At 64.8% G+C, this 57,671-nt stretch carries 50 protein-coding genes (1 of these 50 running past the window's edge); 34 read left to right on the forward strand and 16 right to left on the reverse strand.

Annotated features, from left to right (window positions below; all coding sequences use genetic code 11):
* Positions 1–106: 106 nt before the first annotated feature.
* The 5 genes from QY049_RS29935 to ugpB form a co-directional block, all read right to left on the reverse strand.
* A complete protein-coding gene (locus tag QY049_RS29935; RefSeq protein WP_258764242.1) occupies positions 107–1,729 on the reverse strand; it encodes an ABC transporter substrate-binding protein in 1,623 nt (540 codons plus the stop codon).
* Between the two features lie 225 nt (positions 1,730–1,954).
* The gene (locus tag QY049_RS29940) at positions 1,955–2,932 is read right to left on the reverse strand and encodes a phosphotransferase (RefSeq protein ID WP_258764243.1); all 978 of its coding nucleotides are present in this window, start codon (positions 2,930–2,932) and stop codon (positions 1,955–1,957) included.
* An 18-nt stretch (positions 2,933–2,950) separates the two neighbouring features.
* On the reverse strand, positions 2,951–3,226 hold the full coding sequence (locus tag QY049_RS29945; RefSeq protein WP_194478457.1) for a protealysin inhibitor emfourin: 276 nt from the start codon (positions 3,224–3,226) through the stop codon (positions 2,951–2,953).
* A gap of 31 nt (positions 3,227–3,257) precedes the next feature.
* Positions 3,258–4,289, reverse strand: a complete 1,032-nt coding sequence (locus tag QY049_RS29950; protein ID WP_258764244.1) for a M4 family metallopeptidase — start codon at positions 4,287–4,289, stop codon at positions 3,258–3,260.
* A gap of 237 nt (positions 4,290–4,526) precedes the next feature.
* Positions 4,527–5,831 carry a sn-glycerol-3-phosphate ABC transporter substrate-binding protein UgpB gene (gene ugpB, locus QY049_RS29955; protein ID WP_258767086.1) on the reverse strand — a complete coding sequence of 435 codons (1,305 nt, stop codon included), beginning with the start codon at positions 5,829–5,831 and terminating at the stop codon, positions 4,527–4,529.
* A 231-nt stretch (positions 5,832–6,062) separates the two neighbouring features.
* Between ugpB and QY049_RS29960 the strand changes: the two genes are divergently transcribed.
* From QY049_RS29960 to QY049_RS30005, 10 genes are all read left to right on the forward strand, one after another.
* Positions 6,063–7,058: a TRAP transporter substrate-binding protein gene (locus tag QY049_RS29960; protein ID WP_194478460.1), complete on the forward strand. Its 996-nt coding sequence runs from the start codon at positions 6,063–6,065 to the stop codon at positions 7,056–7,058.
* A gap of 63 nt (positions 7,059–7,121) precedes the next feature.
* Positions 7,122–9,143 carry an ATP-binding protein gene (locus tag QY049_RS29965; RefSeq protein ID WP_194482894.1) on the forward strand — a complete coding sequence of 674 codons (2,022 nt, stop codon included), beginning with the start codon at positions 7,122–7,124 and terminating at the stop codon, positions 9,141–9,143.
* Positions 9,113–10,858 (forward strand): DUF3369 domain-containing protein, encoded by a 1,746-nt coding sequence (locus QY049_RS29970; protein ID WP_194478461.1) that lies wholly within the window; start codon positions 9,113–9,115, stop codon positions 10,856–10,858. The genes QY049_RS29965 and QY049_RS29970 overlap by 31 nt, the downstream gene beginning before the upstream one ends.
* Positions 10,859–10,882: 24 nt before the next feature.
* Entirely contained in the window at positions 10,883–11,620 is a 738-nt protein-coding gene (locus tag QY049_RS29975) for a response regulator (protein ID WP_194478462.1), read from the forward strand.
* A 299-nt stretch (positions 11,621–11,919) separates the two neighbouring features.
* Positions 11,920–12,531, forward strand: a complete 612-nt coding sequence (locus QY049_RS29980; protein WP_194478463.1) for a sigma-70 family RNA polymerase sigma factor — start codon at positions 11,920–11,922, stop codon at positions 12,529–12,531.
* Between the two features lie 305 nt (positions 12,532–12,836).
* Positions 12,837–13,529, forward strand: a complete 693-nt coding sequence (locus QY049_RS29985) for a cytochrome c biogenesis CcdA family protein (RefSeq protein WP_301270373.1) — start codon at positions 12,837–12,839, stop codon at positions 13,527–13,529.
* Positions 13,530–13,559: 30 nt separating this feature from the next.
* Positions 13,560–14,126: a thioredoxin family protein gene (locus tag QY049_RS29990; RefSeq protein WP_258764245.1), complete on the forward strand. Its 567-nt coding sequence runs from the start codon at positions 13,560–13,562 to the stop codon at positions 14,124–14,126.
* A gap of 83 nt (positions 14,127–14,209) precedes the next feature.
* Entirely contained in the window at positions 14,210–15,184 is a 975-nt protein-coding gene (locus tag QY049_RS29995; protein ID WP_258764246.1) for a hypothetical protein, read from the forward strand.
* Positions 15,185–15,381: 197 nt separating this feature from the next.
* Positions 15,382–15,975 carry a L,D-transpeptidase gene (locus QY049_RS30000; protein WP_194478467.1) on the forward strand — a complete coding sequence of 198 codons (594 nt, stop codon included), beginning with the start codon at positions 15,382–15,384 and terminating at the stop codon, positions 15,973–15,975.
* Positions 15,976–16,073: 98 nt separating this feature from the next.
* Entirely contained in the window at positions 16,074–17,111 is a 1,038-nt protein-coding gene (locus tag QY049_RS30005) for an amino acid ABC transporter substrate-binding protein (protein ID WP_194482895.1), read from the forward strand.
* A gap of 168 nt (positions 17,112–17,279) precedes the next feature.
* Here QY049_RS30005 and QY049_RS30010 read toward each other — a convergent pair whose 3' ends face one another.
* Entirely contained in the window at positions 17,280–18,419 is a 1,140-nt protein-coding gene (locus tag QY049_RS30010; protein ID WP_258764247.1) for an acyl-CoA dehydrogenase family protein, read from the reverse strand.
* A gap of 150 nt (positions 18,420–18,569) precedes the next feature.
* Positions 18,570–19,769: an acyl-CoA dehydrogenase family protein gene (locus QY049_RS30015; RefSeq protein WP_194478469.1), complete on the reverse strand. Its 1,200-nt coding sequence runs from the start codon at positions 19,767–19,769 to the stop codon at positions 18,570–18,572.
* Between the two features lie 136 nt (positions 19,770–19,905).
* Between QY049_RS30015 and QY049_RS30020 the strand changes: the two genes are divergently transcribed.
* Complete coding sequence (locus tag QY049_RS30020; protein WP_194478470.1) at positions 19,906–20,451, forward strand: carboxymuconolactone decarboxylase family protein; 546 nt, start codon at positions 19,906–19,908, stop codon at positions 20,449–20,451.
* A gap of 90 nt (positions 20,452–20,541) precedes the next feature.
* Complete coding sequence (locus QY049_RS30025) at positions 20,542–21,036, forward strand: VOC family protein (protein ID WP_258764248.1); 495 nt, start codon at positions 20,542–20,544, stop codon at positions 21,034–21,036.
* 94 nt (positions 21,037–21,130) lie between these two features.
* Here QY049_RS30025 and QY049_RS30030 read toward each other — a convergent pair whose 3' ends face one another.
* Together QY049_RS30030 and QY049_RS30035 are read right to left on the reverse strand one after the other, a co-directional pair.
* Positions 21,131–22,369: an MFS transporter gene (locus QY049_RS30030; protein ID WP_258764249.1), complete on the reverse strand. Its 1,239-nt coding sequence runs from the start codon at positions 22,367–22,369 to the stop codon at positions 21,131–21,133.
* A gap of 188 nt (positions 22,370–22,557) precedes the next feature.
* Positions 22,558–23,805 carry an MFS transporter gene (locus tag QY049_RS30035; protein ID WP_194478473.1) on the reverse strand — a complete coding sequence of 416 codons (1,248 nt, stop codon included), beginning with the start codon at positions 23,803–23,805 and terminating at the stop codon, positions 22,558–22,560.
* A gap of 187 nt (positions 23,806–23,992) precedes the next feature.
* On the opposite strand from QY049_RS30035, the gene QY049_RS30040 reads away from it, so the two are divergent.
* On the forward strand, positions 23,993–26,062 hold the full coding sequence (locus QY049_RS30040; RefSeq protein WP_258764250.1) for a prolyl oligopeptidase family protein: 2,070 nt from the start codon (positions 23,993–23,995) through the stop codon (positions 26,060–26,062).
* Between the two features lie 11 nt (positions 26,063–26,073).
* Here QY049_RS30040 and QY049_RS30045 read toward each other — a convergent pair whose 3' ends face one another.
* Positions 26,074–26,748 (reverse strand): class I SAM-dependent methyltransferase, encoded by a 675-nt coding sequence (locus tag QY049_RS30045; protein WP_258764251.1) that lies wholly within the window; start codon positions 26,746–26,748, stop codon positions 26,074–26,076.
* Between the two features lie 221 nt (positions 26,749–26,969).
* Between QY049_RS30045 and soxX the strand changes: the two genes are divergently transcribed.
* From soxX to QY049_RS30095, 10 genes are all read left to right on the forward strand, one after another.
* A complete protein-coding gene (soxX, locus tag QY049_RS30050; protein WP_258764252.1) occupies positions 26,970–27,323 on the forward strand; it encodes a sulfur oxidation c-type cytochrome SoxX in 354 nt (117 codons plus the stop codon).
* 22 nt (positions 27,324–27,345) lie between these two features.
* Positions 27,346–27,831 carry a thiosulfate oxidation carrier protein SoxY gene (soxY, locus tag QY049_RS30055; protein ID WP_194478477.1) on the forward strand — a complete coding sequence of 162 codons (486 nt, stop codon included), beginning with the start codon at positions 27,346–27,348 and terminating at the stop codon, positions 27,829–27,831.
* A 19-nt stretch (positions 27,832–27,850) separates the two neighbouring features.
* Positions 27,851–28,162: a thiosulfate oxidation carrier complex protein SoxZ gene (soxZ, locus tag QY049_RS30060; RefSeq protein ID WP_194478478.1), complete on the forward strand. Its 312-nt coding sequence runs from the start codon at positions 27,851–27,853 to the stop codon at positions 28,160–28,162.
* On the forward strand, positions 28,162–29,025 hold the full coding sequence (soxA, locus tag QY049_RS30065; protein WP_258764253.1) for a sulfur oxidation c-type cytochrome SoxA: 864 nt from the start codon (positions 28,162–28,164) through the stop codon (positions 29,023–29,025). Before soxZ ends, soxA begins: the two co-directional genes overlap by 1 nt.
* Positions 29,022–29,327, forward strand: coding sequence for a hypothetical protein (locus tag QY049_RS30070; protein ID WP_258764254.1), 306 nt, complete (start codon positions 29,022–29,024; stop codon positions 29,325–29,327). Before soxA ends, QY049_RS30070 begins: the two co-directional genes overlap by 4 nt.
* A gap of 54 nt (positions 29,328–29,381) precedes the next feature.
* Complete coding sequence (soxB, locus tag QY049_RS30075) at positions 29,382–31,127, forward strand: thiosulfohydrolase SoxB (protein WP_258764255.1); 1,746 nt, start codon at positions 29,382–29,384, stop codon at positions 31,125–31,127.
* A gap of 5 nt (positions 31,128–31,132) precedes the next feature.
* Positions 31,133–31,588 carry a hypothetical protein gene (locus tag QY049_RS30080; protein WP_194478482.1) on the forward strand — a complete coding sequence of 152 codons (456 nt, stop codon included), beginning with the start codon at positions 31,133–31,135 and terminating at the stop codon, positions 31,586–31,588.
* A gap of 243 nt (positions 31,589–31,831) precedes the next feature.
* Positions 31,832–32,872 carry an MBL fold metallo-hydrolase gene (locus QY049_RS30085; RefSeq protein ID WP_258764256.1) on the forward strand — a complete coding sequence of 347 codons (1,041 nt, stop codon included), beginning with the start codon at positions 31,832–31,834 and terminating at the stop codon, positions 32,870–32,872.
* Positions 32,873–32,962: 90 nt separating this feature from the next.
* Positions 32,963–33,124: a hypothetical protein gene (locus QY049_RS30090; protein ID WP_258764257.1), complete on the forward strand. Its 162-nt coding sequence runs from the start codon at positions 32,963–32,965 to the stop codon at positions 33,122–33,124.
* 175 nt (positions 33,125–33,299) lie between these two features.
* Positions 33,300–34,508 carry an MFS transporter gene (locus QY049_RS30095; RefSeq protein ID WP_258764258.1) on the forward strand — a complete coding sequence of 403 codons (1,209 nt, stop codon included), beginning with the start codon at positions 33,300–33,302 and terminating at the stop codon, positions 34,506–34,508.
* Between the two features lie 99 nt (positions 34,509–34,607).
* Here the strand turns inward: QY049_RS30095 and QY049_RS30100 are convergent, their stop codons facing one another.
* Positions 34,608–35,954 carry an MFS transporter gene (locus QY049_RS30100; RefSeq protein ID WP_258764259.1) on the reverse strand — a complete coding sequence of 449 codons (1,347 nt, stop codon included), beginning with the start codon at positions 35,952–35,954 and terminating at the stop codon, positions 34,608–34,610.
* 145 nt (positions 35,955–36,099) lie between these two features.
* Between QY049_RS30100 and QY049_RS30105 the strand changes: the two genes are divergently transcribed.
* The 4 genes from QY049_RS30105 to QY049_RS30120 are packed head-to-tail and all read left to right on the forward strand — an operon-like array spanning position 36,100 to position 40,697.
* A complete protein-coding gene (locus QY049_RS30105) occupies positions 36,100–36,753 on the forward strand; it encodes an ABC transporter ATP-binding protein (protein ID WP_258767087.1) in 654 nt (217 codons plus the stop codon).
* Complete coding sequence (locus QY049_RS30110) at positions 36,750–39,212, forward strand: FtsX-like permease family protein (protein ID WP_258764260.1); 2,463 nt, start codon at positions 36,750–36,752, stop codon at positions 39,210–39,212. Before QY049_RS30105 ends, QY049_RS30110 begins: the two co-directional genes overlap by 4 nt.
* The gene (locus QY049_RS30115; RefSeq protein ID WP_258764261.1) at positions 39,202–40,284 is read left to right on the forward strand and encodes a lipocalin-like domain-containing protein; all 1,083 of its coding nucleotides are present in this window, start codon (positions 39,202–39,204) and stop codon (positions 40,282–40,284) included. Before QY049_RS30110 ends, QY049_RS30115 begins: the two co-directional genes overlap by 11 nt.
* Before the next feature lie 26 nt (positions 40,285–40,310).
* Positions 40,311–40,697 (forward strand): MAPEG family protein, encoded by a 387-nt coding sequence (locus tag QY049_RS30120; protein ID WP_258764262.1) that lies wholly within the window; start codon positions 40,311–40,313, stop codon positions 40,695–40,697.
* 59 nt (positions 40,698–40,756) lie between these two features.
* On the opposite strand, the gene QY049_RS30125 is transcribed toward QY049_RS30120, so the two are convergent.
* From QY049_RS30125 to QY049_RS30135, 3 genes are all read right to left on the reverse strand, one after another.
* A complete protein-coding gene (locus QY049_RS30125) occupies positions 40,757–41,947 on the reverse strand; it encodes an ABC transporter substrate-binding protein (protein WP_258764263.1) in 1,191 nt (396 codons plus the stop codon).
* 162 nt (positions 41,948–42,109) lie between these two features.
* Positions 42,110–45,268: an efflux RND transporter permease subunit gene (locus tag QY049_RS30130; protein ID WP_258764264.1), complete on the reverse strand. Its 3,159-nt coding sequence runs from the start codon at positions 45,266–45,268 to the stop codon at positions 42,110–42,112.
* Positions 45,265–46,482, reverse strand: a complete 1,218-nt coding sequence (locus QY049_RS30135) for an efflux RND transporter periplasmic adaptor subunit (RefSeq protein ID WP_194478493.1) — start codon at positions 46,480–46,482, stop codon at positions 45,265–45,267. Before QY049_RS30135 ends, QY049_RS30130 begins: the two co-directional genes overlap by 4 nt.
* Positions 46,483–46,767: 285 nt before the next feature.
* Here QY049_RS30135 and QY049_RS30140 point away from each other — a divergent pair, with 285 nt between their 5' ends.
* The 7 genes from QY049_RS30140 (at position 46,768) to QY049_RS30170 (ending at position 55,361) form a co-directional block, all read left to right on the forward strand.
* Complete coding sequence (locus tag QY049_RS30140) at positions 46,768–47,922, forward strand: iron-containing alcohol dehydrogenase (RefSeq protein ID WP_258764265.1); 1,155 nt, start codon at positions 46,768–46,770, stop codon at positions 47,920–47,922.
* A 19-nt stretch (positions 47,923–47,941) separates the two neighbouring features.
* On the forward strand, positions 47,942–49,492 hold the full coding sequence (locus tag QY049_RS30145; RefSeq protein ID WP_258764266.1) for an AMP-binding protein: 1,551 nt from the start codon (positions 47,942–47,944) through the stop codon (positions 49,490–49,492).
* A gap of 389 nt (positions 49,493–49,881) precedes the next feature.
* Positions 49,882–51,480 (forward strand): ABC transporter substrate-binding protein, encoded by a 1,599-nt coding sequence (locus QY049_RS30150; protein ID WP_194478496.1) that lies wholly within the window; start codon positions 49,882–49,884, stop codon positions 51,478–51,480.
* 40 nt (positions 51,481–51,520) lie between these two features.
* Entirely contained in the window at positions 51,521–52,468 is a 948-nt protein-coding gene (locus QY049_RS30155) for an ABC transporter permease (protein ID WP_194478497.1), read from the forward strand.
* 9 nt (positions 52,469–52,477) lie between these two features.
* The gene (locus QY049_RS30160; protein ID WP_194478498.1) at positions 52,478–53,371 is read left to right on the forward strand and encodes an ABC transporter permease; all 894 of its coding nucleotides are present in this window, start codon (positions 52,478–52,480) and stop codon (positions 53,369–53,371) included.
* Positions 53,371–54,378, forward strand: coding sequence for an ABC transporter ATP-binding protein (locus tag QY049_RS30165; protein WP_194478499.1), 1,008 nt, complete (start codon positions 53,371–53,373; stop codon positions 54,376–54,378). Before QY049_RS30160 ends, QY049_RS30165 begins: the two co-directional genes overlap by 1 nt.
* On the forward strand, positions 54,375–55,361 hold the full coding sequence (locus tag QY049_RS30170) for an ABC transporter ATP-binding protein (RefSeq protein ID WP_194478500.1): 987 nt from the start codon (positions 54,375–54,377) through the stop codon (positions 55,359–55,361). The genes QY049_RS30165 and QY049_RS30170 overlap by 4 nt, the downstream gene beginning before the upstream one ends.
* A gap of 106 nt (positions 55,362–55,467) precedes the next feature.
* Here QY049_RS30170 and QY049_RS30175 read toward each other — a convergent pair whose 3' ends face one another.
* Entirely contained in the window at positions 55,468–57,444 is a 1,977-nt protein-coding gene (locus QY049_RS30175) for an acetyl-CoA carboxylase biotin carboxylase subunit (protein WP_258764267.1), read from the reverse strand.
* Positions 57,441–57,671: the 3' end of an acyl-CoA carboxylase subunit beta gene (locus tag QY049_RS30180; protein ID WP_258764268.1), read on the reverse strand. 1,386 nt of this gene lie beyond the right edge of the window; 231 of the gene's 1,617 nt are visible here — the last part of the coding sequence; its start codon lies beyond the right edge, outside the window; its stop codon occupies positions 57,441–57,443. Before QY049_RS30180 ends, QY049_RS30175 begins: the two co-directional genes overlap by 4 nt.

The following is a 57,671-nucleotide window of genomic DNA, read 5'->3' on the forward strand; positions in this document are numbered from 1 at the left end:
TTCCCCCAAAAGGCTCAACCGCAGGGAATCACAACTGGCGAATTACGCAACAGGCCCACAAGGGGAGAGGGAATGAGAGAGCAGTGCTCACCTCACCCACGTCCTCTCACCCCTTCGCCATCGCGCGATAGTCGAGCCTCCGGTGGAACCAGTATTGATAGCCGCTGATGTTCTTCTGCATCGCGACGTTGACGAAGGGCTGGTACAGCGGGATGCGCGGGATGTCGGTGAAGGCGAGATCGACGAACCCCTTCACGTCGGCATCGTAGGCTGCCTTGTCGCCCGATGCGGCGGCGGTGCGCGCGCCGTCGATCAGCTTGTCCATCTCCGCCGACTTGTAGCTCATGGTGTTGAAGACGGAATTGTTGCCGTGATAGCACCAGTAGAAGAAGTACTCGGGGTAATCGAGCCAGCCCGAGAACACGTTGGTGAAGAGCGGCATCTCCTTCTTGTTCAACTCGGTGCGCCAGTTGGCGCCGGGCACCTTGTTGATGGTGGTCTTGATGCCGATCTGCGCCAGGCTCTCCTGCACCAGCACGCACAGAGGTTCGTTGACGCCGGCGAAATTCAGGTCGAACGAGATCGTAGTCTCGAAGCCGCCCGCAAGGCCCGCTTCCGCCATCAGCGCCTTCGCCTTGTCCATGTCGGTGTTGTATTTGTGCGGCTGCGGCCAGGCGACTTCGGTCGGCTTGTCCTTGGGCGCGCCGAACATCGGGTTCGCCAGCCCGAACATCACGGCGTCCATGATCTTCTGATAGGGCAGCGCGTAGGCGACGGCCTGACGGACCTTCGGATTGTCGAACGGCGGCCTGGTGACGTTCATGCCGATATACTGGATGCCGTTGGAGAACGGCAGCGACACGACGTTGAGCTTGCCGTTGGCCTTCATTTCCTGGAAGTCCTTGTTCGGCAGCTCGTAGGAAATGTCGGCGTCGCCGCGCTCCAGCAGCGCACGGCGGTTGCCGGCCTGCGGCACCATGCGCCAGATCACGCGCTTGATCTTCGGCATCGGACCGCAGACCCAATCGTCGTTGCGCTCCATGATCACTTCGGTGCCGGCGGTCCACTTCGTCACCTTGTAGGCGCCGGAGCCGGCGGTCTGCTGCTTGGTGAATTCGAGGCCCCAGGGGTCCTTCTCGCTGGAATTCTTCTTCACCAGCTCCGAGTTGACGATGCAGGGCACGATCACGGCGAGATCGGGAATCGTCAGCCTGTCCTTCTTCAGGAAGTCGATGCGCACGGTGTAGTCGTCGATCACGACGAACTGCTCGGGCTTCGTCAGCGAGCCCGCGCTCATCTGAAAGGTCGGGAAGCCGCCGACGCTGACTGCGCGGTCGAGCGACCACTTCACGTCCTTGGCGGTGACAGGCGCGCCGTCGTGGAATTTTGCGTTCTTGCGCAGCTTGAAGGTGACCGACATGTCGTCGATCTTGAACTCCTCGGCGAGCTCGCCCTTGAACTTGTCGCGGTCGTAATAGGGCACGCCGCCGGGGCCGCTCTTCATCTCGTGGCTGATCAGGCGGTCGTAGCAATTCCAGGACACCTCATAGCCGGGCACGTTGGTGCCGACGCCGTGGATGTCGAGATTGTTGGGACCGGCCTCCGAGACGATCAGCAGCGTCTCCGAGCGCGCGTCGGCATGGGCCGACGAGACGATTGGCGGCACTGCCGGGAGCGCCGCGCCGGCGGCCAATCCGGATACGGACTTGAGGAAATCGCGACGCTTCATGAGCCTGCTCCAACACGGAAGTTTCTGGTTGGAACCGGATTCGCAAGGTTCGTGCCAAGGCCGGATGAGATGCCAAGATTGAATTAGTACATTGATATTGCTTGATTAAAATCGATCTTGCAGGCGAAGCTGCAGCGTCCAGACTGTGAGCATTGCATACAAAGAGATGCATTTGCCTACTAATTAGACTGAAATTTGCACTAGCTTATTTGATGGGCGAAGCAATCACTCCGCCCAGATCAGCTCCTGCAATTCGAGCAAATCATTCGCCTGCTCCTGCCAGCCCTCGATACAGATGTGGCTGTTGAGGTCGCTGGCCCGGTGCAGGAGCATGAGCGCCATCAGGCGCCGCTTCAGCGCGAAATCCGGCTTCGCATAGCCGAAGCCTTCGAGCAGGCTGCGGACCCTTCCCGGCCGGCCCGCCGCCATGAAGGCGCTGGGCCCGAGCAGGTCGTAGTCGCGCCATCCCGCCAGCACGTCGCCGAAGTCGAACAGGCCGGCGAGCGACCATCGATCGCCGTCACAGGCGAGCAGGAAGTTTTCCGGAATGTACTCGCCGATCAGGATCACCGGCGGTGCATCCATCGGGATCAGCGTCGCGGCGTCGCGCAGGAGGTCGTCGAGGCCGGCGAGGAATTTCGGCGCAAGACCAAGACGCGCGTGCCGCGCCTTACAGCCCTGCATCTGCGCGCGCATGAACGCATCCCAGCGCGGCGCGATCTCTGCGAGCGGGCCGGGCGGCGCGCGCTGTACGGCGGCGATGGTCTCGCCGATCTGGCGCAGCACGCGCTCCTTCTGGTCTTCCGGCAGCGAGGGCCATATCTCGGAGCCGAGCGTGCCTGAAAGACGCGTGATGATCAGATAGGGCCAGCCATCGCGCGTCCCCTCCGCAACGATCTCGGGGATCGGCAGACGAAGCTGTCCGCTGAACTGCATCAGCGAACCGCGCTCGGAGACGAATTGCGCGCGCGACAGCGGCGGGAAGATTTTCAGGATCAGTTTTTCACTGAGCCCGACGACGAGATTGGTTCCGGTCGCGAACACATGCGGCGCGCTGATATCGACACCATGGCCGCGCGCGATGTCGAGCGCCACCGGCAGCCATCGGGAGCGGTCGGCGCGCAAGGCGCGATAAGCCTCCAGGCTCGTCGAAGCCGACGTGCCCCATACCCCGGCCGCGCCAGGCGGTAGCGTCGCGTCCATCACAGTGCCCGCCCGGCTCTACTCCAGCACATCCTTGACGCTGTTCTTGATGGTCGAGGGCACGGCATGCTCGGGCACTTCAATGGTCTGGGCACCCCGCGTGATGCGGTAACTGAAAGCGTCGGCCTGCCCGGAACGCGCTGCGGGAATCTTTTTCGGATCGGCAAAGAGAGACTCCACCGTCTTCTGGTCGGCGGACGACAGATCCGACACGGCCAGCTCACCGCGGCTCTTGAGGTGAGGGCCGCCGAAGCCGGCGACCCCTCCGACGCGCTCGATCTTCAAACGATCCACGCTGTCTTCCTTTCGAGGCGTGCTGTACCCTTCACAGCCCGATCTTCGTCCACCCCGCATTGACGGCAGCGGCGACGGCGGGCGCCCTCGGGTACATGGTTTGCGCCACCTGACGGGTCCGGGCGGCGAAGGCCTTCATCGTCATGTTTGGCGTGGGGCCGAAGCCCGTGAGCGAACGATACCACACTTGCCCGATCTCGGCCCAGCTATTCCCGCCATGCGTCATGCACGCCGTGTAGAAAGCCAGATTGGGCGGCCCGCTCGAGTAATGCGGATCCATGCCGGGCGTGATCTGGGAATATTTGGTCGGCTGCGGCGCCAGGCAGTGCTTGGCGGCGGGATTGGCCATGTCACGCAGGCAGGTAAAGCCCCTCTTCTTCGACGCCGCGCCCATGATGTCGCGCCCGATCAGCCAGTCCGCCTTCTTGACGGTCTGCTTGGCTTCCCACTGCCGGAACATCGAGCCGAAACAGTCCGACATGCTTTCGTTCAAGCCGCCGGCATCGCCGCTATAGGCCAGCTGGAGACTGTGCTGGGTCACGCCATGAGTCAGTTCGTGGCCGATGACGTCGTTCCCCCTGGTGAAGTCGACGAAGATGCTGCCATCGCCATCGCCATAGACCATCTGCGATCCGTTCCACATCGCGTTGTTGTACTTCTCGCCGAAATGGGCCGACGACATCATGGTCATGCCGTGATCGTCGATCGAATTCCGGTTGAAGACCTGCTGATAGAATTTCGCGACTTTGGTGGTCTGGTTGAAGGCGCGCTTGACGGACGCATCGGACGACGTCTTCGGCCTCGGAACGGGCGTACCCGGCAGCGTCTGCGTATGCTTGCAATCGTAGACCGTGACGGACGGTGCCGCGGCAAGCGTCACCAGCCCACCGGCGTGCGTCGCGGCCACGCTGGTGAACCTCGCAGCCTGCGTCCGCAATTCGCGCAGCTCGTGACTGATCTGGACGGTGTCGACCATCCGCTTGCGTAGCGGAGCCGCGAGCTTCTTGTCCTGGGAGAGCCTGGTCAGAACGTCGTTCGGGATGATGAAGCATGAACAGGGCATCGATAGCCTCCAATACAGCTTTTCGAAAACGATGAATGAAGAACAACCGCAAGGTCACTGGCGCCAACGGCGACGTGCGTTGCCGCAGACGGGGCGTGACGCGGCCAGGATTATTGCAGGGACCCGGCGCGTTGCGTGTGAACTCGCACACACATCTGTGGTTGAGCAGCGGCCGGTCACATGCCCCGCCAACGCAGGTCGCGCTTCGTGTGCACGCTCGGCAGATCAGCGCCGCTTCTAGCGTTCCGGGCTGGCGCGCTCGAACTGGCGCAGCAGCTTGTTGCCGCGCTCGACCGCGGTATCGAGCGCGGCTTGCGCGCTCTTCTGGCCGGCAAAGGCCTGCTCGAGCTCTTCCTCGATCGCGCCGCGGATCAGGTTGAAGGAGCCGAGCCGGATGCCCTTCGAATTCTCGGTCGGCGGATGCAGCGTGATCTCCTCGAACGAGATCGCCGAGCCGGGGATGCGTTCGTAGAATCCTTGCGCGCGCGTCAGCTCGAAGGCGGCGCGGGTAACAGGCAGGTAGCCGGTGTTCTGGTGCCAGGCGGCCTGAACGCCGGGCTGCGACAGATAGGCGAAGAACCGCGCCACGCCCTTGTATTCGTCGCGCGGCCGGTCGCGCAGCACCCACAGCGTGGCGCCGCCGATGATGGAATTCTGCGGCGCGCCCTTCACGTCGGGCCAGTACGGCATCATGCCGTAGCCGATCTCGAATTTCGAATTGGCCTTGATGTCGGCACGCGTCGCCGAGGAGCCGATGAAGATGCCGCATTCACCGTTCTGGAAGCGCGGCTCGGCCGACTGCCCACGGCCGCTATAATCGAAGATCTTCGTCTTCTGCCATTCGGCGAGCTGGGCGATGTGCTTGACCACGACCGGATTGTTGATGGTCAGCTCCGCATCGAGGCCCGCAAAGCCGTTGGCCCGGGTCGCCAGCGGCAGATTGTGAAACGCCGAAAAATTCTCGACGTGAATCCACGACGGCCACGACGTGGTGAAGCCGCAGACCGCGCCGCGCTCGCGCAGGCGTTTTGCAGCGGCGCCGAGTTCGGGCCAGGTCTTCGGCGGCGCCTCCGGATCGAGGCCGGCGTCGCGAAACATGGTCTTGTTGTAGTAGAGGATCGGCGTCGACGAGTTGAACGGGAACGACAGCAGATTGCCCGCGGCATCGGTGTAATAGCCGGAGACCGCCGGCAGATAATCGTTGAGCGAGAACGGCTCGCCCATGTCGCGCATCATGCTGTAGACCGGATAGATCGCGCCCTTGGCCGCGGTCATGGTGGCGGTGGCGACCTCGTTGACCTGGACGATCGCGGGCTGGCTGCGCGAGCGGAAGGCAAAGATCGCGGCCGTCACCGTCTCGGTGTAGCTGCCCTTGTAAGCGGGCACGACGCGGTAATCCGACTGCGAGGCGTTGAAATCGGAGGCGAGCTTTTCGAGCTGCTTGCCGAGTTCGCCGGACATGGCGTGCCACCAGGCGATCTCGGTGGTCGCGCGCGCCTCGCAGATCGAGGCGAGGGCCAAGGTGGCGGCGGCGACCTGCAAAAGGCGCAAAGCTGAAGTCACGATGGCTCTTCCCGGATCAAGCGGCAAAAGGCGACCGCATCCTGCTTAAGGCGCAGCACAGGCGGTTTCAACCGGGAATGAAGGCGAACGGCGGCGCACAATCGCCCGGCCGGCCCAAGGACGGGGGCGGGATGGCCTTCCCTCTACCATCTGGTAGATTGCATTGAACCTTTTTATCCCGCCATAGACTCCATCTCCGAGGGGTTGAGTGTGCCAGTGTTAAACCGTGCCGAACTCTCACGGACCGGGGTGATTTTCGTCGCGCTATTGGTCGCCATCTGTGCGACGAGCGCCGCTGCGCGCGAATTCCGCGCCGCCGACACCCAGGCCGAGGACTACCCGACCGTCCAGGCGCTGCGCTACATGGGCGCCCTGATCGCCGAGCGCACCGGCGGCCGCCACGAGGTCAAGGTGTTTCACTCCCGCCAGCTCGGTGAGGAGAAGGAGACGATCGAGCAGACCCGCGCCGGGGCAATCGACCTCAACCGGACCAACGTGGCCCTGATCGGCAATTTCGTCCCGGCGATGAACGTGCTCGCCATGCCGTTCCTGTTCCGGTCCATCGAGCACATGCAGAAGGTGCTGGACGGGCCTATCGGCAACGAGATTCTGAACAGCTTCGAGCCCTACGGCTTCGTCGGGCTCGCCTTCTACGATTCCGGGGCACGCTCGATCTACAACTCCGTCCGCCCGGTGAAGAGCCTCGCCGACCTCAAGGGATTGCGGATCCGGGTGCAGCAATCGGAGTTGATGAGCGAGATGATCCGCGCGCTCGGCGCCGAGCCGGTCGAGTTGCCCTATGGGCAGGTGCTGACGGGGCTCGCGACCCATCTGATCGACGGCGCCGAGAACAACTGGCCATCCTTCGTGACGACAGACCATTACAAATATGCCGGCTACTACACCCTCACCGAGCACACCATGAGCCCGGAAGTGCTGGTGATCTCGCTCAAGGCCTGGCGCAGCCTGTCGGCCGGGGACCAGACCATCTTCAGGGAAGCCGCGCAGCGCTCCAGCCGGTTCATGCGCGAGAAGTGGCGCGACCTCGAGGAGCAGTCGCAGCACAAGGCGGAGGCCGCCGGCATCTCCGTGATCAAGGACATCGACCGCAAGCCGTTCGAGGATGCGATGGCGCCGATCTACGCCAAGGCGGCGCAGGATCCCGCCGCGGCCGCGCTGATCGAACGCATTCGCAAGGTGGAGTGAGGCCGCTTGATCGCGCCAGGCACCAGCGAGATCGCAGAGCGGCCGCCCGGCCCGATCGGGCGGATGCGCGCGCGCCTCGTCGGCGCGCTGCGGGCGGTGCCGATCCGCTGGCGAATCCTGTCGATCGCGGCGTTGAACTCGGCCGTGGTGATCGTGCTGGCGGCGATGATCTGGAACGGCGCGCAGGTGCTGGGCTCGGCCTGGGACGACGTCCGCCAGGTGCGCGAATCCGACCGGATCCTGGCGCTGCTCGAAAGCGAGACCGGACGGCTCCAGAACCTGATCCACCGCTACATCAACCAGCCGAGCCCGGACCTGTTCGCCGAGATCCTGCTGCTGCGCGAAGCCGTGCTGGGCACGCTGACCGACCGCGCCGCCAAGGACCCGATGCTGTCGGGATCGGTCGAGGAGCTGGAGCGCACCACCGACCGCTTCCTCAACGGCTTCGGCGAGCTGCGCACCGTGCAGGCCACCATCGCCAAGACCTACGAGGAGCAGGTGCAGGGCCCGGCCAAGGACATGGCGGGCCTGTACTCCATCATCGAGGGCGCCACCGGCCATCGCGACGCGCTGATCTGGCCCTCGCTCGGCAAGTCGCGCGAGGCCTTCACCGCGATGCTTGTCGCGGCCAATTCCTATTACCTGTCGCAGTCGGTGGCCGCGGCCGACGACGCGCGACGCCACACCGAGACGATCGAAAAGACGATTCCCGTCATGATCGATCTTGCCGACAACGACCTGCAGCGCATGGCGCTGCAAAAGCTCGCGACCCGCACCACGGCGCTGCAGGAGGGCTTCGCAAAACTCTCGGAGCAGCTGACCAACCGCACCGAGCTGCTGCGCAACACCATCGACGCCAGCCAGGCCGAGGCGATCGGCGCCATCGACGATCTCTCGACCAAAATGCGCCGGCGCGAGCAGAAGGCGCAGGAGACGTTCGACCGCACGCTGGGGGCGATTTCTCGCCGCGTTCTCTCCATTGCGGTGATCTTCCTCGGCATCATCCTCTCCGCCGGCGTGCTGATCGCGCTGTCGATCCGGCTGCCGTTGCAGCAGATCATGGCGGCGATGCGCGCGATCACGCTCGGCGATCTCGGCCGCGAGGTGCAGGGCACCAGGGCGCGCGACGAGGTCGGCGCCATGGCGCGCGCGGTGGAGGTGTTCCGCGAGAACGCGATCGCGAAGCGCCAGACCGAGGACGAGCTGCGCGCGTCGAAGGAAAAGGCCGAGAGCGCCCTGCTGGAGCTCAACACCGCGCAGCAGAATCTGATCGACGCCGAGCGGCTCGCCGCCCTCGGCGGCCTCGTCGCCGGCGTCGCGCACGAGGTCAACAACCCCATCGGCATCAGCCTGACTGTGGCCTCGAGTTTTGCGAGGCGCAGCGAGATCTTCGAGGCCCAGCTCAGGGGCGACGGAGGCCTTCGCCGCTCGCAGCTGGACGAGTTCGTGCAGTCCTCGCGCGACGCCTCGCAGCAGCTTGTCGCCAACCTCACCCGCGCCGGCGAACTGATCCAGTCGTTCAAGCAGGTCGCGGTCGACCGCTCCCACGCCGAGCGGCGGCAGTTCTCGTTGAGCGAAGCCACCGACCAGATCATCGCGAGCCTGCGGCCCGTGCTGAAGCGCTCGCCGACCACGCTCCAGGTCGATGTGCCCGAGGGGCTGCTGCTCGACGGCTATCCCGGCTCCTACGGCCAGATCCTGACCAACCTCTTCCTCAACGCCGCCAACCACGCCTTCGCCGACGGCCGCGCCGGCACCATCACGATCTCGGCCCGGCCGCGCGGTACCGACGACATCGAGATCATCTTCGCCGATGACGGGGCCGGCATGACCCCGGACGTGCAGCGCCAGGCCTTTGACCCATTCTTTACCACCCGGCGCAATGAAGGTGGCACGGGACTGGGCTTGCATATCGTCTATAACCTCGTCACCCAGCAGCTGGGCGGGCGGATGATGCTGGAATCCAAGCTGGGACAAGGCACTACTTTTCGGATTATCATGCCGCGGATCGCCAAGGGCGGCGCGCAAAGCACAGAAAGCGACGGGACTTCCCAATGGCCGAACAGGACGATGTCCTCCACCTGATCGACGACACCGGTACCGCGTCGGAGGATATGGACGCCCGGAGATGGAAGATCGCCGTCATCGACGACGATCCGGCCGTGCATGACGGCACGCGCTTTGCGCTCTCGGACTACAGCTTGAACGGCCAGAGCCTGGAGATCCTCTCCGCCCATTCCGCGGCGGAAGGCCGCAAGCTGATGGCCGAGCACGGCGACATCGCCGCGGTGCTGCTCGACGTCATCATGGAGACCGACGTCGCCGGCCTCGAGCTGGTCGAATACATCCGCAACGTGCTCAAGAACGAGACCGTGCGCATCATCCTGCGCACCGGCCAGCCCGGCCAGGCGCCGGAGCGGCGCGTGATCGTGCAGTACGACATCAACGACTACAAGGCCAAGACCGAGCTCACGGCCGACAAGCTGTTCACCTCGCTGACCGCGGCGCTGCGCTCCTACCAGCAGCTCGAGCGCATGGTGCAGACGCGGCGCGGGCTCGAGATCATCATCGACGCGGCCTCGACGCTGTACGACTTCAAGTCGATGCAGCGGCTCGCCGAGGGCGTGCTGACCCAGCTCGCCTCGCTGCTCAATGCCGATTGCGCCGGCATCCTCGTTCTGCGCGACAATGGCGGCGTCGACCCCGAGCTCTCCGTGCTCGCCGGCAGCGGCTGCTACAGCCGCTTCATCGGCACGACCTCGTCCAAGGCGCTCGATCCCGATTTGCGCGCGATGGTGGAGGCCGCGTTCCAGGGCCGCAAGAACGAATTCGCCGACCATCGCAGCGTGATCTATCTGCGCACCGGATCGGGCCGCGAGGTCGTGGTGCTGCTGCAGGCCGAACGCGAGCTGTCCGAGACCGATCGTTCATTGGTGGAGATCTTCTCCTCCAGGCTCTCGATCGCGTTCGACAACGTCATCCTCTATCAGCAGCTCCAGGACGCCAACACGCAGCTGGAAGACCGCGTCGCCCAGCGCACCCGCGCCTTGATGCAGGCCAACCGCCGCCTCTCGGCGCAATGGCTGCGGCTGCAACGCGCCAACGGCTTCAAGAACGAGATTCTCGGCACCGTCGCCCACGATCTGAAGAACCCGCTCGGCGTCATCCTCGGCCGCACCGAGATGCTGAAGGAGCTGATCTCGACCGGCGCGTCCGCAAGCGGCGTGGTCGCCCAGGTCGATCACATCCGCGACGCCACCAAGCGCCTGACCACGATGGTCGACCATCTGATCTCGGACGCGATGGCGGATGCCTTCGACATCACCATCCGCCGCGAGCCGGTCGACGTCGCCGCGCTGGTGAAGGAGGTCGCCGAGGCGAACCAGCCGCTCGCGGTCAACAAGCAGCAGGCGATCAGCGTCACCGCGCCGGCCAACATCGTCACCATGTGCGACACCGACCGCATCCGCGAGGCGATCGACAACCTGATCAGCAACGCCATCAAATATTCGCCGATCGCCGGCAGGATCGCCGTGGCGGTCATCCACGAAGGCCACGACACCATCATCAAGGTCAGCGACGAGGGCGCCGGCCTGTCGCCGGAGGATCTCGGCCGCCTGTTCGGCCGATTCCAGCGGCTATCCGCAAAACCGACGGCTGGCGAGAGCTCCACGGGGCTTGGGTTGTCCATCGTCAAGCGTATTATCGACATGCATGGCGGCGAGGTAACCGCCGACAGCGACGGCCCCGGCAAGGGCTCGACCTTCACCATCACCCTGCCCGCGACCGAGATGCCGTGATTCGAGTATCGAGATCCGAGTGACATGACACAAAGCCAGCACATCATGATCGTCGACGACGAGGCCCCGGCCCGGGAGATGGTCGGCGATTACCTCAAGATGCACGGCTTCACCGTGACGCTGTGCGACGGCGGCAAGGCCCTGCGCGCCGCGATCGACGGCGGCATGCCCGACCTCGTCGTGCTCGACCTCAACATGCCCGAGGAAGACGGGCTGTCGATCATCCGCGACCTCAAGAGCCGCATCAACGTGCCCGTGATCATGCTCACGGCGACGGCGAGCCCGATCGACCGCGTCGTCGGCCTCGAGCTCGGCGCCGACGACTACGTCGCAAAACCCTGCGAGCTGCGCGAGCTGATGGCGCGCATCCGCTCCGTCTTACGGCGAAGCGCGCCGGTGAAATCAGCGGGGTCCGACGCGGCGCCGGCGAAATCGGACAAGGATCAATTGGTGCGCTTCGGCACCAAATGGCTCGACCTCGAAGCCCAGGCCCTGCGCGACGACGAGGGCAACGAGCATCCGCTCACCGCATCCGAATTCGGGCTGCTCAAGGTGTTCGCGGCCAATCCGAAGCGCGTGCTGTCGCGCGAGCGCCTCCTGGAATTGGCCAATGCGCGCGACGCCGAAGCCTTCGACCGCGCCGTGGACCTGCGCATCATGCGCATCCGCCGCAAGATCGAGCCCGACCCGACCAAGCCTGCCGTGATCCGCACCATCCGCGGCGGCGGCTATCTGTTCTCGCCCGCGGGCGAGAAGGCTTAGCATCGCCTCCGCGGTCGCCCCGACGAAGGCCAGGTCGACGGAAGCGTATGCGGTGCGACCAAACGCAAGCCCCGGAAAATCGTTCCTGCTCGTCCAAATCAGCAGTCCCGTATTTTCCGCACATTGAAATTCCACGCTTTTCCGGTCCGAATGTTTCGTCGCGCCCCCTCCGACGAAACAATTTGGCGACGCACGAAACCATTTTCCCCTTTTCGTGCAGACGTCCCGAAACGTTGGCTCATTAACACTTTGGTCCAAGGAAACGCCGCTCGGTTGCGGCGCACCGGGGAGCCAAGTCCATGCCGAACGTCATCGCCATCAACGCCCAAGCCAGCCAGGGCATCATTGCCGCTCAGGCGACCTCGGACGACATGCTTCTCGAAAGCATTGCCGACGGCAACCGGACGGCCATGCACATCCTCTATTGCCGTCACAATGTGCGGGTCTACCGCTTCATCCTACGCATCGTGCGTGACGCCACCACGGCGGAAGACCTGGTCAGCCAGGTGTTCCTGGACGTGTGGCGCACCGCCGGCCAGTTTCAGGGCCGCTCGCAGGTCTCGACCTGGCTGCTCTCGATCGCCCGCTTCAAGGCGCTCACCGCGATGCGCCAGCGCCGCTTCGAGGACATCGACCAGGAAGACGTGCGCGAAATTCCGGATGGATCCGATACGCCCGAGGCCTCGCTCGACCGCAGCGACACCAGCGCCATCCTGCGCGCCTGCGTCCAGAAACTGTCGCCCGCGCATCGCGAGATCATCACCCTCGTCTACTACCACGAGAAGTCGGTGGAGGAGGTCGGACGGATCATCGGCATCCCCCAGAGCACGGTGAAGACGCGGATGTTCTACGCCCGCAAGCAGCTCGCCGATCTGCTTAAGAATTGCGGCGTCGACCGTTTCGCCGCCTAAGGTCAGATATTTCAATGGGATAGGACCGGACCTCCGGCCCCGTCCCGGGACACCAAAGCGTTACCGCCGACGAAACAAATGAAACAAAGCACAACATCAGGCGGAAAAACTTCGTCCCTATAAAGCTCACATACGGTTTTTGCTTAAACCTCCCAGGACCTCCAGCGACCCGGACGGGATGCCCCCCTCCGGGTCGTTTTGTATTTGGGGATGGGAGCAGCGCCCCCGTCACGAGCGCGTGACGGCGCGTAACGTCCGGCATCCCCATTCCGAACTGCCCTCGTGACTTCCATCACGAGTGCCCCATGCTCGAATTGCTCTTCGCCATCCTCGCCGGCATCCTCACCATCGCCGCACCCTGCACGTTGCCGATGCTGCCGATCCTGCTCGGCGCCTCGATCGGGCGCTCGTCGCAGCTGCGGCCCGCGATGATCGCGCTTGGCTTCGTCGTTTCCTTTTCCGCCGTCGCTTTGCTGCTCGGCGCGCTGACGCGGGCCTTCGATTTCGATCCGAATGTGCTGCGCGAGGCGGCGGCGATCCTGCTGCTCGGCTTCGGCCTGTTGATGCTGTGGCCAACACCGTTCGAATGGCTGTCGCTCCGGCTCAATGGCTGGCTCAATTTGGGCGGCGGCGCGCAGCGCGAGGGCGCGCTGGGCGGACTCGTGCTCGGCACCACGCTCGGCCTGGTCTGGACGCCCTGCGCCGGTCCCGTGCTCGGCTCGATCCTGACGCTGGTCGCGACCTCGAAGAACCTCGCCTGGGCCGGCACGCTGCTGGTCGCCTACGCGATCGGCGCGGCGATCCCGATGCTGGCGATCGCCTATGGCGGACAGGCCGCGACCACGCGCGTGCGCAGCCTCGCCCGTATCTCGCCGCGGCTGCAGCAGGGGGTCGGCGTGGTCGTGATCGCCTTCGCGCTCGCCGCCTACTTCCAATACGACACGCTGATCGTGGCGTGGCTCACCGGCTTCTATCCCACCGGCCAGATCGGCCTGTGATCGCCTCACCTCTCAACGGAGAACAAGACCATGACCTTCAAGCTGCTCGCCGTCTCCGCCGCCCTGATCGGTTTCGCCGTGACCGGTGCCGTCATCCCCGGCATCTGCGACGAGGCCGCGCCCGCAGCGCCGGTCAAGATCGCGGCCGCGAGCCAGGCGGTGACCGCGCCCGACTTCGCCGGCATCAGCAACTGGTTCAACTCGAAGCCGCTCAACATCGCCGATCTCCGCGGCAAGGTCGTGCTGGTCGATTTCTGGACCTACGGCTGCGTCAACTGCGTCAACACGCTGCCGCACGTCACCGAACTCTATGCAAAATACAAGGACAAGGGCCTGGTCGTGGTCGGCGTGCACACGCCCGAATTCCCGTTCGAGCGCTCAGCCTCCAACGTCCAGGCGGCGCTGAAGCGCCACGGCATCACCTATCCGGTGGCGCAGGACAATGATTCCAAAACCTGGGATGCCTACCGCAACCAATATTGGCCGGCGCAATATCTGATCGACCAGACCGGCAAGATCGTGTTCCAGCACGAAGGCGAGGGCCGCTACGACGAGATCGATCGCACCGTGGCGAAGCTACTGAACGCCAGCAGCTGATGCCGCATGCCGCGGCCATGTGATGCGGCTTGACTCCACGGACCCGTCCGTGGAGTTTCGCAGCCACCAAATCAGCCGCCGCAATGAACGACGCGACCACCAGCAACGACATCCGCCTTCGCGAAGGCTCCTCGATCGCGCAGCGGCTTGTCGTGGCCGGCTCTGCGGCGGCCGTTGCGCTCTGCTTCACGCCGGGGCTGTTCACCCACGATGTCCTGGAGGTGACCATCTCCGTGGTCGCGCTGCTGGCGGGTGCGGCGTTCGTCAGCGCGGTCATGCTGACGCCGGCGGTGGTGTGGATCATCACGCCGGACGAGATCCTGATCGGACGACAGCGTCCGTTCGGGAAACTCCGGACGCGAATCGTCGCGAAAGACGACATCACGAGACTTCAGGTTCCCGGCAGCAAAACCGCCAAAGCCCGCTTCCAGCTCGCCTTCACGCTGGCCTCGGGCGAACACCTGACCTCTCCGCCGCTCTCCGACGTCACCCATGTGCATGAGACCGTGGCGCGGATCTCGGCACAGTTCGACGTCCCCGACGTCGAGGCGCCCGTCAATCCGCTCGATGCCAGCAATCCCGAGATGCGTCTTGGCGAACCCGTCGAGCCGTTCTCCCAGAGGGACATCAGGATCGCGGCGTTGATCGCCGTCGCGCTGAGTGTCGCACCCTATGCCTACAGGCTCTGGCGTGGCTTGCCGCCCCAATGGATCGACTACACGCTGCTGCCGCTTGGCGTGGTCGCCGCGTTCGGCGTCTACCGATTTGCCAATCTCGTCACCGGCGCGTTCTGGGTCATCCGCGAGGGCGATATTCGCGTCGAACGCCTTTGGGGCAATGGCCAGCCGCGTGAGGACTATATCGATGGGCCCGACGTGAAAGCGATCACGGTCGAGCGTCGCGGCCGGTCGGAGGACGAGCATTGCATCGTGACGATCCGCCTGCAGTCCGGACGACGGTTTCGTAGCCCCCGGATCGGCTCGCGCAACGAGGCCCGCGCGGTCGGCGCCGAGATCGTCCAGCGGCTCGGGATCGGGGCGAAGGCCAACCAAATCTAGGCACTTCTACCCAGACGCGAGATGACCGATGCGGCTTTTCGCGCCACCCCACCCTGTTCATGGTGTTGATCCGCGTCAAAAAACCAAAGCATTCTCGTGACATATCAACCGGGCGTGCCTTTAACTTGCCACGAAGCTGCCCCTGAGTTCAGATGGTTCCTGACGATTTGCGCTGTGGCAGCGGGGAGAGCTTTGAAATGACGGATTTTCGTCGCCTGACCGGGACATTGTTGGCTGCGATGGGGCTGATCCTGTCCGCGCCGCAAGCCTACGCCCAGCAGCCGGACCGCGGCGACGAGCCCGGCCTGATCGCCGACGACAGCTACCAGCTCGATCCGGAATGGCAGAAGCAGGTCGTGTACTACCGCACGACCGAACCGCCGGGCACCATCATCATCTCGACCGCCGAGCGTCACCTCTATCTGATCCAGCCCGGCGGGCGCGCGATCCGCTACGGCATCGGCGTCGGCCGCGACGGCTTCCAGTGGCAGGGCCTGGTGCAGATCACCAACAAGAAGGAATGGCCGGACTGGACGCCGCCACCGGAAATGATCCAGCGCCAGCCTTACCTGCCGCGCTTCATGGCCGGCGGGCCGGGCAATCCGCTCGGCGCCCGCGCCATGTATCTGGGCACCACGGTCTATCGCATCCACGGCACCAACCGCCCTGACACGATCGGCACCAAGGTGTCCTCGGGCTGCTTCCGTCTGGTCAACAACGACGTCGCCGATCTCTACGATCGCGTCCCTGTCGGGACCAAGGTCGTCATCAGGCAGAAGCCTGAACTCTAAGCCTGCCGTTCGCACACGATCTCCTGCAATCCCCTTGGGATCGTGTGACCCGCCTCTTCCAGAATTCCTTTTCCCGATTTTTTCGAGAGAGCAACATGATGCGCACATTTCGAGGCGGCCTGCTGATCGGGCTCGCGGTCGCCGTGCTGGTCGCCGCCTTGGCCATCACCTACGAGTTCTACGACACCCGCACGCTGAAGCGCACCGTGCGTCGCGGTGAAGTGCTGTGTGGCGTCAACAAGGGCCTGCCGGGCTTCTCGATCCCCGACGACAAGGGCAACTGGACCGGCTTTGACGTCGATTTCTGCCGCGCGGTGGCCTCCGCAATCTTCGACGACCCGAACAAGGCGAAGTTCATTCCGCTCGACGCCAGCGAGCGCTTCAAGGAATTGCAGAGCCGCAAGGTCGATATCCTCTCGCGCAACTCGACCTGGAGCTTGTCGCGCGAGCTCCAATACGATCTCTATTTCCCGGCGGTCGCCTATTACGACGGCGAAGGCTTCATGGTGCCGCGCTCCCGCAACAAGGAGACGTCGCTCGATCTCGCCGACAGCAAGGTCTGCGTTCAGTCCGGTACCACCACGCTGCTCAACCTCGCCGACTACTTCAAAGCCAACAACATGAAGTATGAGCTGATGAAGTTCGACAAGCTGGACGACGTGGTGAAGGCCTACGACACCGGCAAATGCGACACGCTCACCGCCGACGTCTCCCAGCTCTATGCGCTGCGGTTGAACCTGTCGAAACCCGGCGATCACATGATCCTGCCCGACGTGATCTCCAAGGAACCGCTGGCCCCCGTCGTGCGCCAGCGCGACGACGACTGGATGATGATCGTGAAGTGGACGCTCTACGCCATGATCAACGCGGAAGAACTCGGCGTCACGTCGCAGAACATCGACGAAGCGCTGAAGTCGAAGAAGCCGGAAGTGATGCGGCTGGTCGGTACCGAGGGCAATTACGGCGAACAGCTCGGCCTCACCAAGGACTGGGCCGTGCGCATCATCCGCCACGTCGGCAATTACGGCGAGATGTACGAGCGCAACATCGGCGCGAAGTCGCAGCTCAAGATCCCGCGCGGCATGAACCAGCTGTGGAATGCGGGCGGCGTGCAGTACGCGCCGCCGATGAGGTAAGAAAGTCTAACCGCCGTCATTGCGAGCGTAGCGAAGCAATCCAGAGTCTTTCCACGAAGACGGTCTGGATTGCTTCGCTTCGCTCGCAATGACGAGTTTGGAGTAGGCGCCCTCCACACCCTCAACCGTCATCGCACATGAGGCACGCCCTTCGCGCCTCAGCCCGCCTCAATACCCGCGCGCCCGCGCGAGCTGCTCGGTGTGGTAGTTGGCGTCGCCGAACAGCTCCTCGCACACGCGTGCGCGCTTCATGAAGAAGCCGATGTCGAACTGGTCGGTCATGCCCATGCCGCCATGCATCTGCACGCCTTCCTGCACCGCGCGGGTGGCGGTGGTGCCGGCGCGGGCCTTGGCGACTGCGACGCTTGAAGCGGCCTTGGCGACGTCGGCATCCAGCGCCTGCAGCGCCTTCATGGTGGCGGCGCGGGTGATCTCGATGTCGACATAGAGCTCGGCCGCGCGGTGCTGCAGCGCCTGGAATTCGCCGATCAGCTTGCCGAACTGTTTTCTGTTCTTGAGGTACTCGACGGTGCGGTTGAAGACCTCGTCGCTGAGGCCCACCATTTCGGCGGCGATCGCGCCGCGGCCGATGTCGAGCACGCCGTCGAGCAAAGCGGCGCCCTGGTCGACCTCGCCGAGCACGCTGTCGGCATTGACCTCGACGTTCGCAAGCTCGATCCGCGCCGCATTGTGCGCGTCGACCATGACCGTGCGCTCGATCGCAACGCCCCTGGCCTTGGGATCGACCAGGAACAGCGTCAGCCCGTCGCGCCCACCGGCGGAGCCAGCCGTGCGCGCGGCGACGATGAAGAGATCGGCGACATGGCCGTCGACGACCAGCGCCTTGGCGCCCGACAGCTTGAAACCATTGCCGGCGCGCACTGCCTGCAAATTGGTCTGGAGCGGACGATGCTTTGCGCCCTCGTCCACCGCGAGCGTTGCGAGCAGCGAGCCGTTGGAGATCTTCGGCAGGTATTCCGACTTCTGCGCGGCATTGCCGCCGCGGTTCAGCGCCGAGGCCGCGACCACGGAGGTGGCGAGAAACGGCGACGGCATCAAGGTGCGGCCGATCTCCTCCATGACGACACCGGCCTCCATGAAGCCGAGACCGCTGCCGCCGAACTCTTCCGGCACCAGGAGGCCGGCAAAGCCCATCTCGGCGAAGGAGTGCCACAGCTCCTTGGAGAAGCCGGTGGGATCCTTGCTATCGCGCAAGCTGCGCAGGTGCGACACCGGCGCCTTGTCGCTGATCAGCCCGCGCGCGCTGTCGCGGAGCATCGATTGTTCTTCGGTGAGGACGAGAGCCATGTGCGTGTTTCCGATTCGAAATCCAATTGTCTTCGTCAGTCCGGGATGGCCCGAAGGGGCAGGTCCGGAATCCATAACCACGATCGGGATCATGGATTCCGGGCTAGCGACTACGTCGCGCCCCGGAATGACGTGGTGAGAGAGGTCGGCTCACGCCCCCGGCAGATCCAGGATGCGCTTGGCGACGATGCCGAGCATCACCTCCGTCGTACCGCCCTCGATCGAGTTGGCCTTGGTGCGCAGCCAGGCGCGCGGGCGGGCGCCCTGCCGCGAGCGCTCGCTCTCCCACTCCAGCGCATCGACGCCGCCGGCCGACATCAGGATTTCATAGCGGCGCTTGTTGAGCTCGGTGCCGTAATATTTCATCGCCGACGAGAACGCCGGATGCGCCTGACCTGCCTTGGCGAGATCGACCGCGCGCTCGGCGCAGGCCGCAAGCGCGGCCTCGTCGACGTCGAAGCTCGCGATCTGGCCGCGCAGCATGGAATCGTCGAGCCTGCCCTGTGCATCCGAGCCGACCGAGTCGGCCGCGATCTGGCCGAGCGGACGGCCGACGCCGCGCTCGCCCATGCCCGAGATCATCGCGCGCTCGTGCTGGAGCAGATACTTTGCGACGTCCCAGCCGCGGTTGACGGTTCCGACCACGTGCGACTTCGGCACGCGGACGCCGTCGAAGAACGTCTCGCAGAATGGCGAATAGCCCGAGATCAGAAGGATCGGCTTGGTCGTCACGCCCTTCGAGGTCATGTCGAACAAAATGAAGCTGATGCCGTCGTGCTTCTTCGCCGCGGGATCGGTGCGGACGAGGCAGAAGATCCAGTCGGCGTAGTTGGCGTAGGACGTCCAGATCTTCGACCCCGTGATGACGAATTCGTCGCCATCGCTCTCGGCGCGGGTCTGCAGCGAGGCGAGATCGGAGCCGGCGTTCGGCTCGGAATAGCCCTGGCACCAGCGGATCAGGCCCGCTGCGATTTTCGGCAGATGCTCCTTCTTCTGTGCCTCGTTGCCGTACTTCAGCAACGCCGGTCCGAGCATCCAGATGCCGAAGCTCGACAGCGGCGGGCGCGCGCCCATCCTGGCCATCTCGGAACGCAGCACCTTGTGCTCGGCGGCGCTGAGGCCGCCGCCGCCGTATTCCCTAGGCCAATCAGGCACGGTCCAGCCCTTGTCGCGCATGCGCTCGAACCAGATGCGCTGCGGCTCGGACGAGAATTTTGCATTGCGTCCGCCCCAGAACACATCCGTGTCAGCGGTCGCGGGCTTGCGCATCTCCGGCGGGCAGTTCGCTTCCAGCCAGGCGCGCGTCTCGACGCGGAATTGTTCGAGTTCGGCGGTTTCAGTCTCGCTCATGGTCGCTTCCATCAATCACATCAGATTTGTTGGACACGACTCTGGGCCAAGCCCTCGCGGAATTCAACCACTTCCGTGGCGCGTTGTCGGCTATAGTCGTGGCGCGATGGTGCTTGAAAACAAAGAGGAAACGCGAATGCGCCTGAAACTTCTTTCGCCTGGCGAAATGAACGAGAGTCAGCGGCAGACCTATGACGAGTCGATTGCCGGCAAACGCGGCAAGCCGCCGGCGCCGATGATGGCCTGGCTCAACAGCCCCGACATGGCCCGTCACGCCACGCGGCTCGGCGAAGTGCTGCGCTACGACACGATCTTTCCGGCAAAGCTGTCGGAGATCGCGATCCTGGTGACGGCGCGGCACTGGACCGCGCATTACGAATGGTATGCGCATAAGCGCCTCGCGCTCGCGGGCGGGATGAAGGTGGAGATCATCGACGCCATCCGCGATCGCCGCACGCCCGAGTTCGACGATCCCAAGGGGAAGATGATCTACGACCTCGCAAAGTCGCTGCATGAGGGCCACGGCGTCGAGAAGGGTCTCTACGATGAGGCAGTGAAGCTGCTCAGCGAGCGCGGCGTCGTCGAGGTGATCGGCCTGTGCGGCTACTACACGATGGTGTCGATGACGCTGAACACATTTGAATTCGAGCTGCCGGAGGGCGAGGTGCCGGAGCTTTCATAGCTTCGCATCCGGAAACGCTGGGTTTCGGGACCAGGCAGTAGCGCTGTCCCGATGCCCGGATTATCTGGAGTTCAGACATGGAGCAGCCACATGCCGCAATCATCACCCGTCGCCGCAGGCACCAGGATCGGCCACGTTCACCTCAAGGTCGCCGATCTCGATCGCGCGCTCGGCTTCTATTGCGGCGTGCTCGGATTCGAGCTTATGCAGCGCATGGGCTCCGGTGCGGCCTTCATCTCGGCGGGCGGCTATCATCACCACATCGGGCTCAACACCTGGGAGAGCAAGGGCGGCTCGCCGCCGCCGCCCGGCACGACCGGGCTGTTTCACACCGCGATCCTCTATCCGACGCGCCCGACGCTGGCGGATGCGTTGCACCGGGTATTGTCGGCAGGCATCGCGCTGGATGGTGCCAGCGACCACGGCGTGTCCGAGGCACTGTATCTGCGCGATCCGGATCAGAACGGCGTGGAGCTATATTGGGACAAGCCGCGCGAGCAGTGGCCGGTCGGGCCGGATGGGAAGCTCACGATGTTCACGAAGCGGCTGGACGTGGAGGCGTTGCTGAGGCAGCGGGAGATTTAGGCTCCGCTCTCTCCGCGTCATTGCGAGGCAGACTGGATTGCTTCGTCGCGAGGGCTCCTCGCAATGACGGAGCGTATCGAAACGCCGTCGCGCTCTATGCCGTCTTCGCTCGCGACTTCCCCCGCACCATGATCAACGCCGCCGCCAGCACCTCCAACGCGATGCACAGATAGAACGGCAGCGCGTATCCGCCCGACCAATCGCGCAAGAAGCCCACGACGCCGGGGCCGAATGCGTAGGTCACCTGGTTGATCGCGGTATTCAGGCTGATCAGCACGCCAAACGAGGCCGAGTCGAACTCCTGCTGCACGATCAGCGACGGCAGGGTGATGAGGTTGCCGACGGAGAAGCCGAACACCGCGCAGGCCGCGATCAGCACGTAATCATTGTGCAGATTGATCACGACGCACAGCGCGGCCGCCTGGCTGAGGAACGACAGCGCCGAGGCCAGCCGCTGGTTGAGGCGATCGATCACCGTCGAGAACAGCACGCGGCCGATCACCGCCATCGCGGTCAGCACCGCGACCGCCACGGCGGCACGCTCGCGCCCGATCACGGGATCGAGGAACGAGATCAGGTGCACGATGAAGCCGACCTGCGCGAACAGCACCAGCGCGAAGGCAATCGTCACGGTGAGGAAGCCGACATCGCGCAGCGCCCAGGCACGGATCTGTGCCGAGGATTGCGGCTTCGCCTTGGCCGACGCGTGCCAGCCGTGAAGATCGGGCGGCCGGCCGACGACCAGCAGGATCACCGGCACGAGCAGCGCCAGCATGGCGCTCGCGGCCGCATACATCGCGCCGGCAAAGCCGGTATGGCTGATCAGCGTCACCAATAGCGGCACACCGACGATGCCGCCAAAGCTGGCGCCGTTCAGCGCCAGGCTGATCGCCATGCCGCGCTTGTGGTCGAACCACAGGCTGATCGTGTTGGTGATCATGGCCAGACTCGTGCCGGCCCAGCCGAAGGCGAGCACGGCATCGGCCAGATAAAGCTGCCAGGGCTCGCGCACCGCGCCGATTGCGACGCTAGCTGCCGCCATCGCCAGCGTGCCTGATATCAGGCAGATGCGTGGGCCATATTTCCGGACCGCCTCGCCGACGAAGACGACCAGCAGCGCGCCGAACAGATAGAAGAAGGTCGTGCCGGACGAAATCAGCGAGGCCGGCCAGCCCCGTGCGCGCTGCAGCTCGGCGACATAGACGCTCTGGCCGTAGAAACCGAGGCCCCAGCCGAAGGTCGCGAGCAGGAAACAGACCGCGACGATGCGCCAACCTTCGTAGCGGAGCGAGGTTTCGTCGATTGGCGCGGTGGTGCGGGGATTGTCGAGCATTTGCGCTTGTCCTTCGTTTCCCCCGCGAGCGCTTCGCTTCACGCCCGCCTGTTGATGACGAGCATCATGTAACAACCCGGCTGCCGAAAATCACTTCGACAGCGATCGAACTATCGACGTTGCTGACAGCCTCCTGCCATCCTCTCGAGCGTGACATCGTCGGGAAACCGCTGCACCCGGACCATGCATCAAATCGCGTCCGGGAACTCGCCCATCGCAGCCTCGAGTCGCGCCTTGCGGCGGCGGGCCCAGGACGCCAGCGAGAGCGCGACGAGGCCGATCGCGACCGGCGGGAACACCACCATGTTCACCGCGGACCAGCCGTAATTCGCAAGCAGCTGCCCCGATGAGAACGAGCCGACCGCCATCATCCCGAATACCAGGAAATCGTTGAAGGCCTGCACCTTGTTGCGCTCCTGCGGACGGTGCGTCTCCAGCACCAGGGCGGACGCACCGATGAAGGAGAAATTCCAGCCCACGCCGAGTACGATCAGCGTGGCCCAGAAATGCATCGCGGTGATGCCGGAGAGACCGATGGTGGCGGCACCGGCTTCCAGCAGCAGGCCGGCGGCAACAATCTTCGGTGCGCTGGAGCGGGAGATCAGCGCGCCCGTGAAGAAGCTCGGCCCGTACATGGCGACGATGTGCCATTGAATGCCGAAATTGGAATCGGACAGGCTCAGCCCGCACATCTTCATGGCGAGCGGCGCCGAGGTCATCACCAGATTCATCATGGGATAGGAGATGACGCCGCAGAGTGCGGCGGCGATGAAGCGCGGCTGGGTGACGATCGTCAGCAGCGGTCGTCCGCCATGCAGATCAGCGGGTGCGGGCTTGGGCATGTCGACGCCTGCGACGATGCCCATCGCGATCAATGCGACCGCGGCCTGCACCAGGAAGCTGAAGGCGAACAGATAAGGCGACCAGATGTTCATGGTCCATTGCACGAGCTGCGGACCGAGCACGCCGGCGAACACGCCGCCCGCCATCACCCACGACACGGCTTTCGGCCGATAGGCCGCGCTGGCGCCGTCGGCCGCGGCGAAGCGATAGGATTGCGCCACCGAGCCGTAGAGGCCGCCGAGGAAGGTCGCGAGACAAAACAGCGCGAACGAGCCGTGCAGGATCGCGAACGAGCCGGTGAGACCGGTGAGCGTGCCGAGGCCCGTGCCGGTGATGAAGGCCACGCGGCGGCCGAAGCGGCGCGAGATCGCGCCGGTCGGCAGCGTACCGGCGGCGAGCCCCAGCACGTACATCGAGATCGGCACGGTCGCGAACGACATGTCGGGCGCAAGCGTGGCGCCGACGATCGAGCCGGTGGCAAAGATCACCGCCGAATTGGCGCCGGTCAGCGCCTGCGCGGCGGCGAGGCGCACCACGTTGGCGCGCACCCGGGCGTCGTTGGCGATCTCGCTGGTTGAAGTCACGTCTAGCATCGGCATTTCCGCCCAAGGGGCCTTGTTGATTCCCGGCACTATGGAGGGGCCGAAAGGGCCGGGCAACCGGCGCAAACGGGCGCAGGCCATGCCGGTGACGCAATCGGGCCGATGATACCGGGCCGCGCTCTTGACGGCTTGCGCTCGATCAAATCCTATCCCGCCGCCGTTTCAGGGAGTTTCGTTCATGTCCGTCGACGACAGGCCTACGCTCAGCGCTCCCGACGACGATCCCTGGCTCTGGCTGGAGGAGGTCGAAGGCGTCCGCGCGCTCGAATTCGTCGAGCGGCAGAATCGCCTGACGCTGGACAAATTCGGCGGCGCGGCGTTCGAACGCGACCGCGACCTGCTCGCGGCGATCTTCGATCGTCCCGACAACATTCCCTATGTCAGCCGCAGCGGCGGCCTGCTTTACAACACCTGGAAGGATGCAGAGCATCCGCGCGGCCTGTGGCGGCGGACCACGCTTGCAGAATTCCGCAAAGCCGAGCCGTCCTGGGAAACCGTCCTCGATGTCGACGAGCTTGCGGCGCGAGAAGGCGAAGACTGGCTGCTCAATTGGACCACCTCGCGGTCCGGATATTCGCGGGTCATGTTGAGCTTGTCGCGCGGCGGCAGCGATGCGGTCGTGCTGCGCGAATTCGACGCAGAAGCGAAGCGCTTCGTCAGCGACGGCTTTGTCCTGCCGGAGGCGAAGGGCAGTGTCGACTGGCTCGGTCCGGATACGCTCGTGCTCTCCAGCGCCTATGGCGAAGGCATGGTGACGACGTCGGGCTACGCCAGAACGGTCCGGCTGTGGCGGCGCGGACAGCCGGTCGAGCAGGCGGAAGTGATCTTCGAGACCAGTGCCGACCGCATGCGCGTTTATTGCGGCGTCGACGACAGCGGTGCGGCGCCGCGCGCCTGGATCATCGATCAGCTCGACTTCTTCAATTTCGCGATCTGGCTTCGCGACGCCGCCGGCACGCTCACCAGGCTCGACCTCCCGAGCGGCGTGTGGATGCAGGCGCATCGCGACTGGTTCGCGATCAAGCTGCGAGAGCCATGGACCGTTGCCGGACGAACCCATGCGGCCGACAGCGTGCTCGGCATCTCGCTCTCGGCATTTCTCGCCGGCGACCGCGACTTCGCTGTGCTGTTCGAGCCCGGACCACGCCGCGCGCTTCAGGGATTTTCCTGGGCCGCCGGCAAGCTCCTGCTGTCGATCCTCGACGAGCTGCAGCCGGTGTTCGAGATCTGCACGCCCACTCCCACCGGCTGGAGCCGCGAGACGCTGCGCGGCCTGCCCGCGATCGGCGTGGTCGACGTCTGGCCATTCGATCATTATCAGTCCGAGAGCAATGGCGACCTGCTCGCCAACGTGCAGGACCCGCTGACGCCGTCCTCGCTGATGCTGCTCGCACGCGGCGTCGAAAGCCCGGTCGTGCTCAAGCAGGCGCCGAAGATCTTCAACGCCGACGGCCTCAAAGTGACGCAGCACGAGGCCATCTCTGTCGACGGCGAGCGCATTCCCTATGTGCAGACCGGTCCCGCCGGCGTGTCAGGCGATGCACCGGTCTATATGAGCGCCTATGGCGGCTTCGGCCTCGCCGTGAAGCCGCAATACAATTCATCGCTCGGCAAGCTCTGGCTGGAGCGCGGCGGCACGACGGTGCAGGCGAATTTGCGCGGCGGCGGCGAATTCGGCACCCGCTGGCACGATGCCGGCCGGTACGCCGGCAAGAGGCTGTCGCATGACGATTTCGCAGCCGTTGCCGCCGATCTCGTCCGCCGCGGCGTGACCACGCCGAAGCGCATCGCCGCCCAGGGCGGATCGAACGGCGGCATTCTCATCACCAACATGCTGGTGCGTTATCCGGAGCGATTCGGCGCGCTGTTCTGCACGATTCCGCTGATCGACATGCGCCGCTACACCAAGCTGCTCGCGGGTGCGAGCTGGATCGCGGAATATGGCGACCCCGACAAGCCGGACGAGTGGGAGTGGCTGAAGACCTACTCCGCCTATCACAACGCCAAACCCGGCCAGCCCTATCCGCCGATCCTGATCGCCACCACGCGGCGCGACGACCGCGTCCATCCCGGCCACGCACGCAAGATGGCGGCCAAGCTCCAGGCCATGGGCTACGAGGCCTGGTTCTACGAGCCCGCCGCCGGCGGCCACGGCTACGGCAAGGACAACAAGGAGCGCGCCGGCTTCCAGGTGCTCGGCTTCCAGTTCTTGAAGGAGAAGATCGGCTGGCAGGAGGGCGAGGCCTGACGGCCTCGCGCCTACCCGCGCGCAAACACCAGCGTCAGATTGTTCGCGGGCATCTCGATCGTGTCGATGAGACGAAGCCCTACGCCGCGCGCGAGGGTCTCGACGTCGCCGGCGTCGCGCACACCCCATTCGGGATTGCCTTCGCGCAGCGACGTATCGAACACGGCATTGCTCAACGCGGTGTGCTTGCCGCCGCGCTTGAACGGGCCGTAGAGGAACAGCTGTCCGTCGGACCGCAAGTACCGGCCGGCGCCGGCGAACAGTCCCTCGGCCACGGCCCAGGGCGCAATATGGATGACATTGGCGCAGAACACGGCGGCGAGATCGGTCGGCCCCTGCCCGCTCTTCATCTCCGCGCACCAGTCGGGATCGGACAGGTCGATCCGCAGGGGGCTGCGGATGTTCGTCAGGCCCGAATGCACACGCCAGGCCTCGATGCTCTTCACATGGCGCTGGTTGAGGTCGCTCGGCCACCAGACCAGATCGGGCGTGTGGCGGGCGAAATGGACCACATGCTGGCCGGTTCCACTGCCGACCTCGACCACGTCGCCCGACTTTCCGGCAAGATGCTTTTCGAGCGCCGTCCAGAGCGGTTCGTGGTTGCGATGGAAGGCCGGTGCATCGAGACGGCCGTCAGGCTCGACCCGCCCGCCGTCCCTGCCAAATTCAACGACATAATCAGCCAATTCACGTCCCCGGAAAATGAGAAAGCAGACCAAAACGCAAGCCGAGGGCAAAACGCCCCAAAAAACAGCGCCGGAGAAAGCCGGCTTGATGAACGATCCATCTCGTCAGTTGCAATGCGAAAGATATTAACGCCATTTTGCGCCCTGCATAGTCATGATTGTCAGGGCATGTCCTTTGTGCTTTTGAACACTATCTTTTTCGGACAACTCGGACCGACGCCTTGACCGCCTTTCGCAAGCCCGCCCTGCTCCTCGCGCTGGTTGTCCTCGCCGGCCTCGCCGCGCGCCCCGCATGGGCGCAGTCGACCGTCGCCGAAGGCCAGAAACTCGCCTTCGACCGCAGCAAGGGCAATTGCCTGACCTGCCACGTCATCAGGGGTGGCGATCTGCCCGGCACGATCGGCCCCGAGCTGAAGGACCTCAAGACCAGATACCCCGATCGTAACGAGCTGGTTGCGATCCTGTTCGACGAGACCAAGCGCAACCCGCAGACCATGATGCCGCCGTTCGGCCGCAACCGAATCCTGACCGAACAGGAGATCAACGCGATCGTTGATTTCCTGCAGACGCTGTAACGGTCGGCCAAGGAGACTTTTGATGACGACGACCACCGGCCCTCATCCGACGCGGCGCCTGATCCTTCAGGGCGCCGTCTCGGTCGCACTGATCGGCCTCGGCAATCTCGCATTCGTGCCGGCGCACGCCGCGGCCAACGACAAATATCCGGAAGAGGCGTTCAAACTGAAGAACCAGGCCGACGCGATCAAGGCGCTCTATGGCAGGACCGCCGAGCCGTCCGACAAGGTCAAGCTCGATGCGCCAGAGATCGCCGAAAACGGCGGCGTGGTGCCGATGTCGGTGACGACGACGCTGGACAAGGTCACCTCGATCTCGTTCTTCGTCGCCGAGAATCCGTACGCACTTGCGGCGTCCTACAAATTTCCCGACGGCACGATCCCCGCCGTCGCCAACCGCCTGAAGATGGCCAGGACCAGCAACGTGACCGCGATCGTGGAAGCCGACGGCAAGCTCTACAGCGCGACCAAGGAAGTGAAGGTCACCGTCGGCGGCTGCGGCGGCTGAGGCGCGAAGGAGAACAATCATGGCATCCAGCATTCGCGTCCGCGCAACGTCGAACGGCGACATCACCGAGGTGCAGACGCTGATCCAGCACCCCATGGATACCGGCCTGGTCAAGGACGCCAAGGGCGAGTTGATCCCGGCGCACTACATCCAAGAACTGAAGTTCGCATGTAACGGCAAGGACGTCTTCGTCGCCAACTGGGGTACCGCGATCTCCAAGGACCCCTACGTCAAGTTCAGCTTCAAGGGCGGCAGGAAGGGCGACGATCTGACGATCTCCTGGGCCGACAACAAGGGTGGATCGGATACGACCACCGCGAAGATCGCGTGATGAAGGCCCGCACCGCCCTCCTGCTGTCTTCGCTCAGCGCAGCGCTCGTCGCGTTCGCGCTCACCTCTCCGCGCGTTGTTGCGGCCGACAACATCGATCCCGTCGCCGACGCCAAGGCATTCCAGAACTACTTCTTCCACAAGTTTCCCGATGTGAAGCATGAGGATTTCGTCAACGGTCCTTATTCCATGAACGAGGGCATGAGGCGGCAGTGGCAGGAGAAGGAGGAATTCCCGCCCTACGAGTTTGTGCTCGACGCCGGCAAGGAGATGTTTTCGACGCCGTTCAAGAACGGCAAGACATATGCCGACTGCTTCCCCGACGGCGGCATCGGCATTCGCCAGAACTATCCCTATTTCGACACGAAGGAGGGCAAGGTCGTCACGCTGGAGCTCGCGCTCAACCGCTGCCGCGAGGCCAATGGCGAACAGCCCTACTCCTATGTCAAGGACGAGATGGCCTCGCTCACGGCGTACATGGCCTTCACCTCGCGCGGAAAGCCGATGGACATCAAGATCCCCGATGACCCCCGTGCGCGCGAAGCGTTCGAGAACGGCAAGCGCTATTTCTACACCCGCCGCGGGCAGCTGAATTTTTCCTGCGCCAGCTGCCATGTGCAGAGCCCGGGCCAGCGCATCCGCGCCGAGATCCTGGCGCCCGCGCTCGGCATTCTGAACGCGATGCCGATCTACCGCTCCGAATGGAACGGCATGGGCACGATCAGCCGCCGCTTCATCACCTGCAACAGCCAGACCCGCGCGGTCCCGCTGGAGCCGCAGGCGGAAGAATATCGCGACGTCGAGTATTTCCTGTCCTACGTCGCCAACGGCCTGCCGATTTCGGGCCCGGGAGCGCGGCCATGAAGCGGTCACTTCCCTTGGCCATGTTGCTGCTCATGAGCCTCGCGCCATCCGCGCGCGCGGCAAGCGAGGCAGACTACAAGGCGGCTTACGCTGCTGCGGAGGCAGCGTCCAAAGAGGCAACCGGCATGCGCAACCAGTGGACCACGACCGTCTCGACGCTGGCGGCCGCCAAGAAGGCGGGCGATGGCGGCGATTTCGACCGCGCCGTGGCCGCCGCCAGGGAGGCTGAGGCGCTGGCGAAAGCGTCGATCTTCCAGGCGACATCGGAAAAAGAGGCCTGGAAGGCAATGGAAATCCGCTAGAGTGAGCCCTGGTGGAACGATCGACCTGCCGAGACCAGGCGCGGAGACTGTGTGATGGCGATCCGCCGCCGCGATTTCCTGAAGAGCTCGGCAATCGCTGCCGCATCGCTTGCGCTGCCGCGGCTTGCGCGCGGCGCTGAAGCCGCCGGCATTTACGACATCGAGCGGTTCGGTAACGCGCGGATCCTGCACACCACCGACACGCATGCGCAGCTCAATCCGGTCTATTTTCGCGAGCCCAGCGTCAATATCGGCATTGCCGAGATGGCGGGACGGCCGCCGCATCTGGTCGGCCGCGCCTTTCTGGAACGATTCGGAATCCGGCCCGACAGCGCCGATGCCTATGCTTTCACCTGCGTCGAGTTCGAGAAGTCGGCCGGCCGCTTCGGCAAGCTCGGGGGCTTTGCCCATCTGAAGACGCTGATCGACCGCCTCCGCAGCGACGTCGGCGACAAGCATGCCATGCTGGTCGACGGCGGCGATCTCTGGCAGGGCACGGGCCTCGCCAACGTCATGCAGGGCCGCGACATGGTCGAGGTCGCCAATCTGCTCGGCATCGAGGCGATGACCGGGCATTGGGAATTCACCTATGGCGAGCAGGCGCTGCGCGACAATCTCGAGCACTTCAAGGGCGAGTTTCTGGCGCAGAACGTCTTCCTGACCGAGGAAGCCGCCTTCAACGACGCCCCCGCCTTCGACAAGGCGACGGGGCGCGTCTTCAAGCCGTCCATCATCAAGGAGCTCAGTGGCCATCGCGTCGCTGTCATCGGCCAGGCCTTTCCTTACGTGCCGATCGCGCATCCCAAGCGGTTCACACCGAACTGGACCTTCGGCATTCGCGAGGAGGAGCTCCAGAAGCACGTCGACGCATTGCGCGGCAACGACAAGGTCGATGCAGTCATCCTGCTCTCGCACAACGGCATGGACGTCGACCTCAAGCTCGCAAGCCGCGTCACCGGCATCGACATCATCCTCGGCGGCCACACCCATGACGCCGTGCCGCAGCCGATTCCCGTGACGAACGCCGGGGGTACGACGCTCGTCACCAATGCCGGGTCCAACGGAAAATTCCTGGCCGTGCTCGATCTCGCGCTCGAGAAGGGAAAGGTCAGCGACGTGAAATATCATCTGCTGCCGGTCTATTCCGAACTGCTGAAGCCCGATCCCGCCATGGCCGAGCTGATCGGCAAGCTGCGCGCGCCTGTCGTCACCGACTGGTCGGAGAAGATCGCGACGCCCGATCGGTTGCTCTATCGTCGCGATAATTTCGCCGGCCCCGTCGACGAGCTGATCTGCGCCGCCCTGCGCACCGAGCTCGACGCCCAGATCGCGCTGTCGCCCGGCTTCCGCTGGGGCGTCACCGCGCTATCAGGCCAGCCGATCACGATGGAAGACCTGCTCGCGGAAACCGCGATCACCTATCCCGAGACGTACGTGCAGGAGATGACGGGCGCGGACATCAAGAACGTGCTCGAAGACATTTGCGACAATCTCTTCAACGCCGATCCCTATTATCAGCAGGGCGGCGACATGGTGCGCGCCGGCGGACTCAGCTACGCCTGCAGCCCCGCCAATGCGATCGGCAGCCGCATCTCCGAGCTCAAGCTCGCGAACGGCAGGGCGCTCAACGCCAACCATCGCTACAAGGTCGCGGGCTGGGCCTCGGTCAACGGCCAGCAGGGCGCGCCGGTATGGGACGTCGTCGGCAAATATCTGCGCTCAGGCCGGATGTTCCAGGAACGGCTCGGCAGCGGCGTCGCGCTCAAGGGCGTCGACGGCAATCCGGGCATTGCGGGATAGCAACGATGCGGTCGCAGATCACGGGTGCAATGCTGCTGGCGCTGCTCGCCTGGGCCGCGGTGCCGCTCGCGTTCGCGCAGCAGGTGCCGCTGCAGGACAAGCCGTTCGCCGAGCACAAGGTCGTGCTTCAGCTTTCCGACGGCGACGCCAGGAAGCAGGCGCTGGTGCTGAGCGTCGCCAACAATCTGCTCAAGGCCTACGACCCCGACAAGATCGCGGTGGAGGTCGTCGCCTTCGGTCCCGGCATCGATCTGCTGCTGTCCGGCAACGAGCGCCGCAAGCAGGTCGAAAGCCTGATCGCGCAGGGCGTGCGCTTCGACATCTGCCTCAATACGGTCGACACGATCGAGCGGGAGACCGGAAAGAGGCCGGACTTCATTCCGGCGGCAACGCCGGTGCAAGTGGGAGTCGGGCAGATCCTGTTTCTGGCGGAGAATGGGTACACGGTGGTGCGGCCGTAGGCGGCGCAAGGGCGAGTCCGCGCCAAACTCGGTGTCATTCGCCGCGAAAGCGGGGAATCCAGTACGCCGCAGCTTCACCGTGTCCCACCCGGGTCTCTGGAATCGCGGGCGATGACAGCGGTGGGGGTGGCTGCCCCCGCGCAATAAAAATTTTCTAAAATCTCCTATCGGTGCAGTGATTTACTTCTCCTTCTGCCCTCCGGCGTAGTAGAATCCTCGAAATCACTCACGCCGGGTCCTGCCATGATCTTTCGCCAGCTCTTCGACAGCGTTTCGGGAACCTACAGCTACCTGCTTGCCAGCCGCGCCGGAGGCGAGGCGTTGATCCTTGATCCAGTGCTGGAGAAGGTCGACCGCTACTGCCAGCTGCTGCGCGAACTCGACCTCAAGCTGGTCAAGGCCGTCGACACCCATCTGCATGCCGACCACGTCACCGGGCTCGGCGAACTGCGCGACCGCACCCATTGCATGACCGTGATGGGCGACCAGACCAAGGCCGACGTGGTGGCGATGCGCGTTGCGGACGGCGACAAGGTGACGATTGAAGGGCTGTCGCTCGACGTGATGTACACGCCGGGCCACACCGACGATTCCTATTCCTACCTGATGGGCGACCGCGTCTTCACCGGCGACACGCTGCTGATCCGTGGCACCGGCCGCACAGATTTCCAGAACGGCTCGTCCCGCGCGCAATATGATTCGATCTTCAACCGGCTGCTGAAGCTGCCTGACGAGACGATGGTCTTCCCGGCGCACGACTACAAGGGTGACACCGTCTCCACCATCGGCGAGGAGAAGCGCTACAATCCCCGCCTCCAGGTGCGCTCCGTCGACGAATATATCGAGCTGATGGCGAACCTGAAGCTGCCCAACCCGAAGATGATGGACGTCGCGGTGCCCGCCAATATGCGGGTCGGCCTGCATCAGGACGAGCTGGAGAAAGAGGGCCGCGCGCTCAGCGCGGTCGAGGCGATCCGCTCGCTGCACCGGCCCGACATCCTGCTGGTCGATCTGCGCGAGACCAATGAACGGATGAAGCATGGCATGCTCGAAGGCGCGCTGCACACGCCCTATCCGAGCGTGGAGGAGAGCCTCAAGCCCGGCGGCATGCTGCGCGAGGTCGCTGCCGCGACGGGGCGCCGCGTCGTGTTCTTCTGCGCTTTCGGCGAGCGTTCGGCGATGGCTGTTGCCGCGGCCAAGGAGGCCGGCCTTTCCAACACCGCTCATATCGCAGGCGGTATCGATGCCTGGAAGAAGGCGGGCGGCCCGGTGGTGCACGCCTGACGGCGGCGCCGCAGGCTCTTGAGATAGGTCAGGAAGCGCTTAGGTTTTCTGGCTAGAAGCGGATGAACGCATCACCATCCGGGACCGACCATGGCCAAATCAGCCAAGCCGAGTGAGCCGCCGAAGACAACGACCGCAGCGGACAAGGCCAAAAAGCCCCAGCCGCCGCGCGATACCGACGACGACTACGAAGACGGCGACATCGCCACGCCGAAACGCGATCGTTACGGGGATGACGACGAGCCGTTGTGAGGGAGAGCCGTCGTGAGGGGTGATCTTGCCCCGCGAACGGTGTGCCCCACGGCTGCATGCAGCTATCGGTGAGGCCACGCCCCACCCGCGCTACCTGCCATGCGCCCGCGTTCATGGACAAATAACCCGACAGCCCGATATTTTGCGCCTCGATAGGACGCAAAACGGAACCGCAATGGTCGACGTTCTCGCCGCACCGCAACAAGGCAAGGCGGACAGCGCGCTGCGCACGCTGACCGGAATCTCGATCGCGCATTGGGTCAGCCATTTCCATCTGCTGGTCTTGCCGATGCTGTTCCCGTTCCTGAAGACCCAGCTTGGCGTCGGCTATGTCGAACTCGGCTTCGCCCTGACCGTGTCGGCCGTCGTCTCCGGGCTGACGCAGGCACCCACCGGCTATCTCGTCGACCATTTTGGCGCGCGCAGGATCCTGCTCGGCGGACTGACGCTCGGCGGGCTCGCGCTGATCATGCTCGGGCTGCATCTGAGCTACGCCTCGCTGATCGCCTGCGCCGTCCTGCTCGGGCTCGCCAACAGCGTCTATCATCCCGCCGATTACGCGATTCTGGCCGAGCACATGGACGACGCGCGGATGGGCCGCGCCTTCTCGGTCCACACCTTTGCCGGCTATTTCGGTGGCGCCGTTGCACCGGCGATCGTCGCCGCGCTGATGACGGTGTCCGGCGGCGTCGGTGCGCTGCTCGCCTCGGGCGCGATCGGGGTGCTGGTGGCGCTGCTGCTGGTGGTCATGAGCATTCCCGACGCCGGCGCACACAAGGCCAAGCCCGGCACCGCGGATGCACCGAAGCAGGCCGTCATCACGCCTGCCCTGATCACGCTGACCGCGCTGTTCATGCTGCTGAGTCTGTCGGTGGCCGGCATCAACAATTTCGGCGTGGTCGCGCTGATGAGCGGCTACGGCGCGACCTATTCCATCGCCAATGTCGCGCTGACGGCATTCCTTGGCTCGAGCGCGGTGGGCGTGCTCGCCGGCGGTTTCCTCGCCGACCACACCGAGCGCCACGGCTACGTCGCCGCCGCCTGCTTTGCCGCGAATGCCGCGATCGTTCTGCTGATCGCGTTGGTCACGCTGCCGGCTTGGGCGCTCACCGCCACGATGGCAACCGCCGGCTTCCTCTCCGGCGTGATTGCGCCGTCGCGGGACATGCTGGTGCGCAATGCGGCGCCTCCCGGCGCTGCGGGGCGCGCCTTCGGCATCGTCTCCACCGGCTTCAATCTCGGCGGCATCGTCTCACCGCTGCTGTTCGGCTGGATCATGGACCAGAGCGCGCCGCATTGGGTGTTCGGCGCCTCCGTGATCTTCATGGTCGCAACGGTGGTGCTGTCACCGTTCACCGAACGGAAGACGCAAGCCAAGGCTTAAGCTCCAAGTTTTATCGTCGTCCCCGAGTTCAGGTGTCGTCCCGGCGAGGGCCTAGCCTTCCGCCGGGACGACAGTTGTGATTGAGGCGAGGGAGCCCTCTTACGTCGGCGAGACCACACCCTTCAACCCGGCTTCCCGCGGAGCCGCGCCACGGGTCAGCCTGGCCTTTTCCGTGTTCGGCCGGAGCAACAGCAGGCCGACGACGCCGGAGCCGATCATCACCAGCGCGTTGATGGTGAAGCCGGTCATGTAGCCGTTGAGCATGCTGCCGGCGCGCTGGATCACGGTGCCCATCACCATCGGGGCGATGATGCCCGAGAGCGTGTAGAGCGCGCCGTAGATCGCGATGACCGCGCCGCGCTGCGAGGCGGGCGTGAACTCGCCGAGCATCGGCGGGCACACCACATAGATCGCGCCGCAGAGGCCCGAGCCGACGACGAGCAGCGCGATCTGCAGACCCGCGCCCGAGACATGCGGCATCAACGAGAGGATCAGGCCGCCGATGACCAGCGGCACCGAGCCGAGCACGCCGCGCGAGATGCGCGTGGTGTAGCCGCGCGCCATCATCACCTGCGAGATCCAGCCGGTCAGGATGACGATGGTGGCGCCAAACACCCAGGGCAGGATCGAGATGAAGCCGGCCTGCTGCTGCGAGAAGCCGAGCCCCGTGATGATGAAGGCGGTGAACCAGGTGAGGCCGAGCGAGAGCGCCCAATAGGCACCGAAGGTCGCGATCACGCAGCCGAGGAAGGTGCGGGAGGTCAGCAGCTGGACGTAGGGAATTTTCGGCTCATTGGCCGCCAGCGCCTGGGTGTCCTCGAGCGGACCTTCCTTGCCGAGCGCGAGCCAGGCACAGACCCAGATCAGTCCGACCAGGCCGAGTGCGCCGAAGGCGTAGTGCCAGGAGTGGTTGACGATGACCCAGTTCAGCGCCGGCACGGCTAGGATGACGCCGAAGGCCGAACCCTGCGACAGGATCGCGGTCGGCAGCGTGCGCTTCTCGTCCGGGAACCATTTGTAGATCGCGTGCGCGGCAACCGAGAAGGCCGGCCCTTCACCCGCACCGAGCACGATGCGGCAGATCAACAGTGTGGTGAAGGAGACGGTGCCGACCATCGGAAACTGCGCCAGCGCCCAGACCACCGCCAAGGTCAGCAGCACATAACGCGTCGCTACCTTGTTGACGATGAAGCCGACCACGATGGCCGAGATCGAAAACAGGAAGAAGAACGAGGAGCCGAGCAGGCCGAACTGCGCAGGCTCGAGCTTCAGTTCGGTCATGATCGGCACGCCGGCGAGGCCGACGACGATCTTGTCGGCGAAGTTCACGACCATGAAGAGAAAGAGCAGAAAAGTGACGGTCCAGGCGCCCTTCGGCGTTGCATTCGTCCCTTGGGACACCCCTGCCGTCCTGCCCGCCGCACTGGGCGTTCCCTGAGCGCTCATCATTCTCCCCGTATGTCTTTATTGTCGGCACTTTTGATTTGGCCGTCTCGGGAGCTAACAACGGCTTGAACGGCAACGCAACCCCGGCATTTCCACATCAAGTGTGCTACGCAGCATTGAGTTAATTCCGTCCGGCGCACTGACCTTGCTGAGCATCCGAAACCTCTCCAAAACCTTCACCTCGGCCGGCGAGCCGGTCCATGTGCTGCGTGGCGTCGATCTCGACCTGAGGGCGGGCGAGCGCGTCGCGCTCACAGGCGAATCCGGCAGCGGCAAGAGCACGCTGCTGCACCTCATCGCCGGGCTGGATGCCGCCGATGGCGGTACGATCCGGCTGGAGGATACCGAGATCACCGAGCTCGCGGACGCCGGGCGCGCCGAACTGCGGCGTGACCGGATTGGCCTCGTGTTTCAGCAGTTCAACCTGATCCCGAGCCTGTCGGTGGCGGACAACCTCGCCTTCCAGGCGCGCATCGCCGGCCGGCATGATACGGCATGGACCAGGGAGCTGGTCGAACGGCTCGGGCTCAGCGGCCTGCTCAAGCGTTATCCAGAGCAGTTATCGGGCGGCCAGCAGCAGCGGGTCGCGATCGGTCGGGCACTGGCGACCAAGCCGTCGCTGCTGCTCGCGGACGAGCCGACCGGCAATCTGGACGAAGCCACGGCCGACGACGTGCTGGCACTGACGCGCGACCTCGTCGCACGCACCGGCTGCGGCTTCCTGATGGTGACGCACAGTTTGCATCTGGCCGGCACGCTCGACCGCCACATCGTCCTCCACGCAGGGCGGATCGCATGAGACGCGCGCTGTGGGTGCTCGCGGTGCTGCTCAGCCATTGGCGGCGACACAGGATGCAGTTCGCGACGCTGCTGATCGGGCTGATCGCGGCGACCGCGCTGTGGAGCGGTGTGCAGGCGATCAACCAGCAGGCCCGCACGGCCTATGACCGCGCGGCGGCGACGTTTGGCGGCGTGCGCACGGCCACGCTGGTCGCACCTGATGCGGCGACGTTCTCGCAGGACTTGTTCGTCAAGCTCCGCCGCACAGGCTGGCCGGTTTCGCCAGTGCTGGAAGGCCGGGTCCAGGTCAATGGGCGTTCGATGCGGCTGCTCGGCATCGAGCCGGTGACGCTGCCGGTCGATGTCGGCAATGCGCCGCGCCTTGGTGCCGCGGACCTAGGCAGCTTCGTCGCGCCACCGGGCCAGACGCTGGCGGCGCGGGAGACGCTTGGCGATTTGCACGAGGCGGAAGGCGCGACGCCGTCGATCAGCAGTGGCGCAGAGCTGCCGCCGCTGCATGTGCTGCCGCAACTCGTGCCCGACGTGCTGGTGGTCGATATCGGCGTGGCGCAGCGGCTCCTGAACAAGCCGGACCAGGTCTCGCGCCTGCTGATCGGCAAAGTGAGGGGCAAGCCTGCGCCGCTCGCAAGCGTCGTCGGCGAGCAGTTGAAGCGGGTCGAGCCGAATGCGGAGACGGAGCTGGAACGTCTGACCGACAGTTTTCATCTCAACCTCACCGCCTTCGGCCTGCTGTCGTTCTTCGTCGGCCTCTTCATCGTCAACTCGGCCGTCGGACTCGCCTTCGAACAGCGGCTGCCGATGCTGCGCACCTTGCGCGCCTGCGGCGCCTCGGCGCGGCTGGTCAACAGCGTGCTGGTGGTCGAGCTGGTGGCGCTGGCGCTGCTCGCAGGGCTGATCGGGCTCGTCTGCGGCTATGTGATCGCGGCCGCGCTGCTGCCCGACGTCGCAGCGTCGCTGCGCGGGCTTTATGGCGCGCAGATTCCGGGGCAGCTCACGCTTCGGCCCGAGTGGTGGCTTGCCGGCATCGGCATCAGCGTTGCCGGCGCGATCGTGGCGGCCGCGACCAGCCTGATCAAGGCGATCCGGATGCCCGTGCTGGCGACCGCACAGCCGCGGGCCTGGCAGCAACGGCAGCGCCGCTGGCTGATGCTGCAAAGTCTTGCCGCCTGCGCGGTGTTCTTGGTCGCGCTGCTGCTGCTCTATTACGGACAGTCGTTGATCGCAGGGTTCGGCCTGCTGGCGGCGCTGATGCTCGGCGCAGCTCTGATCCTACCGGCCTTCCTCGAACTCCTCTTGCTCGTCGGCCAGCGTTTGGCGCGCGGGCCGCTGGCGCTGTGGTTCTGGGCCGACAGCCGGCAACAGCTGTCCGGGTTGTCGCTGGCATTGATGGCGCTGCTGCTCGCGCTGGCGGTCAATGTCGGCGTCTCGACCATGGTGGAAACGTTCAGCCGCACCTTCGTCGGCTGGCTCGATGGACGGCTCGCCGCCGACGTCTATATCAGCGCCGCCGACAATGCGCAGGCGGTCGCGATCCGCAACTGGCTGCGGGACCGCAGCGAGGTGCAGGCGATCCTGTCGGGTGGGCGGGCGGAGACGCAGGTGCAGGGCCAGCCGGTGGAACTGCTCGGCCTGCCCGATCACGCGCTCTATCGCGAGCGCTGGCCGCTGCTGGAGTCCGCGCCGCGCGCCTGGACGCAACTGGTGCCGGGCAACGCCGCCTTCATCAGCGAGCAGCTGAGCCGCCGCCTCGGCGTCCGCGTCGGCGACGTCATCGAGGTGCCGGCGCCTGGGGGGAGCTGGGAGCTCGACATCGTCGGCGTCTATGCCGATTACGGCAATCCCAAGGGACAGCTCGCGGTGAATGTCGCGGCGCTGATCCGGCAGTTTCCGCAGACGCCGCAGACGCGGATCGGACTCGTCGTTCCACGGGACAAAATTGCCGGCCTGATCGCGGCCTTGCACAAGCGGTTCGCGCTCGACGATCGCGCGGTGGCCGATCAGGCAACGGTGAAGGCCGAATCGATCCGCATCTTCAACCGCACCTTTGCGGTGACCTCGGCGCTGAACGCCTTCACGCTCGGCGTCGCCGGCATCGCGCTGCTGACCAGCCTGCTCACGCTGGCGAACTCGCGCCTGCCGCAGCTCGCGCCGCTCTGGGCGATCGGCATCACGCGGCCGCGCCTTGCGGCGATCGAATTGACCAAGACGCTGTCGGTCGCGCTGTTCACGACGCTGCTCGCGGTGCCGCTCGGGCTGTTGGTGGCGTGGTGCCTGATCGCGATCGTCAACGTGAAGGCGTTCGGCTGGCGACTGCCGTTCCACGTCTTTCCGCTGCAACTGGTCGAGCTGGTGGCGGTCGCGCTTGTAGCCTCGCTGCTGGCCGCGCTGCCGCCGGTGCTGCGGCTGGCGCGGATGCAGGCCGCACACCTCGTCAAGGTGTTTGCCAATGAGCGCTGACAAATTCTCGCGACGCGCCTTTACCGGCGGCATCGCCGCGCTGGCCCTCGCGCGCCGCGTCAACGCGCAGGGCTATGCCGGGCTCGGCGAAACCGCGGACGGCTTTGCGAGGGTCACGCCAGGCAAGACGTTTTCGTTCCCGGCCGATCACGGACCGCACCCGGATTTTCGCATCGAGTGGTGGTATCTGACGGCGAACCTCGTCGACAGTGCTGGAGCTGCTTGCGGGCTGCAATGGACGCTGTTTCGCCAGGCCGCAAAGCCGGGCCCGCAAGGCGAAGGCTGGGCCAATCAGCAGATCTGGATGGCGCATGCCGCGGTGACGCGCGCCGACACACACCGCTTCAACGAGCTGTTTTCGCGCGGCGGCATCGGTCAAGCCAACGTTGAGGCCAGGCCGTTCGCGGCGTGGATCGACGATTGGGAGATGAAAGGGTCTGAGCACAGCGACGATCGCACCCTGTCGCCGGTGACGCTGAAGGCATCTGGCACCGATTTCAGCTATGCGCTGACGCTCGAGGCCGATCGTCCGGTCGTCCTGCAGGGGGACGGCGGCTACAGCCGCAAGTCCGAGCGCGGACAGGCGTCGTACTATTACAGCCAGCCGTTCTACCGCGCGCGCGGCATGCTGACCATCGACGACAAGCCGGTCGAGGTCTCGGGCCAGGCCTGGATGGACCGCGAATGGAGCAGCCAGCCGCTCGACGCCGACCAGACCGGCTGGGACTGGCTGTCACTGCATCTCGCCACCGGCGACAAGCTGATGCTGTACCGGCTGCGCCAGAAGGACGGCGAGGATTATCCGTTCGGCAACTGGATCAACGCCGGCGGCGGAACACGGATGATTGTAGGCAGCGACATCCAGATGACACCAAAGGCAACGGCGGAGGTGGCCGGTCGCAAGCTGCCGGTGGAATGGCAGATCGCGATCCCGTCGCGCTCGTTCTCGATCTCCTGCAAGCCGCTCAATCCCCGGGCGTGGATGGGGACTGGCTTCGCCTACTGGGAAGGACCGATCAGCTTCACCGGCACACACGATGGCGTTGGCTATCTCGAACTAACCGGCTATTGAGCCGCATCCGACTGCCGGAGGCCCCGATGTATCATCTCACCGCGCTCGTCACGCTGCTGGCGCTTGCATTTTACTTCTTCACCTGCGTCAACGTCTCGCGGTCGCGGACCAGAACCGGCGTCAAGGTGCCGGCGATGTCAGGCCATCCGGACTTCGAGCGCGCCTTCCGCATCCAGATGAACACGCTGGAATGGATGCCGATCTTCCTGCCGTCGCTCTGGCTGTTCGCGACCTATGTCAGCGACGCCATCGCAGCGGGCATTGGCGCGATCTGGATCGTCGGCCGCATCGTCTATTTCATCGGCTATTCGCAGGCCGCCGCCAAGCGCGGCCCCGGCTTTGCGATCCAGGCTTTCGCAGCGATCGCGCTGTGGGCAGGGGCGTTGGGGGCGGTGGTGATGCGGCTGGTGTGACGGCAACTGCACCGCCACATACTCGGTGTCGTCCTGGCTTTCGCCAGGACGACAAAGAATCACTTCGTCAGCGGGCAGCCGCTTTCCTTGGCGGTGAAGAAGGCCTTGTCGCCGGGAACGGTTGCGATTTCCTTGTAGTAATCCCACGGCTTCTTCGATTCCGAGGGCTTCTTGACCTCGAACAGATACATGTCGTGGACCATGCGGCCGTTCTCGAGCACCTTGCCCTTGGCGAAGGCGTCGTCGACCGGCAGCTCCTTCAGCTTCCTGGCGACCGCCTCGGTATCCTTGGTGCCGGCGGCCTTCACCGCCTTCAGATAGCTCAGCGTCGCCGAATAGGTGCCGGCGTGGATCATGCTCGGCATCCGCCCGGTACGCTTGAAGAAGCGCTCGGAGAAGGCGCGCGTGGTGTCGTCGTGATCCCAGTAGAAGCCTTCGGTCAGGACCAGGCCTTGCGCCGCCTGGAGGCCCAGACCATGCACCTCGGCGAGCGTCATCAAGAGGCCTGCCAGCTTCTGGCCGCCGGAGACGATGCCGAACTCGGCCGCCTGCTTGATCGAGTTGGTGGTGTCCTGGCCGGCATTGGCGAGCCCGACGATCTTTGCCTTCGAGCTCTGCGCCTGCAGCAGGAAGGACGAGAAGTCGGAGGAGTTGAGCGGCACGCGGACCGAGCCCACCACCTTGCCGCCATTGGCGGTGACGATCTCGCTGGTGTCCTTTTCCAGCGCATAGCCGAAAGCATAGTCCGCGGTGAGGAAGAACCAGCTGTCGCCGCCGGCCTTGGTCAGCGCGCCGCCGGTGCCGACCGCGAGCGCATGGGTGTCGAACGCCCAGTGGAAGCCGTAGGGCGAACACGCGGAGCCGGTGATGCTCGACGTGGCCGCGCCGACCACGATGTCGATCTTCTTCTTTTCCTTCGACAGGTCCTGCACGGCGAGCGCCACCGACGACGTCGTCAGCTCCGTGATCATGTCGACATTGTCGGCGTCATACCAACGGCGTGCGATGGAAGTGGCGAGATCAGGCTTGTTCTGGTGGTCGGCGGTGATCATCTCGATCTTCTGGCCCAGCACCTCGCCGCCAAAATCCTCGATCGCCATCTTGGCCGCTTCGACCGAATACTTGCCGCCGTAATCGGCATAGACGCCGGACTGATCGTTGAGAATGCCGATCTTGACCCCTTGCGCGGAGGCCGGCGCGGCCAGCAGCAAAGCCGACGTCGCGACAGCGGCCAAAAGTGCTGATTTCATTTATGATCTCCCAGCATTGTTCTGTTTTGAAATCGCGCCGAGTGTAATGAAGAACCCCGGCCGCGCCCATCCATTTCATGATGCTCGTCAGCATGGAGGTGGTGCGGCATTATGCGCCGTCGTTCGGGCGATGTGGGCACGCCGACGGGCATAGAGGCAGCCTCAAGCCGCCGCCTCCGGCTTCTTCTCGTTCCGTCCTTCCGCCAGGTTCCGCACCACCACATAGAAGATCGGCGTGAACAGCAGGCCGAACAGCGTGACGCCGATCATGCCGAAGAACACGGCGACGCCGACGGCCTGGCGCATCTCGGAGCCCGAGCCGGACGAGATCACGAGCGGCAGCACGCCGAGGATGAAGGCGAAGGACGTCATCAGGATCGGCCGCAGCCGCAATCGGCAGGCCTCGATCACGGCCTCAAGCCTTGGCTTGCCTTCCTTCTCGATGTCGCGGGCGAACTCGACGATCAGGATCGCGTTTTTCGCCGCGAGCCCGACCAGCACGACGAAGCCGATCTGGGTGAGGATGTTGACGTCCTGCCCCATGATGCGAACGCCGATCGTGGCAGCCAGCAGGCACATCGGCACGATCAGGATTACCGCGAACGGCAAGGTCCAGCTGCCATATTGCGCGGCGAGCACGAGATAGACGAACAGCACGCAGATCGGGAACACATAGAGGCCGGCATTGCCGCCGGTGACCTGCTGGTATGACAGGTCGGTCCATTCGAAGGTGAAGCCGCTCGGCAGGGTGTCGTCCGCCAGCTTCTTGATGGTGTTCAGCGCGGTGGTCGAGCTCGTGCCCGGCGCCGGCTCACCCTGCAACTCGGACGCCGCGTAGAGATTGTAGCGGGCGACGCGATCGGGGCCCGAGACGTCCCTGAAGTCGACCACGCTGCCGAGCATCACCATGTCGCCCGAGGCGTTGCGCGTGCGCAGCCGCGCCAGATCGCTTGGTTCCTTCCGGAACGGGAAATCAGCCTGCGCAGTGACGTGATAGGTGCGACCGAACAGGTTGAAGTCGTTGACATAGGTCGATCCGAAATAGGTCTGGATCGTGTCGTTGATGTTCGAGATGGGAACGCCGAGCTTCTGCGCCTTGGTGCGGTCGATGTCGACGAAGAGCTGCGGTGTGTTGGCCGAGAACGGCGAGAACACCGAGGTCAGGTTCGGCGATTTTCGCGCGGCAGCGACGAGCTCGTCGGTCGCGGACGCCAGCAGCTCCGGCCCGCGGCCCTGGCGGTCCTGGATGCGGATAGCGAAGCCGCCGCCGGTGCCGATGCCGGGCACGGCCGGCGGCGGAATCACGATGATGAACGCGCCCTGGATCGCGGCGAGTCGCTTGCGCAGCTCGGCCGTGATGGCGTTCGCCGTCAGCCCCTTCTTCAACCGCGCCTCGGGCTCGTCGAACACGGGAAATAGCGCGGCCGCATTGCCCGCCTGCGTGCGCGTCGCGCCCGAGAAGCCGGCGAAGGCTGCGACGCGGATGATGCCCGGCGTATCCAGCGAGATCCGCTCGATCTCGCGTACGATTTCGGTCGTCCGCGCCAGCGATGCAGCCCCCGGCAATTGCACCGATACGATGACGTAGCCGCGGTCCTGCGCGGGGATGAAGCCCTGCGGCGTGGTCCCGATCAACCAGCCGGCGCTGCCGATCAGCACGACATAGATCAGGATCATCACCACCGAATGCCGGATCACGAAATTGGCGACGCCGGCATAGCCGTGCGCCAGCCGGTCGAACACACGGTTGAAGGCGCCGGTGAAGGCACCCCACGCCCGCGCGATCAGATTCCAGGCGGCGGGTGGTCGCTTCGCTTCGTGGGGCGTGAGGATCTGCGAGGCCAGCGCCGGCGAGAGCGTCAGCGAGCAGAAGCAGGAGATGGCGGTCGCCACGGCAATCGTGACGGCGAATTGCTGGAAGAACTGCCCGGATATGCCGCCGAGGAACGCTGTCGGCACGAACACCGCACACAGCACCAGCGCAATCGAGACCAGCGCGCCACCGACCTCCTCCATGGTCTTCAACGCGGCGTCGCGCCGACTGAGGCCATGCTCGAGATGCCTTTCGACATTCTCGACCACGACGATGGCATCGTCGACGACGATGCCGACGGCGAGCACGAGTCCGAACAGCGTGAGATTGTTGATGGAGAAGCCGAGCGCCGCCATCACCGCGAAAGTGCCGACCAGCGAGACCGGGATCGCGATGATCGGGATGATCGCCGGCCGCCAGCCTTGCAGGAACACCAGGACGACGACGACCACGAGCAGCATGGCCTCATAGATGGTCTTGATCAGCTCGTGGACGGACTGGGCGATGAACTCGGTCGGGTTGTAGCCGATATTGTAGTCGAGGCCCTTCGGGAAGCTATGCTTGAGCCGCGTCATGGTGTCGGAGATGTTCTTCGCGGTGGCGAGCGCGTTCGACCCCGGCCGCTGCGTCACCAGCATGGCGACCGCCGATTTGCGCAAGAGGAAGCTGTTGGTCGAATAGGCGAGCGCGCCGAGCTCGATGCGAGCCACGTCGCGCAGGCGCACCGTGCGGCCGTCCGAGCCGGCCTTGATCAGGATGTCTTCGAACTGCTTCTGGTCCTTCAACCGTCCCGTGAAAACGAGGTTCGGCTGGAAGGCGCGGTCGGCGATTGGTGGTTCGGCGATCTGGCCGCCGGCGATCTGCACGTTCTGGGCGCGGATCGCGGCCAGTACCTCGGCCGAGGTCAGGCCGAGATTGGCGATGCGGTCGGGATCGAGCCAGAGCCGCATCGAATAGTCGCGCGCACCGAAGATCTGGATGTCGCCGACGCCGTCGATGCGCAGCAGCTGGTCGCGGACCTGGAGCAGCGAGTAGTTGGAGATATAGAGCTGGTCGAACGTGTCGTCCGGCGACAGCATGAACACGACCATCAGGATGTCGGGCGAGTTCTTGCGGGTGACGACGCCGTTGCGCTGCACTTCGTCCGGCAGCTGCGGCTGCGCGATGGCAACGCGGTTCTGGACCAGCACCTGCGCCTTGTCGAGATCGGTGCCGAGCTTGAAGGTGACGGTGATGGTGAGCTGGCCGTTCGACGTGGCCTGGCTGTAGAGATACAGCATGTCCTCGACGCCGTTGATCTGCTGCTCGATCGGAGCGGCGACGGTGTCGGACACGGTTTGCGCCGAGGCGCCCGGATATTGCGTGGTGACGACGACGGTCGGCGGCACCACTTGCGGATATTCGGAGATCGGCAGCGTCGAATAAGCGAGCGCGCCGACGATCAGGAGCACGATCGACAGCACCATCGCAAGGATGGGCTGGTTGATGGAGAGACGGCCAAGATTCATGACTTGTCACCAGCCTTGCCACCGGCCGGCGCTGGAGCGGTCTGCGGGGCGACCTTGGCGCCGACGCGGGCGCGCTGGATGCCATTGACGATGACGCGGTCCTCCGCCTTCAACCCTTCGCGGATCACGCGCAGGCCGTCATCGAGCGGCCCGAGCACCACGGGGCGCGCCTCGACGGTGTCGTCAGGCTTCACCACGAACACGATCTTGCGCGACTGGTCGGTCGCAACAGCGGCATCCGGGATCAGCAGCGCCTCGTAGGGCGCGCTGCCGATCAGGCGGACGCGGCCGAACTGGCCGGGCAGGATCGACAGATCGGTATTCTTGACCACGGCACGGCTGCGCAGCGTACCGGTGGAGACATCGAGGCGGTTGTCGAGGAAGTTGATGGCACCGTCATGCGACGGCTTGGTTTCGCCGGCGAGCGTCACCTGCACCGGGTTCGCCGTGTCGCGCGAGCTCGGGCGCTTACCTTCGAACCACAGCTTGCTGTATTTGATGAAGGTGGTCTCATCCATGTCGAAATAGATGTAGATCGGGTCCATCGTCACGATCGAGGTCAGCAAGGTCGAGGAGCCGTTGTCACTGCCTTGCACAAGATTGCCCGGGCTGACGAGATGGCGGCTGACGCGGCCGGTGATCGGCGCGGTCACATGCGTGAATTCGATGTTGAGCTGGGCGGCCTTCAGCGCGCCCTCGGCCTGGGTCTCGGCGGCGTGCGCGGCCTGCAAGGCTTGCCGGCGCTGGTCGACGACCTGCTCGGAAACCGCGCTGGTCTGCACCAGGTTCAGGCCGCGATCGAGCTCCCGCTTGGCGAGTTCCACCTTGGCGCGGGCGTCGGACAGCTGGCCGTCCGCCTGCTCGGCCACGGCCTCGAACGGACGCGGGTCGATCACATAGAGCAGGTCGCCCTGATGCACGATGGCGCCGTCCTGGAATTCGACCGAGTTGACGAAGCCGCCGACGCGGGGACGTACCTGCACCTCTTCGACCGCTTCGAAGCGGCCGGTGTACTCATCCCAATCGGTGACGGTGCGCTTGACCGGCTGGGCGACGGTCACCGGCGGAGGCGGCGGCGCAGCAGCCTGCGAGGCCGGTTGACCGCAACCGCTGAGCGCGAATGCCGCGACGAAAAGGCCGGCCATGGCGTAAGGCCTGATCTGAACGAAATCGTGCGTTTTGACAAATTGCTCGCTTCCGTCCGGTCCACTCATCCCAGGTCCTCGCATGAAAGCCGCGGAAAATGCAGGGTAGTCACCTACCCGCGGGCGCCACAAGATGGGTGGCGATGATGAAATCTTCAAGACCATGTCACGCGCAATGCTTCGGAGAGTAGCCTGGCCGGATGGCGAGTTGACACGCGATCTCTTCGTCTCTCCCCGCTTGCGGGGAGAGGGAGACGAGAGAGCGGAGACCCAGCGTCTTCGCACATGACGGATGCCGGCCGCTCGGCTAGATTGGCCTTACAAAACAAGACGAATTGTCCGGGGAGGACGCGAGTGCATCAGGGACGTGTCGTTTACGGCGCGATCGAGGAGGTCGTGTTCGGCCATCCGGCGGCTGAGGCCGTCGTCGCGCAGATGGACCGGCTGGGGACTCGCCGCGCCTTCCTGATGGTCTCGGGCACGCTGAACCGAGAGACCGACGAAATCGCGAAAATCGTAAAGGCGCTCGGGCCGCTCTGCGTCGGGCTGTTCGATGCGATGCCCGCGCACACGCCGCGCGAGGCGGTGATCGCGGCCGCCAATGCCGCGCGTGAGGCCGGCGCCGATTTGATCGTCACCGTGGGCGGCGGCTCGATCACCGACGGCGCCAAGGCGGTGCAACTCTGCCTCGCCAACGGCATCGACGATATCGGCGGCATCGACCGCATCCGCGTGCACAAGGGCGTCGCACCCGAGATGACGCCGCCAACAGTGCGCCAGGTCAGCGTGCCGACCACGATTGCCGGCGGCGAATTCTCGTCGATTGCCGGCGTCACCGATCGCGGCACGAATGTGAAGCAGATGCTACGGCATCCACTGGCCGTGCCGCGGGCGACCATCCTCGACCCTGCCATCACCGTTCACACGCCGGAATGGCTGTTTCTCTCCACCGGCATCCGCGCCATCGACCATTGCGCCGAGGCGATCTGCTCGCGCGAGACCCATCCCTATGCCGACGCGCAGTCGGTGAAAGGGCTCGCGATGCTCGCCGACGCCCTGCCGCGGGTGAAAGCCGATCCGAGGGATCTCGATGCACGCATGGATGCGCAGATCGGCACCTGGCTGTCGATGGGCGCTCTCGCGGCCGGCGTGCCGATGGGCGCGAGCCACGGCATCGGTTACGTGCTGGGCGCAGCCTTCGGCGTGCCGCACGGCTACACCTCCTGCATCATGCTGCCGGCGGTGATGCGCTGGAATGCGAGCGCCAATGCCGAGCGGCAGATGATCGTCGCCGCCGCCATGGGTTTTCCCGGCCATAACGCCGCCGACGTGCTCGATGCCTTCATTCGATCGCTCGGCATGCCGCGGAGCCTCACTGACGTGCGCGTCGCGCCCGAGCATTTCGATGCGATCGCCGAGCAGGCGATGCGCACCAACTGGATTCCGCGCAATCCGCGCAGGATCGAAAATCCTGCGCAGATACGCGAAATCCTCGATCTCGCTGCATGACATTTAGCCCGGAGGATTGATGTACCCAGGTCTGCATGCCCGCCTGCGCCCGCTCCAGCCCGCCTTCATCATGGCAGCGACGGGCGAGGCCGTCACCTATCGCGAGCTGGACGCGCGCAGCAACAGGCTCGCGCATCTGTTCCGCAAGCAGGGATTGAAGCGACTCGATCACTACTCGATCTTCATGGAGAACAACTCACGCTATCTCGAAGCCTGCGGCGCGGGCGAGCGGTCCGGGCTGTACTACACCTGCATCAACTCCTTCCTGACGCCGGGCGAGCTCGCCTATCTCCTCGTCAACAGCCAGTCGAAGATCTTGATCACCTCGGTGGCAAAGCTCGACATCGCACGCGAGGCAATCCAGGCCTGCCCTGACGTCAAGCTCTGCATCGTCGCCGACGGCCCCGGCGAGAGCGACCGCATCGTGGGACTGGCCGACGTCACGGCTGATATGCCGAAGACTCCAGTCGCGGACGAATGGCTGGGCACCGCCATGCTGTATTCCTCCGGCACGACCGGACGACCGAAGGGCATCTTGCGGCCGCTGCCGGAGGAGCCGCCGAAGCACAATCTTCCGCTGTTCGACTTCCTCACCGGACTTTGGCACTACCGCGAGGGCATGGTCTATCTGTCGCCGGCACCGCTCTATCACTCGGCGCCGCAGGCCGCGGTCAATCTCACGATCCGCATGGGCGGCACCGTGGTCATCATGGAGACCTTCGATCCGGAACGTTACCTCCAGCTCGTGCAACAATGGGGCATCACGCACACCCAGCTGGTGCCGACGATGTTCTCCCGCATGCTCAAGCTGCCCGAGGAGGTGCGTCAGCGTTACGACCTGTCATCGCTCGAGATCGCGATCCATGCCGCCGCGCCCTGCCCGGCGCTGGTCAAGGACGACATGATCAAATGGTGGGGGCCGATCATCCACGAATATTACGGCGCCACCGAAGGGCTCGGCTTTACCGCCTGCAACAGCGAGGAATGGCTCAGCCATCGCGGCACCGTCGGCAAGGTGCTGCTCGGCGACCTGCACATTCTCGACGAGAACATGCAGCCGTGCCCGACCGGCACGCCCGGCCAGGTCTGGTTCAAGACCGGATCGCCGTTCGAGTATTTCAACGACCCCGAGAAGACCAGGGAGGCACGCTCGGCCGATGGCAGCATGAGCACGGTCGGCGACGTCGGCTATGTCGACGCGGATCGCTTCCTGTACCTGACCGATCGCGCCACCTTCATGATCATCTCCGGCGGCGTGAACATCTATCCGCAGGAATGCGAGAATCTGCTGATCACCCATCCGAAGGTCGCGGATGCCGCTGTGTTCGGCGTGCCCAATGCCGATCTTGGTGAAGAAGTGAAGGCCGTGGTGCAGCCGATGCCGGGCGTGATGCCGGGCGAAGCGCTCGCCGCAGAGCTGATCGCCTTCTGCGGGGCCTCGCTGTCGCGGCAAAAGGTGCCGCGTTCGGTCGATTTCGAGAAGGAATTGCCGCGCCTGCCGACCGGGAAACTGTACAAGCGGCTGCTGCGGGACCGGTACTGGGGCAACAAGACGTCGCGGATCGTGTGAGGGCCTCCGTAGTGTGCGCAAGCAGCGCCACAAACTCAGCCGTCGTCCCGGGGCGCGACGCAGTCGCGAGCCCGGGACCCATCACCACAGGGTGGAGTCGTAGCGCGAGCAGGTAACTCCGGGTCTTCGTCAAACCCAATCCTGTGGTTATGGATCCCGGATCGGGGACGACGGCGGAGATTGGCGATGCGGCTGCGCACAACATCGGCGCAGGAACCGTCTCTTCGCACCTGCACTCTCACATTGTGAAAGTGTGAAGCTCCTGCGGCGTTACGTCATCCAAAGTGCCAAGGCCCCAAAGCGCGTTGGCCGGTTGCCTCCGTCCATGCGGCTCGGCTATCGTTGGGTCAAACAGGCCGTAAACGGCCGATGTCCAGGGAGGACCGAGGATGCGGAGCGTATGGGCGCTCGCCGCGACGGCGGCGCTATCTTTGCTGGCAATTTCGTCGACGACATTCGCCGGAGAGCCGAAACCGGGCGGGATCCTGCGGATGTATCACCGCGACAGCCCCGCCAATGCGTCCATCCTCGAAGGGGCGACCTATTCGGTCAACGTGCCCTTCATGGGGATATTCAACAATCTCGTCATCTACGATCAGCACATCGCGCAGAACAGTCCCGACACCCTCAGGCCTGAGCTGGCGGAGAGCTGGTCCTGGAGCGGCGACAACAAGAAACTGACGTTCAAACTCCGCCAGGGCGTCAAATGGCACGACGGCAAGCCGTTCACATCGGCCGACGTCAAGTGCACGTTCGATCTGCTCATGGGCAAGTCGCAGCAGAAACTGCGGCAGAATCCGCGCAAGGCCTGGTACAGCGAAGTCGACGACGTCACGCCCAACGGCGACTTCGAGGTCTCCTTCAACCTGAAGCGACCGCAACCCTCGCTGCTGGCGATGCTCGCCTCCGGCTATACGCCGATCTATCCCTGCCACGTCTCGCCTGCGGACATGCGCACCCATCCGATCGGAACCGGCCCGTTCAAATTCGTCGAGTTCAAGGCCAATGAATCGATCAAACTGACGCGAAATCCGGACTACTGGAAGAAGGGCCGGCCCTATCTCGACGGCATCGAATACACCATCATCCCGAACCGCTCGACCGCGATTCTCGCCTTCGTTGCCGGGAAATTCGATATGACCTTTCCGACGCATATCACCATCCCGCTCCTGAAGGACATCAAGTCGCAGGCGCCGAACGCCGTCTGCGTCGTCGAACCGACCAACGTTTCGACCAACATCATCGTCAATTCGAGCTCCCCGCCGTTCGACAACATCGATATCCGTCGTGCGATGTCGCTGGCACTCGACCGCAAGGCCTTCGTCGACATCCTGTTCGAAGGCCAGGCCGACATCGGCGGCACTATGCTGCCGCCTCCGCAGGGCATCTGGGGCATGCCCAAGGACAAGCTCGAAACCATCCCGGGCTATGGTCCGGACGTGAAAGCGAATCGCGAGGAGGCGAAGAAGCTGATGCAGAAGGCGGGCTACGGCCCCGACAAGCATCTCGCCGTGAAGATATCGACGCGCAATCTCGCGGAATATCGCGATCCCGCGGTGATCCTGATCGACCAGCTCAAGAGCATCTATATCGACGGCGAACTCGATGTCGTGGAGACCGCAAACTGGTTCCCGAAAGTCGCGCGCAAGGACTATATGCTCGGCCTCAATTTGACCGGCAATTCGGTCGACGATCCGGACCAGTCCTTCTACGAGAACTATTCCTGCGGCTCGGAGCGGAACTACACCAACTACTGCAACAAGGAGATCGAGAAGCTGTTCGACGCGCAGTCGCAGGAGATCGACGTCGGCAAGCGCAAGCAAATGGTCTGGGACATCGACAAGAAGCTGCAGGAGGACGTCGCCCGCCCCATCATCTTCCATGCGCGCGCCGGAACCTGCTGGCAGCCCTATGTCAAGGGGATCACCATCATGTCGAACAGCTCTTACAACGGATTTCGCTACGAGGACGTGTGGCTCGACAAATAGTGCGACGGGCTGAAGACTAGCAGCTTGCGGAGGGCGCAGGATGTTTGCCTATCTGGTACGGCGCCTGTTCCTGATGCTCGTGACCCTGTTCGGGATCTCGATCGTCATCTTCTTCCTGTTGCGCATCGTCCCCGGCAACATCGTCGACATCCTGTTCGCCGCAGCCGGCTATGTCGACCCCGCCGACAAGGCCAATCTGGAGAAGGAGCTCGGCATCGACCAGCCGCTGATCATGCAATACTGGCACTGGATCAGCGGCTTTCTGCGCGGCGATTTTGGCTACTCCTACGTCTCCGAGAAGCCGGCGCTTCAGGAGATTTTGCCGCGGATTCCGATCACCGCACGGCTCGCCGGGCTGGCGCTGCTGTTCTCGGCTTCGATCGGCATTCCGCTCGGCGTCATCAGCGCGGTGAAGCAGGGGTCGCGGATCGACTACGCGTTGCGTGTGGTGAGCCTGAGCGGATTGTCCCTGCCCTCGTTCTGGCTCGGCCTTCTGGTTCTGACCGCATCGGTCGCAATGTTCGGACAGATGCCGATCTTCAATCCCAATCCGCAGAGTTTTGGCGAGGCATTCGCGACCTATTGCATCCCGGCGATGGTGGTCGGCTTCCGCAGTTCGGCGCTGACGATGCGCATCACGCGCTCGTCCATGCTGGAGGTGCTGAGGCAGGACTATATCCGCACCGCGCGCGCCAAGGGCGCCTCTGACGCCGCGGTGAACTATCACCATGCGCTGAAGAACGCGATCCTGCCCGTCATCACCGTGATCGGCATCGAGGCGGCGTTCCTGATCGGCGGCCTCATTGTCACCGAGACGGTGTTCAACATCCCCGGCGTCGCCCGCTTCCTGGTCGAGGCGATCCGCTGGCGCGATTATCCGATCGTGCAAAACCTCGTGATGTTCATCGCCATCGTCGTGGTGTTCGCGAACTTCACCGTCGACATGCTGTACGCGGTGTTCGACCCGCGTATCCGGTACACGGACTAGGAGATCAGCTTGGCCGCGATCGACTTCGACGTTGAACTCAGGCGGGCCGGCGCGCATGCGACCGGCGGCTGGCGGCGCGTGCTGTTTCTGGCGCAGCGGCACGTGCTGGGCGCGGTCGGGCTCACCATCATGACGTTGTTCGTGCTGACGGCGATCTTCGCCGACTTCATCGCACGCTACGACCCCCTGAGCGTCGATTCCGCCCACGCGCTGATGCGGCCGAGTCTCGCGCACTGGATGGGCACGGATTCCTTCGGCCGCGACGTGTTCAGCCGCATCATCCACGGCTCGCGGATTTCGCTCGCGGTCGGGATCGGCTCGACCGCGCTCGGCGGCACCATCGGCGTGATCGTCGGGCTCACTTCGGGCTATCTGTCCGGCTGGATCGATCTCGTGTTCCAGCGCGTCTCCGACGTCCTGCAGGCACTGCCGCTGCTGGTGCTGGCCCTGATCATGACGGCCGCGCTCGGCCCGTCGCTGCCGAACGTGATCCTCGCCATCGCCATTCCGCTGATCCCCACCGTGTCCCGCGTCACCCGAGCCAACACACTGGCGCTGCGCGAGCAACCGTTCGTCGAGGCAGCGAAATCGGTCGGCATGAGTGAGGTTCGAATCGCGCTGCGCCACGTGCTGCCGAACACGCTGGCACCGCTGATCGTGCTCGCGACCGCGCAGCTCGGCTCGACGATCCTCACCGAAGCCTCGCTCTCCTTCCTCGGCCTCGGCATCCCCGAGCCATATCCGTCGTGGGGCCGCATGCTCTCCGAGTCCGCCGCCGAATATGTCCGCACCGCGCCGTGGCTCGTGATCTTCCCTGGCATCGCGATCAGCCTCGCCGTGTTCGGCGCAAACCTGTTCGGCGACGCGCTGCGCGACATCCTCGATCCCCGGCAGCGCGGCTGATGGCTGACACCTCCGATCTCGTCCTCGAAGTGAAGAACCTGAAGACGGTGTTCTTCACGAACTCCGGCCTGTTCAAGGCGGTGGATGACGTCTCCTTCACCGTCGGCCACGGCGAGACGCTGGCGATCGTCGGCGAATCCGGCTGCGGCAAGAGCGTCACCGCGCTGTCCCTGATGCGGCTGGTGCCCGATCCGCCCGGCCGCATCGTCGGCGGCTCCGTTTCGCTCGAAGGCACCGATCTGCTGGCGCTGGACGAAGCGGAGATGCGCAAGATCCGCGGCAATCGCATCTCCATGATCTTCCAGGAGCCGATGACCTCGCTCAATCCGGTGATCCGGATCGGCGACCAAATCGTCGAGGCGGTGCGGCTGCATCGGAACCTGACGGCCAGGGAGGCGCACGACGTCGCGGTGGAGATGCTGCGGCTGGTGCGCATCCCCGAGCCGGCGCGGCGCGCGCGCGAATATCCGCACCAGCTCTCCGGCGGCATGCGCCAGCGCGCGATGATCGCGATGGCGCTGGCGTGCAGGCCGGCGCTGCTGATCGCGGACGAGCCGACCACCGCGCTCGACGTCACCATTCAGGCGCAGATCCTGGCGCTGATCCTCGATCTCCAGAAGGAGCTCGGCACCGGCCTCGTGCTGATCACCCACGATCTCGGCGTCGTCGCGCAGACCGCGCAGCGCGTGATCGTGATGTATGCGGGACGGAAGGTGGAGGAAGCCAGCGTCGAGGCGCTGTTTGCTTCGCCGAAGCATCCCTATACGCGCGGGCTAATGGCCTCGATTCCGGCCGTGCCGGCGTCGGGCGTCGCGCCACAGGAGCGGCTGAACGAAATTCCCGGCACCGTGCCATCGCTGGTCCGGCTGCCCAAGGGCTGTGCCTTCGCGCCGCGCTGCAAGCTCGCGGTGAAGCGCTGCGAGGCCGAATATCCGCCGCTGGCCGATTGGGGCGGCGGCCATCTCGCCGCCTGCTGGCGTGCGGCCGAAGTTGCGGAGGTGGCATGACCAGGGCGCTGCTCGAAGTCACCGACCTCAAGAAACATTACCCGGTGCGCGCTGGCGTGCTGCGCCGGCAGGTCGGCACCGTTCACTCGGTCGACGGCGTCTCGTTCTCCCTTGGTGCCGGCGAGACGCTCGGCCTCGTCGGCGAGTCCGGCTGCGGCAAGTCGACGGTGGCGCGCAGCGTGCTGAGGCTGGTGGAGCCGACCTCGGGCCAGATCCGGCTCGACGGCGAAGACATCACACACCTGTCCAAGACGGCGCTGCGCCCGCATCGCCGCTCGATGCAGATCGTGTTCCAGGATCCGTTCGCCTCGCTCAATCCGCGCATGACCGCCGGCGATATCGTCGGTGAGCCGATCGCGGTCCACGGTCTCGCCACCGGCAAGGCGCTGGAGGCACGCGTCGCAAGACTGTTCGAGCAAGTCGGCCTGCGGCCCGACCAGATGCGCAATTTTCCACATCAATTCTCCGGCGGGCAGCGCCAGCGCATCTGCATCGCGCGGGCGCTCGCGCTGGAGCCGCGCCTGATCGTCTGCGACGAGCCGGTCTCCGCGCTCGACGTGTCGATCCAGGCGCAGGTCATCAATCTGCTGATCGATTTGCAGAAGCAGCATGGCTTCTCCTATCTCTTCATCGCGCACGACCTCGCCGTGGTCGCCCATATCAGCCACCGCGTCGCGGTGATGTATCTCGGCCGCATCGTCGAGATCGCCGACAAGGACGAGCTGTTCCGCAACCCGCGTCATCCCTACACCCAGGCCCTGCTCGCCTCGGTGCCGATCGCCAACCCGCTCGCGAAGAAGCTCGCGCCGCTGGTGGACGGCGACGTGCCGAGCCCGGTCAATCCGCCACCCGGCTGCGCGTTTCACACGCGTTGCCGATTCGCGATGGAGCGATGCAAGGCGGAGCGGCCCGCGCTGCTGGATGCCGGCGATGGGCATCAGGTGGCGTGCCTGCTCAATGACGGGACGGGCCGGGGCCAGTGATTCCGCCGTCATTGCGAGCGCGGCGAAACAATCCAGACTGCCTCTGCGGGCGGATTTCTGGATTGCTTCGTCGCAATGGCTTCTCGCAATGACGGAGCCAGCCGCGCTACCTCGCCTCGATCTCCGCGACGATCCTACCCGTGGTCACCTGCTCGCCTTCGGCGACATCGATCGCCGCCACCACGCCGTCGATGCCGGCCTTGTGGACGTGCTCCATCTTCATCGCTTCCAGCGTCAGCACCGGCTGGCCTGATGTGACGCGATCGCCCGGCTTGACCAGCACGGCGACGACACGGCCGTTCATGGCGGCGCGAACCTTGCCGTCGCCTCCATTGCTTGCGGCCGCCTTCGGTGCAGCGAGCGTGAGATCGGTGACCGCGAGCGGGATGCCGCGATGCTGGACGTAGAGCCGGTCGCCATCGCGCAGGAACTTTGCGCTGTCCATGACGCCGTCGTGGCGGAAGCGAATCGCGTCAGCGTCGAGCTGGTCGATCTCGAACTTGTCCTGGCGGCCGTCAGCGGCGACAATGTAGCTGCCGTCGCGCTCGCGGGTGACTTCGAGCTCGAGCGCTTGGCCTCCAATCTCGATCTTCGCGGGCAGTGGAAACGTTGCCGACAAGCTTCGGCCGTTTCGCCATGACGGCGCGCGCGGGTTGGTGACGTAGAGCAACAGGCCGGCCAACGCGGTGTCGAATGCAGTGTCCGCACGCGGCGCCAGCAGTTCGTCGCGATGCGCGCCGATGAAGGCTGTCGTCGCCTCGCCCTTGGCAAAGCCGGGATGTCGCAGGCACGACATCAGGAACGCCTGGTTGGTGGTCACGCCAAGCGCGGTGAGCCGCTCCAGCCCGACGATGAGCCTTCCCCTGGCCTCCTCCCGCGTGGCACCGTAGCTGATCACCTTGGCGATCATGGAATCGTAGAACGGCGGGATCTCCGTGCCCGATTGCAGCGCGTGCTCGACGCGGATGCCTTCCGGCACTTGCCAGCACGCCATGCGGCCTGACTGCGGCATGAAGTCCTGCGCGGCATCTTCCGAGCAGAGCCGCACCTCGATGGCGTGACCGAAGAACTTGACGTCCTGCTGCTTCACCGGCAGTGGTTCGCCGCGCGCGACGCGCAGTTGCAGCTCGACCAGATCGAGTCCGGTGATCGCCTCGGTGACGGGATGCTCGACCTGGAGACGCGTGTTCATCTCCATGAAGTAGAATTCGCCGTTGGCATCGAGCAGGAATTCCAGCGTGCCGGCGCCCTCATAGCGCAGCGCCTTCACCGCTGCGACCGCGACCTCGCCCATCTTCGCGCGCAGGTCCGGCGTGACCGCGGGCGACGGCGCCTCTTCGATCAGCTTCTGGTGACGCCGCTGCACCGAGCAGTCGCGCTCCCCGAGATGGATGGCGTTGCCGTGGCTGTCGCCGAACACCTGGATCTCGATGTGGCGGGGATTCTGGATCGCGCGTTCGAGAATGACGGTGGGATCGCCGAAGGCCGCCTTCGCTTCCGAGCGCGCGCTGCGCAGGGCATCGCCGAACGATGCGGCATCAGAGACAAGCCGCATGCCGCGACCTCCGCCGCCGGCAACCGCCTTGATCATCACCGGGAAGCCGATCTTTTTGGCTTCCGCGAGCATGACCTCATCGCCCTGATCGGCGCCCTGATAACCGGGCACGCAGGGCACACCGGCTTTCTTCATGATCTCCTTGGCACCAGCCTTGTTGCCCATCGCCTCGATTGCCTGCGGCGACGGGCCGATGAAGACGATGCCGGCATCCTTGCAAGCTTGCGCAAAATCCTCGTTCTCGGCGAGGAAGCCGTAGCCGGGATGCACGGCGTCCGCGCCACTCGCCCTGGCGGCTGCGATGATCGCGGGGATGTTGAGATAGGATTGCGCCGGCAAAGCCTCGCCGATGCGCACGGCCTGATCGGCCTGCTTGACGTGGCGCGCGTCGCGATCCGCATCCGAATAAACCGCGACGACGCCAAGGCCGAGCTGCCGGGCGCTGCGCATCACGCGCAGTGCGATCTCGCCGCGATTGGCGACCAGAACCCTGGAGAACGGCCGATGCTGCACTGATCCGTTCCTCATGGCCGGGCAACCGCAAACTGCATACGCTGCGGCGTGCGCGCATCGCCCTCGCGGCAGATCGCGAGCACTTCGGAGAGGACCGCACGGGTGTCGCGCGGATCGATTACGCCGTCGTCGAGCACGCGGGCGCTGGTCGAGAACACGTCCATCTGACCGTCGAACACGCCGACGATCTGCGCCTTCATCGCGTCCAGCTTTTCCTTCTCGACCGGCTTGCCGCGGCGCGC

The organism is Bradyrhizobium sp. WYCCWR 13022 (assembly GCF_030435535.1).
Classification (GTDB): Bacteria; Pseudomonadota; Alphaproteobacteria; order Rhizobiales; family Xanthobacteraceae; genus Bradyrhizobium.

What these genes read in the sequence shown, in the direction of transcription:
- QY049_RS29935 (WP_258764242.1), bottom strand. Translation starts at nt 1,729, where the DNA reads ATGAAGCGTCGCGATTTCCTCAAGTCCGTATCCGGATTGGCCGCCGGC.
- QY049_RS29940 (WP_258764243.1), bottom strand. Translation starts at nt 2,932, where the DNA reads ATGGACGCGACGCTACCGCCTGGCGCGGCCGGGGTATGGGGCACGTCG.
- QY049_RS29950 (WP_258764244.1), bottom strand. Translation starts at nt 4,289, where the DNA reads ATGCCCTGTTCATGCTTCATCATCCCGAACGACGTTCTGACCAGGCTC.
- QY049_RS29965 (WP_194482894.1), top strand. Translation starts at nt 7,122, where the DNA reads ATGCGCGCGCGCCTCGTCGGCGCGCTGCGGGCGGTGCCGATCCGCTGG.
- QY049_RS29970 (WP_194478461.1), top strand. Translation starts at nt 9,113, where the DNA reads ATGGCCGAACAGGACGATGTCCTCCACCTGATCGACGACACCGGTACC.
- QY049_RS29975 (WP_194478462.1), top strand. Translation starts at nt 10,883, where the DNA reads ATGACACAAAGCCAGCACATCATGATCGTCGACGACGAGGCCCCGGCC.
- QY049_RS29980 (WP_194478463.1), top strand. Translation starts at nt 11,920, where the DNA reads ATGCCGAACGTCATCGCCATCAACGCCCAAGCCAGCCAGGGCATCATT.
- QY049_RS29985 (WP_301270373.1), top strand. Translation starts at nt 12,837, where the DNA reads ATGCTCGAATTGCTCTTCGCCATCCTCGCCGGCATCCTCACCATCGCC.
- QY049_RS29990 (WP_258764245.1), top strand. Translation starts at nt 13,560, where the DNA reads ATGACCTTCAAGCTGCTCGCCGTCTCCGCCGCCCTGATCGGTTTCGCC.
- QY049_RS29995 (WP_258764246.1), top strand. Translation starts at nt 14,210, where the DNA reads ATGAACGACGCGACCACCAGCAACGACATCCGCCTTCGCGAAGGCTCC.
- QY049_RS30000 (WP_194478467.1), top strand. Translation starts at nt 15,382, where the DNA reads ATGACGGATTTTCGTCGCCTGACCGGGACATTGTTGGCTGCGATGGGG.
- QY049_RS30005 (WP_194482895.1), top strand. Translation starts at nt 16,074, where the DNA reads ATGCGCACATTTCGAGGCGGCCTGCTGATCGGGCTCGCGGTCGCCGTG.
- QY049_RS30010 (WP_258764247.1), bottom strand. Translation starts at nt 18,419, where the DNA reads ATGGCTCTCGTCCTCACCGAAGAACAATCGATGCTCCGCGACAGCGCG.
- QY049_RS30015 (WP_194478469.1), bottom strand. Translation starts at nt 19,769, where the DNA reads ATGAGCGAGACTGAAACCGCCGAACTCGAACAATTCCGCGTCGAGACG.
- QY049_RS30020 (WP_194478470.1), top strand. Translation starts at nt 19,906, where the DNA reads ATGCGCCTGAAACTTCTTTCGCCTGGCGAAATGAACGAGAGTCAGCGG.
- QY049_RS30025 (WP_258764248.1), top strand. Translation starts at nt 20,542, where the DNA reads ATGCCGCAATCATCACCCGTCGCCGCAGGCACCAGGATCGGCCACGTT.
- QY049_RS30030 (WP_258764249.1), bottom strand. Translation starts at nt 22,369, where the DNA reads ATGCTCGACAATCCCCGCACCACCGCGCCAATCGACGAAACCTCGCTC.
- QY049_RS30035 (WP_194478473.1), bottom strand. Translation starts at nt 23,805, where the DNA reads ATGCTAGACGTGACTTCAACCAGCGAGATCGCCAACGACGCCCGGGTG.
- QY049_RS30040 (WP_258764250.1), top strand. Translation starts at nt 23,993, where the DNA reads ATGTCCGTCGACGACAGGCCTACGCTCAGCGCTCCCGACGACGATCCC.
- soxY (WP_194478477.1), top strand. Translation starts at nt 27,346, where the DNA reads ATGACGACGACCACCGGCCCTCATCCGACGCGGCGCCTGATCCTTCAG.
- soxZ (WP_194478478.1), top strand. Translation starts at nt 27,851, where the DNA reads ATGGCATCCAGCATTCGCGTCCGCGCAACGTCGAACGGCGACATCACC.
- soxA (WP_258764253.1), top strand. Translation starts at nt 28,162, where the DNA reads ATGAAGGCCCGCACCGCCCTCCTGCTGTCTTCGCTCAGCGCAGCGCTC.
- QY049_RS30070 (WP_258764254.1), top strand. Translation starts at nt 29,022, where the DNA reads ATGAAGCGGTCACTTCCCTTGGCCATGTTGCTGCTCATGAGCCTCGCG.
- soxB (WP_258764255.1), top strand. Translation starts at nt 29,382, where the DNA reads ATGGCGATCCGCCGCCGCGATTTCCTGAAGAGCTCGGCAATCGCTGCC.
- QY049_RS30080 (WP_194478482.1), top strand. Translation starts at nt 31,133, where the DNA reads ATGCGGTCGCAGATCACGGGTGCAATGCTGCTGGCGCTGCTCGCCTGG.
- QY049_RS30085 (WP_258764256.1), top strand. Translation starts at nt 31,832, where the DNA reads ATGATCTTTCGCCAGCTCTTCGACAGCGTTTCGGGAACCTACAGCTAC.
- QY049_RS30090 (WP_258764257.1), top strand. Translation starts at nt 32,963, where the DNA reads ATGGCCAAATCAGCCAAGCCGAGTGAGCCGCCGAAGACAACGACCGCA.
- QY049_RS30095 (WP_258764258.1), top strand. Translation starts at nt 33,300, where the DNA reads ATGGTCGACGTTCTCGCCGCACCGCAACAAGGCAAGGCGGACAGCGCG.
- QY049_RS30100 (WP_258764259.1), bottom strand. Translation starts at nt 35,954, where the DNA reads ATGAGCGCTCAGGGAACGCCCAGTGCGGCGGGCAGGACGGCAGGGGTG.
- QY049_RS30110 (WP_258764260.1), top strand. Translation starts at nt 36,750, where the DNA reads ATGAGACGCGCGCTGTGGGTGCTCGCGGTGCTGCTCAGCCATTGGCGG.
- QY049_RS30115 (WP_258764261.1), top strand. Translation starts at nt 39,202, where the DNA reads ATGAGCGCTGACAAATTCTCGCGACGCGCCTTTACCGGCGGCATCGCC.
- QY049_RS30120 (WP_258764262.1), top strand. Translation starts at nt 40,311, where the DNA reads ATGTATCATCTCACCGCGCTCGTCACGCTGCTGGCGCTTGCATTTTAC.
- QY049_RS30125 (WP_258764263.1), bottom strand. Translation starts at nt 41,947, where the DNA reads ATGAAATCAGCACTTTTGGCCGCTGTCGCGACGTCGGCTTTGCTGCTG.
- QY049_RS30130 (WP_258764264.1), bottom strand. Translation starts at nt 45,268, where the DNA reads ATGAATCTTGGCCGTCTCTCCATCAACCAGCCCATCCTTGCGATGGTG.
- QY049_RS30135 (WP_194478493.1), bottom strand. Translation starts at nt 46,482, where the DNA reads ATGAGTGGACCGGACGGAAGCGAGCAATTTGTCAAAACGCACGATTTC.
- QY049_RS30145 (WP_258764266.1), top strand. Translation starts at nt 47,942, where the DNA reads ATGTACCCAGGTCTGCATGCCCGCCTGCGCCCGCTCCAGCCCGCCTTC.
- QY049_RS30150 (WP_194478496.1), top strand. Translation starts at nt 49,882, where the DNA reads ATGCGGAGCGTATGGGCGCTCGCCGCGACGGCGGCGCTATCTTTGCTG.
- QY049_RS30155 (WP_194478497.1), top strand. Translation starts at nt 51,521, where the DNA reads ATGTTTGCCTATCTGGTACGGCGCCTGTTCCTGATGCTCGTGACCCTG.
- QY049_RS30165 (WP_194478499.1), top strand. Translation starts at nt 53,371, where the DNA reads ATGGCTGACACCTCCGATCTCGTCCTCGAAGTGAAGAACCTGAAGACG.
- QY049_RS30170 (WP_194478500.1), top strand. Translation starts at nt 54,375, where the DNA reads ATGACCAGGGCGCTGCTCGAAGTCACCGACCTCAAGAAACATTACCCG.
- QY049_RS30175 (WP_258764267.1), bottom strand. Translation starts at nt 57,444, where the DNA reads ATGAGGAACGGATCAGTGCAGCATCGGCCGTTCTCCAGGGTTCTGGTC.